This is a genomic window from Pseudomonas putida, assembly GCF_028682635.1.
Lineage (GTDB): Bacteria > Pseudomonadota > Gammaproteobacteria > Pseudomonadales > Pseudomonadaceae > Aquipseudomonas > Aquipseudomonas putida_AE.
The window spans coordinates 1-40,825 of record NZ_JANHLK010000041.1; the positions used below are offsets into that span (position 1 = coordinate 1).

33 protein-coding genes and 3 pseudogenes are annotated in these 40,825 nt (G+C 61.2%); 12 read left to right on the top strand and 24 right to left on the bottom strand.

Features of this window, described 5'->3' with window-relative positions:
- Positions 1–28: 28 nt before the first annotated feature.
- Complete coding sequence (locus tag NPS56_RS28910; protein WP_274077816.1) at positions 29–859, bottom strand: alpha/beta fold hydrolase; 831 nt, start codon at positions 857–859, stop codon at positions 29–31.
- Between the two features lie 488 nt (positions 860–1,347).
- Here NPS56_RS28910 and NPS56_RS31480 point away from each other — a divergent pair, with 488 nt between their 5' ends.
- Entirely contained in the window at positions 1,348–1,572 is a 225-nt protein-coding gene (locus NPS56_RS31480; protein ID WP_425313652.1) for a hypothetical protein, read from the top strand.
- Between the two features lie 53 nt (positions 1,573–1,625).
- On the top strand, positions 1,626–1,877 hold the full coding sequence (locus NPS56_RS28920) for a DUF6555 family protein (protein ID WP_274077817.1): 252 nt from the start codon (positions 1,626–1,628) through the stop codon (positions 1,875–1,877).
- 120 nt (positions 1,878–1,997) lie between these two features.
- Here NPS56_RS28920 and NPS56_RS28925 read toward each other — a convergent pair.
- The 3 genes and pseudogenes from NPS56_RS28925 to NPS56_RS28935 all read right to left on the bottom strand — a co-directional run.
- A pseudogene (locus NPS56_RS28925) lies at positions 1,998–2,150 on the bottom strand (isochorismatase family protein); the annotation flags it as partial.
- Between the two features lie 44 nt (positions 2,151–2,194).
- Positions 2,195–3,214: an alpha/beta hydrolase gene (locus tag NPS56_RS28930; protein WP_274077818.1), complete on the bottom strand. Its 1,020-nt coding sequence runs from the start codon at positions 3,212–3,214 to the stop codon at positions 2,195–2,197.
- Positions 3,215–3,267: 53 nt separating this feature from the next.
- The gene (locus NPS56_RS28935; RefSeq protein ID WP_274077819.1) at positions 3,268–4,260 is read right to left on the bottom strand and encodes an MBL fold metallo-hydrolase; all 993 of its coding nucleotides are present in this window, start codon (positions 4,258–4,260) and stop codon (positions 3,268–3,270) included.
- Between the two features lie 298 nt (positions 4,261–4,558).
- On the opposite strand from NPS56_RS28935, the gene NPS56_RS28940 reads away from it, so the two are divergent.
- The gene (locus tag NPS56_RS28940) at positions 4,559–4,960 is read left to right on the top strand and encodes a helix-turn-helix transcriptional regulator (protein ID WP_274077820.1); all 402 of its coding nucleotides are present in this window, start codon (positions 4,559–4,561) and stop codon (positions 4,958–4,960) included.
- Positions 4,961–5,017: 57 nt separating this feature from the next.
- Here NPS56_RS28940 and NPS56_RS28945 read toward each other — a convergent pair whose 3' ends face one another.
- A complete protein-coding gene (locus NPS56_RS28945) occupies positions 5,018–10,072 on the bottom strand; it encodes a trifunctional serine/threonine-protein kinase/ATP-binding protein/sensor histidine kinase (RefSeq protein WP_274077846.1) in 5,055 nt (1,684 codons plus the stop codon).
- 348 nt (positions 10,073–10,420) lie between these two features.
- On the opposite strand from NPS56_RS28945, the gene NPS56_RS28950 reads away from it, so the two are divergent.
- The 3 genes from NPS56_RS28950 (at position 10,421) to tspO (ending at position 12,455) form a co-directional block, all read left to right on the top strand.
- Entirely contained in the window at positions 10,421–11,413 is a 993-nt protein-coding gene (locus NPS56_RS28950) for a response regulator (protein WP_274077821.1), read from the top strand.
- A 44-nt stretch (positions 11,414–11,457) separates the two neighbouring features.
- Entirely contained in the window at positions 11,458–11,823 is a 366-nt protein-coding gene (locus NPS56_RS28955) for a response regulator transcription factor (protein WP_274077822.1), read from the top strand.
- Between the two features lie 191 nt (positions 11,824–12,014).
- Positions 12,015–12,455 (top strand): tryptophan-rich sensory protein TspO, encoded by a 441-nt coding sequence (gene tspO, locus NPS56_RS28960; RefSeq protein ID WP_274077823.1) that lies wholly within the window; start codon positions 12,015–12,017, stop codon positions 12,453–12,455.
- 6 nt (positions 12,456–12,461) lie between these two features.
- On the opposite strand, the gene gabP is transcribed toward tspO, so the two are convergent.
- From gabP to NPS56_RS28980, 4 genes are all read right to left on the bottom strand, one after another.
- Positions 12,462–13,862 carry a GABA permease gene (gene gabP / locus NPS56_RS28965; protein ID WP_274077824.1) on the bottom strand — a complete coding sequence of 467 codons (1,401 nt, stop codon included), beginning with the start codon at positions 13,860–13,862 and terminating at the stop codon, positions 12,462–12,464.
- A gap of 148 nt (positions 13,863–14,010) precedes the next feature.
- A complete protein-coding gene (locus NPS56_RS28970) occupies positions 14,011–14,850 on the bottom strand; it encodes an alpha/beta fold hydrolase (protein ID WP_274077825.1) in 840 nt (279 codons plus the stop codon).
- Positions 14,851–14,992: 142 nt separating this feature from the next.
- Positions 14,993–15,529, bottom strand: coding sequence for a hypothetical protein (locus NPS56_RS28975; RefSeq protein ID WP_414920315.1), 537 nt, complete (start codon positions 15,527–15,529; stop codon positions 14,993–14,995).
- A gap of 421 nt (positions 15,530–15,950) precedes the next feature.
- The gene (locus NPS56_RS28980) at positions 15,951–16,871 is read right to left on the bottom strand and encodes a LysR family transcriptional regulator (RefSeq protein WP_274077826.1); all 921 of its coding nucleotides are present in this window, start codon (positions 16,869–16,871) and stop codon (positions 15,951–15,953) included.
- Positions 16,872–17,011: 140 nt separating this feature from the next.
- Here NPS56_RS28980 and NPS56_RS28985 point away from each other — a divergent pair, with 140 nt between their 5' ends.
- Complete coding sequence (locus tag NPS56_RS28985) at positions 17,012–17,407, top strand: RidA family protein (protein ID WP_274077827.1); 396 nt, start codon at positions 17,012–17,014, stop codon at positions 17,405–17,407.
- A 77-nt stretch (positions 17,408–17,484) separates the two neighbouring features.
- Here NPS56_RS28985 and NPS56_RS28990 read toward each other — a convergent pair whose 3' ends face one another.
- Complete coding sequence (locus tag NPS56_RS28990) at positions 17,485–17,955, bottom strand: MarR family winged helix-turn-helix transcriptional regulator (protein ID WP_274077828.1); 471 nt, start codon at positions 17,953–17,955, stop codon at positions 17,485–17,487.
- Between the two features lie 294 nt (positions 17,956–18,249).
- On the opposite strand from NPS56_RS28990, the gene NPS56_RS28995 reads away from it, so the two are divergent.
- From NPS56_RS28995 to NPS56_RS29005, 3 genes and pseudogenes are all read left to right on the top strand, one after another.
- Positions 18,250–19,203, top strand: coding sequence for a PDR/VanB family oxidoreductase (locus tag NPS56_RS28995; RefSeq protein ID WP_274077829.1), 954 nt, complete (start codon positions 18,250–18,252; stop codon positions 19,201–19,203).
- A gap of 33 nt (positions 19,204–19,236) precedes the next feature.
- Positions 19,237–20,331 carry an aromatic ring-hydroxylating dioxygenase subunit alpha gene (locus tag NPS56_RS29000; RefSeq protein WP_274077830.1) on the top strand — a complete coding sequence of 365 codons (1,095 nt, stop codon included), beginning with the start codon at positions 19,237–19,239 and terminating at the stop codon, positions 20,329–20,331.
- A 158-nt stretch (positions 20,332–20,489) separates the two neighbouring features.
- Positions 20,490–21,634 (top strand): annotated as a pseudogene (locus NPS56_RS29005) (MFS transporter); the annotation flags it as partial.
- 829 nt (positions 21,635–22,463) lie between these two features.
- Here NPS56_RS29005 and NPS56_RS31485 read toward each other — a convergent pair.
- The 14 genes and pseudogenes from NPS56_RS31485 to NPS56_RS29070 form a co-directional block, all read right to left on the bottom strand.
- Positions 22,464–22,560 (bottom strand): annotated as a pseudogene (locus tag NPS56_RS31485) (alpha/beta fold hydrolase); the annotation flags it as partial.
- Between the two features lie 57 nt (positions 22,561–22,617).
- A complete protein-coding gene (locus NPS56_RS29010; protein ID WP_274077831.1) occupies positions 22,618–24,261 on the bottom strand; it encodes an arylsulfatase in 1,644 nt (547 codons plus the stop codon).
- Positions 24,262–24,306: 45 nt separating this feature from the next.
- Positions 24,307–25,101, bottom strand: a complete 795-nt coding sequence (locus NPS56_RS29015) for a cyclase family protein (protein WP_274077832.1) — start codon at positions 25,099–25,101, stop codon at positions 24,307–24,309.
- Positions 25,079–26,083: an NAD-dependent epimerase/dehydratase family protein gene (locus NPS56_RS29020; RefSeq protein WP_274077833.1), complete on the bottom strand. Its 1,005-nt coding sequence runs from the start codon at positions 26,081–26,083 to the stop codon at positions 25,079–25,081. Before NPS56_RS29020 ends, NPS56_RS29015 begins: the two co-directional genes overlap by 23 nt.
- Positions 26,084–26,093: 10 nt before the next feature.
- A complete protein-coding gene (locus NPS56_RS29025) occupies positions 26,094–27,077 on the bottom strand; it encodes a fumarylacetoacetate hydrolase family protein (protein WP_274077834.1) in 984 nt (327 codons plus the stop codon).
- Positions 27,074–27,655: a cupin domain-containing protein gene (locus NPS56_RS29030; protein ID WP_274077835.1), complete on the bottom strand. Its 582-nt coding sequence runs from the start codon at positions 27,653–27,655 to the stop codon at positions 27,074–27,076. The genes NPS56_RS29025 and NPS56_RS29030 overlap by 4 nt, the downstream gene beginning before the upstream one ends.
- 13 nt (positions 27,656–27,668) lie before the next feature.
- Positions 27,669–28,919, bottom strand: coding sequence for an MFS transporter (locus tag NPS56_RS29035; protein ID WP_274077836.1), 1,251 nt, complete (start codon positions 28,917–28,919; stop codon positions 27,669–27,671).
- A complete protein-coding gene (locus NPS56_RS29040) occupies positions 28,909–31,374 on the bottom strand; it encodes an efflux RND transporter permease subunit (protein ID WP_274077837.1) in 2,466 nt (821 codons plus the stop codon). The genes NPS56_RS29035 and NPS56_RS29040 overlap by 11 nt, the downstream gene beginning before the upstream one ends.
- A 4-nt stretch (positions 31,375–31,378) precedes the next feature.
- Positions 31,379–32,485 (bottom strand): WD40/YVTN/BNR-like repeat-containing protein, encoded by a 1,107-nt coding sequence (locus tag NPS56_RS29045; RefSeq protein ID WP_274077838.1) that lies wholly within the window; start codon positions 32,483–32,485, stop codon positions 31,379–31,381.
- Between the two features lie 61 nt (positions 32,486–32,546).
- The gene (locus tag NPS56_RS29050) at positions 32,547–33,935 is read right to left on the bottom strand and encodes a DUF1329 domain-containing protein (protein ID WP_274077839.1); all 1,389 of its coding nucleotides are present in this window, start codon (positions 33,933–33,935) and stop codon (positions 32,547–32,549) included.
- A 12-nt stretch (positions 33,936–33,947) separates the two neighbouring features.
- Entirely contained in the window at positions 33,948–35,645 is a 1,698-nt protein-coding gene (locus NPS56_RS29055; protein WP_274077840.1) for a DUF1302 domain-containing protein, read from the bottom strand.
- Positions 35,646–35,690: 45 nt separating this feature from the next.
- Positions 35,691–36,815 carry an FAD-dependent oxidoreductase gene (locus NPS56_RS29060; protein ID WP_274077841.1) on the bottom strand — a complete coding sequence of 375 codons (1,125 nt, stop codon included), beginning with the start codon at positions 36,813–36,815 and terminating at the stop codon, positions 35,691–35,693.
- Positions 36,816–36,980: 165 nt separating this feature from the next.
- A complete protein-coding gene (locus NPS56_RS29065; protein ID WP_274077842.1) occupies positions 36,981–37,313 on the bottom strand; it encodes a Rieske (2Fe-2S) protein in 333 nt (110 codons plus the stop codon).
- Between the two features lie 15 nt (positions 37,314–37,328).
- Positions 37,329–38,267, bottom strand: a complete 939-nt coding sequence (locus NPS56_RS29070) for a VOC family protein (RefSeq protein ID WP_274077843.1) — start codon at positions 38,265–38,267, stop codon at positions 37,329–37,331.
- Positions 38,268–38,536: 269 nt separating this feature from the next.
- Here NPS56_RS29070 and NPS56_RS29075 point away from each other — a divergent pair, with 269 nt between their 5' ends.
- Both NPS56_RS29075 and NPS56_RS29080 read left to right on the top strand, forming a co-directional pair.
- Positions 38,537–39,499 (top strand): LysR family transcriptional regulator, encoded by a 963-nt coding sequence (locus tag NPS56_RS29075; protein ID WP_274077844.1) that lies wholly within the window; start codon positions 38,537–38,539, stop codon positions 39,497–39,499.
- Positions 39,500–39,557: 58 nt separating this feature from the next.
- Positions 39,558–40,715 (top strand): alpha/beta hydrolase family protein, encoded by a 1,158-nt coding sequence (locus NPS56_RS29080; protein ID WP_274077845.1) that lies wholly within the window; start codon positions 39,558–39,560, stop codon positions 40,713–40,715.
- The last annotated feature ends 110 nt before the right edge of the window (positions 40,716–40,825 follow it).

A 40,825-nucleotide genomic window follows, 5' to 3' on the forward strand; every position in this document is an offset into this window, starting at 1 on the left:
AAAACCGGCTCCTACAGATGTGTGTCGCTTAGCTTCTGACGAAAGCCAGCAAGTCGGCGTTGATGGCATCGGCGTTGGTGGTCGGCATGCCGTGGGGGTAGCCCGGGTAGGTTTTCAGCGTGCCGTTTTGCAACAGCTTGGCTGACAACGGTCCGGAGTCTTCATAAGGCACGATCTGGTCGTCATCGCCATGCATCACCAGCACCGGGATCGTGATCTTCTTCAGATCTTCGGTGAAGTCGGTCTGGGAAAAGGCCACGATCCCGTCGTAATGGGCAATGGCACAGCCCATCATGCCTTGTCGCCACCAGTTCTGGATGTTGCCTTCGGACGGTGTTGCACCCGGGCGGTTATACCCGTAGAAAGGCCCCGCCGGAACGTCACGGTAGAACTGGGCGCGGTTGGCCTTGAGCTGCGCCTGCAAGTCATCGAACACCGACTTGGGCAAGCCGCCCGGATTGCCAGGGGTCTGCACCATCAAGGGTGGCACGGCGCTGATGATGGCGGCCTTCGACACGCGGTTTTCGCCGTGCCGGGCAATGTAATGGATGACTTCACCACCGCCGGTGGAGTGCCCTACATGGACGGCACCCTGCACGCCAAGATGGTCGACCACGGCCCTGACGTCATCGGCATAGTGATCCATGTCGTGCCCATCCCAGACCTGACTGGAGCGCCCGTGGCCGCGCCGGTCGTGGGCAATCACCCGGTAGCCGTTCGCCAGGAAAAACAGCATCTGGGCATCCCAGTCATCGGCACTCAGTGGCCATCCGTGATGAAACCAGATCACCGGGGCCTCGCGCGGCCCCCAGTCTTTGTAAAAGATCTCGACACCGTCCTGCGTAGTGACATACCCCATGTTCGCGTCTCCTCAATGAAAGGTTGCACCGCCTGGCCGCCAAAACACCTGGGAACTGAAGGCAACTTCAAGGTCAATGTTTTTGGCTGGAGTTTGAGAATAGGCGAACCGGGGAAAATCAGCGGATGTTCAAACAATTGATCAGGACGACTGACGGGCGGTCGCTCGATGTGCCTGCCATCGAAAACAATGAATTATGCGTTGCCGCCGACATCTATATGCGAGCACTGCACAGAGATAGGGTTTCACGGAAATGGTCGTTGGGAACCGACAAACCAGGCCGAGTTCACCGTGACCACCATGGCTGGCCATTGCAAATAATCAACGTAATCCGAAACCCGCTCCCTTTTAAAATGGCATCCAATACCCCGTCCGATGCCGTGTTCGGCCCTATCGCCAGGAGCGACATCTTGCCGTTTCGTTCCAGGACCGCAAACGTGCTCCTACCCTCGTTCACCTGCCAGCGCGCGGCGGTGGAAGTGCGGTAAATGCTTCAACGCGTATTCGGCGGCCTGGAGCTGCACCTGGCAACGAGTGTCGAAAAAGCGATGCAGGTCTTCGCAGTTGCCCCCTGCAAGGCTCGTTCATTCCAAATTCTGCTCACCGGTCATTCATTTCCCTATTCCGAGCCAATGCGCTGCGTGCACGACAACCAAACCAAGCTTATAAAATCAATAGAATCAATGAGTTACCATACCCTAAAATTGCTTTGAATTTTTTCTGACGCCGCCACTCCTTTGTCTATGAGCGAATGGAGGGGGATCTCATGAATACCGGTCTTTACGTCATTGAATACAAGCTTCATGGGGAGCCAAGGTCATTCATTATCAGGACGAAGATAAAGAGCAGCGCTGATGCATGGCACTGGGCAAGTTGTGACGCAGGAGTGGCGCCCATACCCAAACCGGGAAGGCCGCCGCTCAAGGTCGTTTCCAAGCCTCAAGCCGAGAAGTACGGTATCAGTGACGTGACATGGCGTGAGACAGCAACGTTGAGCTGGACGGAGGTTGCAACTTGATGAGCCGTTTTTTGAGGCCGATATTAATGAACTGCCTATTTGTAAATAAACCAGGTGTAAAGAGGTTTAATAAGCGCGCAGTCAATTGAGTACCATTTCGATGTCTACGAGGAGTCTTTCACTATCGGTACGGGCCCAGTCACGTTGCAATTCAAGCAGGTATTGCAGGGATGTCATCGGACGTGCCCCAAGTTGCACCATGCGCTGAATGGCCATCTCATGAGCTTCGACCGAGATGTCACCACAAGCGTCAGCGATGAAATACACCTCGAAGATCAATGAGAAGCCTGCCGCAAGGCAGGCTTCATTTTGGAGGCTCAGTTCAAATGCGTTTTGAGCTCCAGTGCTGCCTGACGCACCGCAGCCTTGACCTCGGGAATCGAGCTCAGCGGATTGAGCAAGCCGAAGTCGTGGATCATGCCGTTATAGCGCACAGAGGTGACCGGCACACCGGCCGCATCCAGGTGGCGGGCGTAACCTTCGCCTTCATCACGCAACACGTCGAACTCGGCTGTTTGCACCAGGGCTGCCGGCAGCCCTTTGAGCTGTTCGGCGCTGGCGTTGAGCGGTGAGGCGTGGATCTGTGCGCGCTCGGCCGGGTTGATGGTGTAGTTGTCCCAGAACCACTGCATCATGCCCTTCGTCAGGAAGTGGCCCTCGGCAAATTGCTGATACGAGCCACTGTCGAACCCGGCGTTGGTCACCGGCCACATCAGTAACTGAAAGCGCAGGGCCGGGGCTTTCTGTTCCTTGGCCATCAACGCCACGACCGCCGCCATGTTACCGCCGACACTGTTGCCGGCAACCGCCAGCCGCTTACCGTCGACACCGATGTCCTTGCCATGCTCGGCCACCCAGCGAGTCGCGCCATAGGCCTGGTTGATCGCGGTCGGGAACTGCGCTTCTGGCGACGGCGTGTAATCGACATACACTGCGACGGCGCCGGAGCCCACCACCAGGTCGCGAATCAGGCGTTGGTGAGTTGGGAAGTCGCCCAAGACCCAGCCACCGCCATGGAAAAACATGAACACTGGCAACTCACCTTTGACCTTGGCCGGGCGGACGATTTTCAGTTTTATGATTTGCTCTCCCACCGAGATAGAGCGGTCGCTGACTTCGACGCCGGACAGATCAACCTTCACCGATGCCTGTGCTCCGGTTAGAACCGCACGGGCGTCCTTCGGGCTCATTTGCTCCAGCGGTTTTCCGCCACCGGCCGCCAGGGCTTCAAGAAAGGCCTGGGTGTTGTGTTCGACGCCCGGACTGCCTGCGGCAATGGCATTGTCTATGGAAAGAGCCAGGAGAGAGATGGCCAGGGTTTTCTGGAGGATGTTCATGGGTAATCCTTTTTGGTTGTTAGAGGTTGAGTCAGACGCGGGCGCCACGGGCGTTACTCGATCAGCGGAACGTTGGCCGCTCGTTTGTACGGCCCGTACTCCAACGGCACCCATTCGAAATGCTTGTCCACGGCGCTGATATGACCGATACCGGGGAACGGCAAGTGCGCGGCCGTCACCCAGGTCTTGCTCGTGGCAGCGGCGCTGAACACCTGATTGCGACTCTTGATCGCTTGCTGATTGTCGACGTCGAACCCGATCGACACCTCCGGGTGCAGGAATTGCACGGCGAGGTTGTGCACCAGGTCCCCCATGAACAGGATGCTTTGCCCCTGGGAGGTAAAGCGGTAAGTGCTGCTGCCCGGCGTGTGTCCGGTCTCCAGTTGGGCCTCGACCACACCCGGCAACGGCGACTGACCCGGAGAGAAGGTTTTGAAGCGCCCCGCGGCGATGTAAGGTGCGGTGGAGTCCTGCGCGATCTTGAAGAAGCCTTTGGCCGCTTCCGCAGCTTTGGCCAGCGCCTGCGGGTCCAGCCAGTAATCGGCTTCGGCCTTGGCGGCATACACCGAGGCGTTGGCGAAGATCGGCTGCTGCTGACCATCCACCAGACCGCAGACATGATCCAGATGCAAGTGCGTAAGCAGGATGGCATCGACCTGCTCCGGCTTGTAGCCGGCGGCTTGCATGTTGGCCGAGAGCTGGCCGGCGGTGGCACCGATGCACTGCCCTGCCCCGGTGTCGACCAGAATCAGTTGTTTGCCAGTGTTGATCAGGAAAGCGTTGAACGCCGTTTGCACGCCCGGTGTTTCAATTGCGCGACGGGCGAGTAGCGCGCGGATCTGACTCTGGTTCATGCCCTGCAGCAGCTTCGGTGAAAGATCGTTGTAACCGTCGAACAGCGCCGTCACTTCGTAATCCCCTACCGCCAACCGGTAGTAGCCGGGGACCTGAGTGGCCTGAATCGGCGCCTGAGCCTGTGCGCCAACCGAAGTCAGCACGAATGCCAGGCCTAATCCACGCAGTGTGCAAACCAGAGAATGCTTCATGCCTCACCTTTGATCGAGTCAGAAAACGGCTGATCACGTCAGCCGGGTAAACTCGATCATGCACCTGCCCGACACCCTGAAAATTGCAGCGATGTGCTGATTAACGCCTGTGGCAAGGCCCACTTCATAACTCTTAAGGTTTGCTTAAGGACTTTAAATGTCGCTGGCGGACAGACTTTCCTGAACGATCAGGAGAGCCACCATGAACCCGCCATCGGTGAATACAAACCATCCATGCCCTGTTGTACGGCCGTTGGGCGCCCTGTCCGGCTGGCAGGAGCGCCGTGCCAAGGAGCTGATGCTGCGTGACATGGGCAGCTGCGTTCGCATCAGCGCGATTGCCGAACACTGCAACCTGTCCCGTAGCCATTTTTCCCGAGCATTCAAAAAAGTTACCGGCCACTCGCCGCAGGGCTGGCTGGTGATGATGAAAATCGAAAAAGCCAAAAGCCTGCTGATCACCTCGATGCCGATCACCGATGTCGTCTATGAATGCGGTTTCGCGGACCACTCGCATTTCACCCGCACCTTCAGCCGCCTGGAAGGAATGACCCCCAAGGCATGGCGCCGGGCCTTTGTTCCTGCAATGAGCCACCCTCTCCAGACGCCAGTGATTGATCGGGACATACCCAACTGGCGCATTCACGAAAGCCTGGTCGAAGGCGTGGGACAGTCGCACGCGCGAGAACTACACGCGTGAAATGATCGAGACCGACAAAACGAACTCCTCCCTTTGGCCGCTCATGCGGCCTTTTTTTCATCCGGCGCTGGCCGGTGCCAGGGGCAAGTTGAAGCAAATTCGCGCACCCTGCTCGCTGTCCTGAACCACCAATGTCCCGCCATGCGCACCGATCACCGACCTGCAGATGGCCAGGCCCATTCCCATGCCGCTACCTTTGGTGGTGAAGAAGGCATCAAAGATCTGCTCGCGCTGGTGTGCGTCAATTCCGGGGCCGTTGTCCTGGAAGCAGACCTGGACATGAGCGTCCTTTACCACTGAGCCGATGATGATGCGTCCATTGGGCAACCCTGCTCCGGCGATGGCATCCAGCGCATTGGTGATCAGGTTGAACACCACCTGCTGGATCTGCACCTCGTCGACCGACACCGGGCATTGCGCCTCAAGCCGGGTCTCCAGGCGCACATTGCGGTTCGCCGGGTCGGTGGCGGTCAGGCGCACGACCTCTGCGATCAAGTGATCGATTTGCACCGGTAACCGTTGCAACGGAGCCTGTTTGGCGAGTGCACGAAGTGCCTGGACTATGTCCGCGGCGCGAGCACTGTCCGAGCGAATGTCTTCCAGCCCCTGAATCGCCTCCTCCAGATCGGGCTGGTCACGCTTGAGCCAGCGCAGACTGGCCGAGGCGTTGGACACAATGCCCAGCAGCGGCTGGCTGATTTCATGGGCAATCGAAGCAGAAAGCTCGCCCATGACCTTGAGGTGCGAGCTACGCGCCAGTTCCGCGCGAGAACTGCGCAAGTCCGCCTCCATTTGTGCGTGTAGCCGGTTATCCTCGACCAGCTGTTCATACAGCTTGGCGGTTTGCAGTGACACCGCGGCCGCAGAGGCGAGAATTTCCAGCATGGTCAGGCGCTGGGCGTTGAACAGCTTGGGGACCAGGCTATTTTCCAGATAGACCAGGCCGACCAACAGGCCTTGTTTGAGCAACGGCAGGCACAACACCGACCGCACCTGGCGCCGTTGCAGATCGCTGCTGTAGGCCTCGGGACAATCGGCCCGGGCATCGTCGAGCAGCAGGGTCGTGCGCGTGCGCATCGTGGCGTTGAGCACCGAGGCCGGCGCCATCGCTTCGAGCGGTTGCGCGCAGTCCAGAGTGACCCGCACACTGCCGGCTTCGACCGAAGCCGTCGCAGCCAGTTGCAGTTCGGCGCCGCTGACCATCATCAGCACGCCATTGTCGGCACCGGCCTGAATCATCAAGTGATTCATCAGGGTTTCGACCAGTCGCTCGTGCAGAACCTCCTGCGACAGTGCACGCGCCGCTTCGATCCCCACTTCAAGATCGAGGCGGGCCTGGGTCATTGGCCGGACCGGTTCGAACGATGGCTGCGCACTCAAAAACGGGTGCAAGGTTTCCAATAGGCGTGCCTTGCTGTTGGCGCCCCAAAGGTCGTAGCAATCGCGCGCGACACGCAGGTGGTAATTGGCACCCGACACCAGCCCGTTGGGTAGGCAGATATCGGCCAGCTGTTCATGGGCCAGCGCCTGCTCATGGATGAAACCTGCCGCCGCTGCAGCGATCTGCGACTGATCGAAACAACGGATAGCGACCAGTTCCTGACCACGCAAACGGGCGATGACTCCCTCGATCAGCAGCAGTTTGTTGCGGAAGGTTATCGGGTTGAGTTCGACCCAGGGCAGGAAGCGCAGGCGTTGCCGCTCGAGTTTTTCCAGTTTTTCCGTCACCTCGCCCGGCGCTTGCGCACTACCCAGGGACAGGCTGTAGAACAGGTAGTAATCGGCGAGATTGATATGCGCCGGGATGGACCAGGCGAGCGCGGCGGCTTCTTCGAAACGTCTTAATGCGTAAGGGATATCGCCAAAATAAAACGCCGACATGCCTGAATACAGCCACGACCAGAACAACGTCGGCTGCGACACACGGGCACGGTCAATGGGGCCGAAACGGTCATGCTCGATGCCATCCAGTTCGGCCAACGGTCGATGGAGGCGCCCGTCACGCAGATCGGTGGCGAAAGCCTGTTGCGCCAGCAGGATACGCTCGATATCGATGTAATGAAATTGCCGTACCCACGCCAACCCATGCTCCAGTTCGTTCAACACCCCTTGCAAGGGTTCGCCCATGAACAGCAGGTCGGAACCGATGTGGTTGCAGGCGTAACAGGACATGCCCAGGTCGCCGCCGGCCTGGCCGCACTCGAATGCGGCGAACGCCTTCTGTCGAGCGTACGCCATCGGTCGGGTCCACGGGCTGACTTGATCGAGCGCCACCAGCGTGCCTGTGCGCCCGGCTTCGTAGCCTTGCTTGTCGGTGATTTCAAGCGCCACTTCGGCGAAGGCCTGCCCGTCCACATATTCGCCATAACGTTCGGCAATCATCACGCCAAACCAGGCAAAACCGTAACCGCTGCCTGACGTGGTGCCATGCAGCAGTGTGAGTTCGACCATTTTTGCCAAATGCAGAAAACGGATGTCGTCGTCGACGAAGAACGAAGAAATCAACGTACTGAGCAACTCCATGGCCGCTTCGACTGACGGGTCATCGGCCTTGGGCAAATGCACCAGATCGGCGATGCGGCGTGCGCCTACATACTCACGAACCTGGGTAAATGCCAGGGTCAAATCGTCCTGCGAGGGCCTGCGCTGAAGGGGAATATCGAGCAAGGCCAGACCGTTCAGCGCCTCGGTGATCGCCCCCTCGTAATCGGAGTGCAGCGTGCGCAAGGTGGCCCGTAACCGGTAGGTCTTCGCGCGGTCGAGCACTGTGGTGGCCTGGGTGAGGCAATCGTCGAGGCGGCGCCGGGCGCCTTCCAGATCGGCCAGGAGCATGTCGCACTCGGCAGCCAGCCATTGGGTGGCAAACGCCTGCCTGTAGAGGCTCGACCAACCTGTCTGGCCGAGCAGACTCTCGGCCGTGCGAAGATAGCCCACGGCCTGCTCGACAGCGGCGGTGTCGCGGGCGCGTTCGGCGGCTTCGACCAACAGCTCGACGAACGCCGCCCGGCGATGCGCCTGCAGTTCATCGGCTTCAATGCGCTGGACCTGACTGGCGATTTCGAACACACGCTCATGGATCTGCTCGCCCCAATGATCAAGCATGGCGCCAGCGATACGCGCATGCTCGGCGGCGCGTCCCGCTGACGCCGCAAGCTGACAGGCCGCCTCAAGCACACGGTCATGGGGAAACACCAGTTGCTCGCGTTCACGCAACAGAAAACCTGCATCGACCAGGCTTTGCACATCACGGGTGATTTGCTGCGGCTCACACGGCAACAGCCGATGCAGCAGTGACACATCACAGCGTCCGCCGACGTATCCGGCCGTGCGCAGCACTTCGCGCTCCATAGGTGACAGGCGCTCGAGTCGCAATACCATCAAGTCCGCGACGTTGTCGGCGTAGCGATAACCGTCCACGTCCTGTTGATTCCAGACCCAGCGGCGCCCCTGCACGTCAAAGCGCACCAGATGCTCATCGATCAATGCGCGCAACACCTGGCTGACGAACAGAGGGTTGCCGGCCGTCTTGTAATGCACGACTTGCGCCAGGGCCGCAATCTCCCTGGTTTCGGTGTCCAGTTCAGCGGCGATCATCTGCGCGACAGCGGCCACCGACAATGGCCCCAGCAAGACGCTTGCACAAGGCAAAGATTGCTCGCGGCCCAGCACCTCCAGCACTCCCCCCTCGCGCTCGAGAGCCTGCGTCTGCGCCTCGCGATACGCCAGGATCAGCACCAGATGCCTGGGCCGCCGATCGACGAAGGCCTGCAAAAACGACAGCGTCGAATCGTCCGCCCATTGCACATCATCCACGAACAGCACCAGGGGACATCCCGGCTGAGCGAAGACTTCCAATACATCGAGCAGGGTCCGGTTGGCGCGATCGAGCGCATGTCGGGCCGGCATGTTCGGCAGCTCAGGTGTGACCCCGATGACCAGCTCGGCCTCGGGCGCCAGTTCCACCAGAAGCCTGCCCCGCCCCTTGAGCCGTTCGACCAGTTGCTCGCCCAGCGTCTGCAGCTCCAGAGCCGGCTTGCCCAGCAACTGGGTCATCAGCGACTTGAGGATTTCTGCCAAGGGCGCAAATGGAATTTCCTGCTGCAACAGATTGCTCTTGCCGCTGGCCCAGTAGCCTGGCGCCAGGGGCCGGACACCCTGATGTATCAGCGTCGACTTTCCGGCGCCCGGCGCTCCACCGACCAGCAGGACCCGGGCAACGCCATCGCGGCCCACCTGATCCATCAGCTCGACCAACTGCGTGCGTTCGGCCTCTCGACCGAACAGCACATCGCCGCGGGCCGAGGCAGGCAACACATCGATCGCGCCCAGGCGGAACGCGTCGATACGCTCATGTTCCAGCCACTGCTGTTGGCACCAGGCCAGATCTACGGCCATTGATTCGGCACTCTGGTAGCGGGCACCCGGTTCTTTCGCCAGGCCTTTGAGCAGCACTCGGCAGATGCCTTCCGGCAGATCGGTGACATGAATCGCCGGTGATTCAGGCTGGACAGCGGCATGCACGTGCAGCCATTGGGCCGGGTCGCGAGCAGTGAGCGGCAGGCGGCCGGTCAGTGCCTGATAAAGAATCGCGGTCAGCGCGTAGATATCGCTGCGCGCATCAAAACTGGCGGCATCGCGTCGTACCTGCTCGGGGGCCAAATAAGGCCATTGCTCCAGGTCGGGAAGTTCAACGGCGGGCGCCTCCCCGGCATGGTTGTGAACACTCAGCAGCCTGACCGAGTCGGCCGCATCTACCACCAAGTGGTGGGGTAGCAGGCTGGCATGTCGCACACCCCTCTTCTGGGCGCCCGCCAGTGCGTTGGCCGCGGCTACGGCGATAGCCAGCAAGCGTGCCAGTGGCAGCCCTGTGTCACTGATCAAATCAGTCAGCGGCACCCCGGACGCGGGATAGATCAACAAAGGCCCCTCGGCCGAGCGAATGAACGCGACAGGGGCAATCGCCCAGGCCGGATCCAGACGCAAGTGAAACTCGCGTTCCAGCCGCTGACATAGGGAAGGCCGCTGGATCGGCGCCCGGGCGGCGAGCCAGCGTGTGCCCGATGGACGATCCTGGAGCGCGAACCAGGTCAGGTCGTTTTCCCTGCGCACCAGGGTGAAGGTGCAATGCTCAAGCCAGGCTTCATCGTGTACGACATCAAGAATGTGCAAACCGGATGCTGAGAGAGAGCTGCTGGGCATGAACAATCACCGCTGAAGATTCGGGCTGAGCCGGTGAGTATACGCAAGGCTCTGGCCCGGGGGCTGCGCTTGAGCGATCCTGTCCGTTATCGGCATCAGGATGGCAGTCGAGGGCCCCCCGGCCTGTAGTTTTTTGCCTACCGGAATCGCTGCGTGTTATCCCTCGGGATAATTGCATTATGCGAGGCCGTCCCCTAGCGTGTAGCCCTGATGAAACGACGTTGCGGCGTCACTCCCCGTCAACGCAGTTCAGAGGTACCTATGATCCGACTCGGCCAGGCCACTATTTCCCTGGAACGGCGTGAAGCCTTTCTTGATGGACGGCCGCTGCGTGTCGGGGGCCGGGCATTCGAAATCCTCTCGGTGCTGTTGCAAGCCGATGGCCGAATCGTCAGCAAGGATGAATTGATCACACAGGTCTGGCCTGACACCGTCGTCGAGGAAAACAATCTCCAGGTGCAGATCTCCTCGCTGCGCAAGTTGCTTGGAGAAAAACAGTTCATCCAGACGGTCCCGCGCCGAGGTTACCGATTATTGAAAGAACGTGAATCGCCCCTGCCCCTGTTCCATCCGGTATCTCCGGTCACCAATGCGTCCGAGGATCAGGAGAAGATCGATCCTGACAGCGTGCCGGTGTACATCGTGGATGATGAAGCGTCCGTACGCACAGCACTCAGTCGTTTGCTGCGGGCCGAAGGCATCGCACACCGGATATTCACCTCGGCCGAAGAATTGCTCAATGCTGACCTCGACATTGGCCCCGCCTGCCTGTTGCTGGACATCAGCCTGCCCGAGGCGACAGGCCTGGAACTGCAATCGGCACTCGGACAACGCGGACATCCGTGGCCGGTGATTTTCATGACAGGGTTCGGCACCATCCCGATGTCGGTGCAGGCCATGAAAGCGGGAGCGGTCGAGTTCATGACCAAACCTTTCAACGACGAGCAGTTACTCGATACCCTGCGCACCACCCGTCAGCGTGCAGCGATGGCATTCGAGCTATGGCGGCGCATTCAGGCCGCCCGTAAAAAAGCCGCTCTGTTGACCCCCCGTGAGTGCGAAGTGCTGCCACTGATCGTGGAGGGTCTGTCCAACAAACACATCGCCAACCGGCTGGGTACCAGCGAAATCACCGCCAAGGTCCATCGCAAACACATCATGGAGAAAATGCAAACGCGCTCGCTGGTGAGCCTGGTCAGCCTGTATGGGTTGATTAGCGCAGAGCCGACGTCTGGCCCGCAGAGTCCTGCATGACTACCCACAATGACTGCGCCGCACCCGGGTCATCGGTCAGCGCCATGATCATCGTCTGTATCGTGGACGACGATGCGTCCGTTCGCAAAAGCCTGGCCAATCTGCTGCGGTCGGCGGGATACCGCTCTCGGGTATTCACTTCGGGAGAGGAGTTCCTGGCCCTCGAAAACTTCGATGAGATCGCATGCCTGCTGCTGGATTTGAAGATGAACGGACTGTCAGGGATCGAGGTCATGCACGCGCTGACGCTCAAAGACAGTAGATTTCCAGTGATTTGCATGTCGGCACACTGGGATGAAGCGACACTGGCCGAAACCAGCCGCTATGAGCCCATCGAATGTTTGCGCAAACCCTTCAGCGGCGAAGCTTTGCTGAGTGCGGTCGAGTCTGCGCTTCAATGTGAGCGTTGAAAGTCTCTGATGCTGCCGCAAGTCAACCGGCCAAGGCTGCGTCCGCAGTAAGCCCGGTAGAGAACGGCAAACTTCAGTTGGAATATTCCAGCCTCAATCCAAACTTTTCCCTTCGCCGGGCGTCCCTTGTTTAAGACAGGCCGACATGGCCTGTCTCCCCCGGACAACTGACCCCCAGCCAAGGACTTGTGATGACTTTTTTCATTTTCCTTCTCGCCTGCGCCGCTGCCGCCAGCACCGGCATCCTGTTCAAACCGGGCCAGTGGTACGAATCCCTGGTCAAACCCGGCTTCACGCCGCCCAATTGGGTGTTTCCCCTCGCCTGGACGACCATCTACCTGCTGCTCGCCTGGGGCGGATACCGGATGACCTTGATACCGGGTAGCCAGGTGGTGCTGGCGTTATGGGCGGCGCAGATTGCGCTGAATACGCTGTGGACGCCGGTGTTCTTCGGCGCGCACCACCTTCTCGCCGCCATGCTGATCCTGGCACTGCTCTGGCTGGTGGCCGTGGCAATGGTGGTAATGGCAGTGCGGCTCGATGTCATCACTGGCCTGATCTTCTTTCCTTACGTTGCCTGGCTGTGTGTAGCGGCCGCGTTGAATTTTTCCATCTGGCGCAATAACCGCTGATGCCACCTAGCCCAACGAAGTCGCCCTTTCAGGTTGTGTTGGGTGCCGGGATGTCACCAGGCCGATAAAGGAAATCGCCAGCGCCAGGCCGATGGTGGTGCTCACTTCGGTGCGGTGCTCGGGGGTGATCATCATCACCGCCAGCGCTGCGCAAATGAACACAATCACCAGCCAGGTCAGCCAGGGAAACAGCCACATGCGAAAGGTCAGCTCGACCTTCTGCCGACGCAACATCCGCCGCATGCGCAACTGCGACACGGCAATGGCCAGGTACACCAGCAAGGCGATGGCGCCTGAACTGGCAAGCAGGAATTCGAACAGGCCGGCAGGCATGAAGTAGCTCCACACGGTGATCCCCGCGCCCAGCACGGTGCTGGCGATGACGGCTGCCCGCGGCACGCCTTCGCTGGAGGTCACCTTCAGCGCCTTCGGCGCATCGCCACGCTTACCCAGCGAGTAGAGCATGCGCGAGGCGATGTAGATCGAGGAGTTCATGCAACTGGCCACGGCGATCAGCACCACCACGTCCACCATGAACTTGGCGTGGGGAATGTTCATGATTTCCAGTGCGCGCTGGTAGGAGCCCACGGAAGCCAGCAGCGGATCGTTCCAGGGCACCACGGAGATGACCACGAAAATCGACAACAGGTAGAACACGCCGATGCGCCAGATCACCGAGCGGGTGGCCTTGGCAATGTTCTGCGAGGGATTATCGGATTCGGCGGCGGCGATGGTCACCGCCTCCGTCCCGATGAAGCTGAACATGATGGTAATGAAGGCGCCCACCACCGCCGACAGGCCATTGGGGGCGAACCCGCCGTGTTCCGCCATCAGGCCGCTCAAGCCGCTGACCTGCCGATCGGGCACCCAGCCCATCAACACGGCAAATCCCACGCCGATGAAACCGATGATCGCCACCACCTTGGCCATGGCGAACCAGAATTCGAACTCGCCGTACTTGGAGACACTGAACAGGTTGGTGATCACCAACGCAATGATCGACGCCAGGGCAAACAGCCAGGCATCGATCTGGGGAAACCATTGGTTCAGCACATGGCCGGCGGCCAGTGCTTCGATAGGGATCACCAGCACCCAGAACCACCAGTAGAGCCAACCGATGGTGAAGCCGGCCCAGCGCCCGATGGCCTGGTCGGCATAGGTCGAAAAAGACCCGGTATCGGGATTGGCCACCGCCATTTCCCCGAGCATGCGCATGACCAGCACCACCAGCAGGCCGGAGAACAGATAGGCCAGCAATACGGCCGGACCGGCCGCCGCAATGGCATGCCCCGAGCCTACGAACAATCCGGCGCCGATGATGCCGGCAATGGAAAGCATGGTGACGTGACGAGGCTTGAAGCCCTGCGCCAATTGGCCGTTCGAATCCTTGGAACTCGGGCTTGTCATTGTGTGCACCGCGGCAAAAGATGCGCCACCTTACCCGGCTTTTCCGCCAAATCAGTTACCTGATCACGCCGCCTCCGTGTCTGATCTCGACACGGGCGAGCTATTCGTTCACGGCCAAGACTCGTCGGTCAATTAGCCGGCATCGCAATCAATTGCGCTCGGATGGCTGCAGGCGTGGCTTGTACATGCCGTTGGCGATCATCAGCGCAGGCTCTTCATCGTCGTGCTGCTGGCTGAGGAATTCGCGTATCGCTTCGGCGGTTCGCCTGGCGCTGGTCACCACGAAAAAATGCCCCTCGCCCTGCAGGACGTACAATTCGGCACGGCGGATGGCGCGGCGCAGGATGTGCGCGTTGTACAGCCGTACCAGGGTGTCGCGTTCGCCGGTGAGGATCAGCGTGCGCTGGCGCAGACGGAACAGCCGCAGCAGGCTGGTCCAGCCGATCAGGGCGGCTAGCTGGTGGTAATAGGTCCGCGGGTTGGCCGTGAGCATGCCGTTCACCACACCGAAGCGCAGCAGCGTCTGTAGCGAATTGCTCGAGCCTTCCTGCTTGCCCGGTTTGACACGTTTGCTACTGCGAAAAAAATCCAGGATATCGGCGGGCTTCACCAGCATCGCCGGGCCGGCGGAGGTCGCGGCAAGGATCAGCCGACGCACCATGCCCGGGTAACGCAGGGCGAATTCCTGCGCCAATGCACCGCCCCAACTCACACCGAACACATCGACCTGTTCGATCCCCAATTGCTTGAGCATCTCGGCGATCAGGTCGGCATGGCGCGGCAGACGCATCGGCCTGCGGGGCGTTTGCGATTTTCCGACCCCGGGCACATCCAGCGTAATGGTCCTGTAGCCCACCAGTTCATCGCGCAGGGGATCGAAGGTACGGATCAAACCACCCAGGCCGTTGAGCAAGAGCAGCGGTGAACCTTGGCCGCGGATTGAAACGTTCAACTGCAAATCTTGAATGGTCAACTTGTGTGTTGTCATGGATTCCCCCCCCTGGCCTGCCTCATGGATCTCAATGGCAGGAATAACACCCTCGACGGTTTTGGGGCCTTTCATTGGCGCTGTCCAGGTCGATCTTCAAGTCGTGGGCACTGATGATCTTGAGCATTGAAATCTTCCCCGCTCAGGCGCCTGGGTTTGAAACTTGAATGAAGATCGACCAGGCCCCGAGCAGTATCCAGAATGTGGTAAAGATCCATGGCGTACGCACCGAAAACAACAAGGCTTTGCGGTAGCCTTTATGCGTGGACTCTCGTTCGGAAAACAAAGGGGATTCGTCGTAGGCCAATCCCATCAGCGGCTCACTGCGCAGCAGCTCGCTCTGCTTGAAATACCAGTGATCGATAATGTCATAGGCCGCGCGAATGCCGGGCCAGGCATTCAGGGAACTGAGCACGCCAAACAATGCCAGAAACGGGGGTACCACCAACGTGAACAGCTTGCCCCACTCGGGGTTCAGATTGGCCATGCAGGAAGCAAAGGCAATCACCAGAAACGACTGTGCGGCCAGGTAAGCGTCCGTCCGATTGGCGAGGATACTGGTCTCGTACTGAATCTCCCTTCGGTAGAAATCCAAGCGCTCTTTGGGCGAGCCAAACATCTTTGCGTTGTGCTCGCTCAGCTCGGTTTGATCGATGTGAGAGGTCAGGATTTTCGGCACGATGGTTTCACTCTGATCGGTTGGTACGGTGGCCATTTCATCTGAAGGTGATGGGCCTGAGAAAATTTTCTAAAGATTCTTCAAATTCGACGAGCGGCACGGCGTACTGCCACTCGGGCATTTACTTCACCAGTCGTCGCTCGATCCTTCGCTGAGCAAAACTTACACAACGCAAACGCTCTCTACATCGCGCGGAAAAACCAGCGCCCCCAGAAGCGCCATGTCGCGATTTTGAAGGAATGGGTCAAGGAACCTGATTTTCAAACCGGGAAGGCCGCCGCTTAAAGTCGTCTCCAGGCCTCAAGCCGAGAAATACGGGATCAGTGACGTGACATGGCGTGAGACAGCCACCTTGAGCTGGACAGAGGTGGCCACTTGATGAGCCTGAAAGCCTGCATAGGGCCAAAAGCCCCCTCCACCCTCAACCCCGTCCATCCACCGGCGCATGCTCGGCCATCAATTCCATCACCCAGTCGATGAATACCCGCACCTTGGCGCTGACATGGCGATTGGGCGGGAATGCCAGGTACATCGGCATCGGTGCCATGTGCCAGTCCTCAAACAGTGGCAGCAGCTCGCCGCTGACCACGTGCGGTTTGGCCATGTACTGCGGTAGCCAGAGCATGCCCAGACCCGCCAGACCTGCGGCGAGGTAGGCATTGCCGTCGTCGACCGTCAGCTGCGGGCGGCCCTGGGCCTCGATGCGTTCCTCGCCCCGCTGCATCGCGTAGGGCAAGGCTTTGCCTGTACGAAACCAGAGAAAGCCGACGGTACTGTGCCCGCCCTCCTCCAGCTCACGTGGGTGCGTCGGCGTACCGCAGCGCTGCAGGTAGCCCGGCGCGGCATAGATACCGAGTTGCAGGTCGCCCACATGCCTTGCCACCAGGGACTGATCGGTGATCTCGCCGCCACGCAACACGCAGTCGACGTTTTCGCCGATGATGTCGACGATTCGATCGCTCACGCCCACGGTCAGCTGGATTTCCGGGTAGCGTGCAAAGAACCCGGGCAAGGCAGGTATCAGCAGCATTCGCGCCAGCGGACTGGGCACATCCACCCGCAGCCGTCCGCGCGGTGTCATCGACGCGCTGGACAGGCTGGTCTCGGCGTCGTCCATATCGGCCAGCAGCCGGGTGACGCGCTCGTAGTAGGCCGCGCCATCGGCGGTGACGTTGACCTTGCGTGTGGTGCGGTTGAGCAGGCGCACGCGCAGCCGCGCTTCCAGTTGCTGGACGAGCTGCGTCACGCTGGTCTTGCTCATGTGCAGGGTGGCTGCCGCCTTGGTGAAGCTGCCGGTTTCCACCACTCGGGCGAAGGCCTGCATCGCATCGAAACGGTCCATTTCACGCCTCACTCGGGTCTGGATAGTTTGGATTCTACAAACAGTCATGACCAGAGTTGCTTGTTTATCCAGGTCGGCCGACTTTCTACAGTAGTTCCATCATCAGCAACGGGCCACGATGGCCCCGAAGGAGCTATGCAATGACCATTGAACGTGATGTCGTTTTCCCGCCTGATCGCCATGCACTGTACGAACTGCACCGCTACTCGCCGGCGATTCGCTCCAACGGTTTTCTGTTCGTATCCGGTCAGGTCGGCAGCCGCAAGGATGGCTCGGCCGAGCCGGACCTCGCGGCGCAGGTGCGCCTGGCCTTCACCAATCTCAACGCGATCCTGGCCGAGGCCGGCAGTAGTTTCGAGGATGTGGTCGACACGACCATCTTCATGGTCGAGCCCGACTCGACATTCGAAACCATCTGGGAAGTAGCGGCCGAGTACTGGGGCGAAGCGCCCTACCCGACGGCGACCGCTATCGGCGTGACCTGGCTGTCCGGCTTCGACTTCGAGATCAAGGTGATTGCCAAACTACCGCAATAGACCCGACTCAGTCCCTCCTCCGATCGCCAAAGGAAACAGTTTGTTTTTTCCAGAGAACGCTATTCGTTCACGCGGACTCAAGCGTCGACTGGATCGTAATCGTTCACGTTGGCGACCTGGGCATGCAGGCGGCCCAACAACTCGATCAACGTGTCCACTTCCGAGGCTGAGAGCCCACTGAGCAACCGCCGTTCGCGTTCCAGTGCAACCTTGAGCACCCGCTCATGCAGCGCTTTGCCACTGTCAGTCAGGCTGACGGTGTAGCGCCGTGCATCCTTGGAATCGACCTGGCTGCAAATGTGCCCGGCCACTTCCAGCGACTGCAATGAGCGGCTCACCGCACTCTTGTCGAGGCCGATCGTCTGACAGATTCGATTGGCGGTGATGTCGTTTTCCACGGCGAGCATCGAGAGCATTCGCCACTCGACCACACCGATGCCGAAATGCTTGCGATAGCACTGCGACGCCCCCGAGGAGAGCTTGTTGGACAGGAAATTCAACAGCGCGGGGACATAACGCGTCAGGTTCAGCTGGGATTCTGCGGACATTGAGCAAACACCTTGGATCGGCGGGTCTTGGAATATTAGTTGACACCGCAACTAAATAATCGGAGGATTTCCCTACCGAACGTCACGGGCGATGATTCGCATGATAGGCCGTCGCCCTGACTCATAAAAATAATTATCAGGTCCTGGTCATGAACCCCTTCACTCTCATCGCCTTCGCGTTGCCCAAGCAAACGATCGTCCTCCACGCACCAGCGCCCGGCTGACCTGCCTCCCTGGCCAATGCTCTAACCCAGGTTTTTTTTCAGCAGCCACTTCAGTGTGGAGGGACAAGTCATGCTTCAAGTCAACGTCACCCGCAAAGCAGACGAAGCCGAAGGCATCTGCAGTTTCGAATTATGTGCCGCGGACGGCAGCACGCTACCGGTGTTCGAAGCCGGTGCCCACATCGACGTTCACATTGCCGACGGCCTCACCCGGCAGTACTCCTTGTGCAACGATCCGAAGGAGCGCCATCGCTACCTGATCAGCGTGCTCAAGGACCCGAACTCCCGTGGCGGCTCCAAAGCCATGCACGAGCAGGTACGGTCAGGGCAAACGCTGACCATCAGTGCTCCGCGCAACCTTTTCCCGCTGGAGCACTCAGCCCGCCGACACCTGTTGTTTGGCGGTGGCATCGGCATCACGCCCATGCTGGCCATGGCCTATGAGCTTTCGCACCAGGGCGCCGATTTCGAGTTGCATTACTGCTTTCGATCCAGCGACCGCGCGGCGTTCGTTGCGCTGCTGGCGCAGACGCCTTTCGCCGATCGCATCAAGCTTCACGACGACAGCGGCTCGCCCATCCAGAAGCTGGATGCACCCGCCTTGCTCGCCACACCCGACGCCGGCACCCACCTTTATGTGTGCGGACCGGGCGGTTTCATGAACTACATCCTCGACGCTGTGCAGAACGCGGGCTGGTCGCAGGACCGCGTACACAAAGAGTTCTTCGCCGCAGAACCTGTCGATCAAAGCGCCAATGCCCCCTTCGAAGTCGAGCTGGCACGCAGCGGCCAGGTTTTTCAGATTCCTGCCGAACGTACGGTGTTCGAAGTGCTGGACGAGGCCGGCATAACAATCGAGTCATCCTGCGAGCAAGGCGTCTGCGGTACCTGCGTAACCCGGGTTCTGAAGGGCATACCCGAGCACCGGGACCAGTTTCTGACAGTGGCTGAACAGGCCGCCAACGACCGCTTTACCCCCTGCTGCTCTCGCGCCAGATCATCGCGCCTGGTGCTGGATCTCTGAATCGAACAACAACATGAAACCTGGAGAACACCCATGAACATCCAGTCGCTTGCCGAAGAAATTGCAGCGCCGGCCTTGCCTGACTTTCCCCTGAACCAGTGGTACGTCGCTGCGCTGGGTTGGGAGTTGAAGGACAAACCCGTGGGCCGCACGCTGCTCAACAAGCCTGTCGTGCTGTTTCGCAAACCCAGCGGCGAGGTCGCCGCGCTGGAAGACCGCTGCTGCCACAGGGCACTGCCATTATCGAGCGGCACACTCGAAGAATCCGGCATTCGTTGCGGCTACCATGGCCTGCTGTACGATGAACGCGGAAAATGCGTCGAGATCCCTGGCCAGGACAAGATTCCGAGCAAGGCCAAAGTACCCGCCTACCACGTGCGTGAGCAGGACCAGATCGTCTGGATCTGGTTTGGCAGCGAGTCACAATCGGAGCCGACCTGCGAGCCGCCGACCTACCCTGTCCACAGCAGCGGCAAGTACCTGTTCGACGGCAACGTTTACCACTACGACGCGCCTTACCAGCTGATTCACGACAACCTGATGGACTTGAGCCATCTGGGTTATGTCCACCTGCGCACCATCGGCGGCAACGCCAGCATCCACATGAATGCGCGGATGAGTGTGGAAAGTGAAGGCGATGTGGTGCGGGTCGTGCGCCACATGCCGGACTCCGTTCCACCGCCCACGTACACGGCCGCCTACCCGTTCAAAGGCACCGTGGACCGCTGGCAGGAAATCGAATTTCACGTCAGCCATCTGCGCATCTGGACCGGAGCGGTAAATGCCGGTACCGAGGACCTGGACGACCCCGATCGCGGTGGTTTCCATATGCGCGGATTCCACGGGGTCACACCCGAGACTGCAACCACCAGTCACTACTTCTGGACCATTGCCACCAACCCCGAAAGCGATCCGGAAGCCATCAAGGCCAAGGTGGTTGAGCAAACGATATTGACCTTCGATGAGGACAAGGTGGTGATCGAAGACCAGTACCGGAACATGTGCCGGTTTGGCGTGCGCCCGATGATCGACATCCATGTCGATGCCGGTGCCAATCGCGCCCGCCGCATCATCGAGCAACTGCGCCAATCCACTTCCAGAAGTACCCAGCGCACGCGTACCGATTAAGAGTGCGTGCGCATTTTCCGGGCCCTTGCATGCTCCACTGACCCACAAAAACAAGAAGGTATCGACATGTACTCACTGCAATCCCTGCTTTGGCGGGGTGGTTTCGGCTGCCCGTCGTTCATACCCACTGTCTATCCACAGCTTCGGAGCCTGACGCCATGAGCCAGTCGATAGGGCAACAGCTGGACGAAAACCCATGGTCAGCTTCCAGTGGGGCGTGATTGCGCTCTGCTTTCTGATCAACATGCTCGATGGCTTCGATGTATTGGTGATGGCGTTCACCGCCGCTTCCATTTCCGCCGACTGGGGCCTGAGCGGCACTCACCTCGGCTACCTGCTCAGCGCCGGGCTGGTCGGCATGGCGATTGGCTCGCTGTTTATCGCGCCCTGGGCCGACCGCATCGGGCGACGGCCGCTGATCCTGCTGTGTGTCGGCATTGCCGGGCTGGGCATGCTGGCGTCATCCAGGGCGACCTCACCGGAAATGCTCGCCGTATTGCGCCTGATCACCGGACTTGGCATCGGTGGCATCCTGGCCAGCAGCTACGTCATCGCCGGGGAGTACGCCAACAAGAAGTGGCGCAGCCTGGCCATCAGCCTGCAATCCACGGCCTATGCACTGGGCGCCACGATCGGCGGCCTCATCGCGGCGCAGATCATCCCGTCCCTGGGCTGGCGTTCGGTGTTCTTTTACGGTGGCGTAGCGACGCTGCTGACCCTGCCCATCCTTGCATTCTGGTTGCCCGAGTCACTGGCTTTCCTGCTGTCTCGCCAACCCCGGCGTGCGCTGGAACGTATCAATATCCTGCTCAAACGCGTGGCGATCACCTCGCTCGAGCGTTTGCCCGAGGTGTTGCAGGACGCCAGGAAACCGCTACGGGCGACCTTTGCAGAACTGTTCTCGCCAGCCCTGCTGCGCTCGACCTTGCTCGTCTGGTGCGCCTTCTTCCTGGTGATGTTCGGCTTCTACTTCGTCATGAGCTGGACGCCGAGGCTGCTGGTGTCGGCCGGCCTGTCGAATACGCAGGGAATCACTGGCGGCGTGCTGCTCAACGTCGGCGGCATTCTCGGCACTTCGCTGATCGGCCTGCTGGCGGCACGCTTTCGTCTGTCCCGGGTACTGATGGCTTACCTGGTGATCAACGCGGTACTGCTGGCAATCTTCGTGAAATTCACCACCCACCTGAACCTGGCCTTCGCCCTGGTCCTGCTGATCGGCATCTTTGTGAACGGCTGCGTCGCCGGGCTCTATGCCCTGACCCCAAGCATCTACAGCGCCACCCAGCGCGTCACCGGCCTGGGTACCAGTGCGTATTCGGCCGCCCGTGAGTGGGCCAACAAACCTGTGAGCTGGCTCGCCAGCGAAGAGGCCGGCACAGCTAACATCTCCTTCATCTGACACACCGCCTTCGCCGGCAAGCCGGCTCCTACAGGGGATCACCGCCAGACGCAATTCCCGGCAACACCCGACAAAACTGTAGGAGCTGGCTTGCCAGCGAAGAGGCCGGCACAGCCAACATCTCCTTCATCTGACACACCGCCTTCGCCGGCAAGCCGGCTCCTACAAGGGATCACCGCCAGACGCGATTCCCGGCAACACCCGACAAAACTGTAGGAGCTGGCTTGCCAGCGAAGAGGCCGGCACAGCCAACATCTCCATCGCCTGACACACCGCCTTCGCCGGCAAGCCGGCTCCTACAGGGATCACCGCCAGTCGCAATTCCCGGCAACACCCGACAAACCTGTAGGAGCTGGCTTGCCAGCGAAGAGGCCGGCACAGCCAACATCTCCTTCATCTGACACACCGCCTTCGCCGGCAAGCCGGCTCCTACAAGGGATCACCGCCAGACGCAAATCCCGGCAACACCCGACAACCTGTAGGAGCTGGCTTGCCAGCGAAGAGGCCGGCACAGCTAACATCTCCTTCATCTGACACACCGCCTTCGCCGGCAAGCCGGCTCCTACAAGGGATCAGCGCCAGATGCGATTCCCGGCAACACCCGACAAAACTGTAGGCGCTGGCTGCCAGCGATAGCGCCGGCACAGCTAACATCTCCATCGCCTGACCCACCACCATCGCCGGCAAGCCGGCTCCTACAGATGTGTGCACCTGCCCCTGCAGCTACTTGACTCCTGACGAAAGCGAGCAAGTCGGCGTTGGTGGTCGGCATACCGTGGGGGGTAGCCCGAGTAGGTTTTAAGCGTGCCGTTTTGCACCAGCTTGGCTGACCGTCAGGAAAAGTGTCTGCCCTCATGCATCCGTACGGGTGCATGAGGGCAACCCGGTCAATGCGGTGGGAACACCACGCCGACCCGCTCGGCATACTTCAACCAGGCAGCCTTGAGCCGTTGCACCGTCTCGGGTTGGGCGGCCGCCAGGTCGGTGGTTTCGCCGCGATCCTGGGCCAGATCGAACAATTGCCATTGCGGCGGCTGCGCGTTATCGCCAAAACCTGCCTGGGGGCGCATGCCTAGCAGTTTCAGGTTTCCCTCGCGGTAATAGGCATTGCCAAACAGCTCGCCGGCCAGGCTATCGTCAATGTGCGGGCTGCCCTTGCCGGCAAGCATCGGCAGCATGGATTTGCCGGTAATCGGGTGTTTACCTGCGTCCGTTGGCGCTTCGATACCCGCCAGCTCGAGGAAGGTCGGCGCCAGGTCATCCACCCGCGCAACCCCGCGTTCCACACCCTGGCGACGCAGTGACTTGGGCAGTTGAACGATCGCCGGCACGCTGATGCCGCCTTCTGCGGTGGTGCCTTTGAACAGGTGGAAAGGTGCCGCGCTGACTTCAGCCCAGCGCAGGCCATAGTCGATCTGCGAACCCTTCTGCCCGAGGTTGGCATAGCTATTGTCGGTGTGTGGGCCCGGTGGATAGAACTGGGCGTGGTTCTCCCCTGCCGCGCCGTTGTCCGACATGAACACGATCAGCGTGTTGTCGTACTGTCCACTTTGCCGCAGGTAATCAACCAGGCGGCCAATGTTATGGTCGAGGTTGTCGACCATGGCGGCGTAGATTTCCATCTTCCGCGCCTCGACCTTTTGCTGCTCAGGGCTCAGTTGCTCCCAGCCCGGCAGCTTGGGATTCACCGGTAGCGGCTTCGCCGGTTGGGCATCGCCCGCCATCAGGCCGAGTTTTTTCATCCGTTCGATCCGCGCCAGGCGTACGCTGTCATAGCCCTGGTCAAACCGACCTTTGTACTTGTCCAGGTACTCCTTCGGTGCTTGCAGCGGCCAGTGCGGCGAGGTGAACGCCGCGTAGGCGAAAAACGGCTTGCCGTCCTTCTGGCTGTTTTGCAGATAGCTGATCAGTGTGTCGGTGTAGAAGTCCGAGGAATAGAAATTCTCCGGCAACTCCACGGCCTTGCCGTTTTCCCGATAGTGCACTTGTTCGATCCTGGCCGGGTCGACACTGGCGGGTTTGAAGTGCGACGAACCGCCCTCCAGCAAGGTAAACGACTGCTCGAAGCCACGCTGATCCGGTCCCTGGTCCGTCTCCAGACCCAGGTGCCATTTGCCGACCATGAGGGTGCTGTAGCCGCCCTGTTTCAGCAGTTCGGCGATCGAATAGGAACGTTGGTTCAGATAGCCCTCGTAACCCGGCTTGCCCCGTTGAAAGGGTTGCAAGGCTTCCGCCATGGTGCCGAGTCCGGCGAGGTGGTTGTCCGTGCCGGACATCAGCATCGAGCGGGTGATCGAACAGGTCGGCGCGGCGTACAGGTTGGTGAACTGCAAACCATCCCTGGCCAGTTGATCCAGGGTGGGCGTATTGATTTCGCCGCCATAGCTGCCCAGGTCGGAATACCCCAGGTCATCGGCCACGATCAGCAGGATATTGGGCTTTGCCGAGTCAGCGCTGGCCGCCATGGCCAGGCTGCTACTCACTGCCAGCACGGCCGTCAGTAAGGTTTGAGGCAGACGCAAAAGAGGCATGTGTTCTCTCTTATTGTGTTGATCGAGGAGGGTTTCCAGCGCGGCTTACTCTTCGAAGATCGCCACCGCGCGAACAAACCCCGCCGAAGCATGCTTGATCTTGTAGGGGAAACACGACACCAGAAATCCACTGGCCGGCAAGGATTCCAGGTTGGCGAGCTTTTCCATTTGCCCATAACCGATATCGCGCCCGGCCTTGTGCCCTTCCCAGATGATCGAGGCATCGCCGTCGGCGGCAAAACGCTCGCGGGTGTATTTGAAGGGGGCGTCCCAGCTCCAGGCATCGGTACCGACCACCCGCACCCCACGCTCCAGCAGGTACATCGTGGCTTCACGGCCGATGCCGACGCCGGCATCCAGATAACCCGGCTGGCCGAACAACGCGCCGGCACGGGTGTTGATCAGCACGATATCCAGCGGCCGCAACACGTGGCCGATACGCGCCAGCTCCGCTTCGATCTCGTCGGCGGTCACCACATGACCGTCCGCCATGTGCCGAAAGTCCAGCTTCACCCCCGGTTGCAGGCACCAATCCAGCGGCAACTCATCGATGCCAAAGGCCGGCTGACCGCCATCGGTGGTCGAGGCGTAATGCCAGGGCGCGTCCATGTGCGTGCCGCTGTGGGTGGTGATATGCAGTCGTTCGGCGGCCCAGGATTCATTGCCCGGCATCTGTTCGAGCTGCAAGCCGGGGAACATCGCCGCCATTTCCGGCCAGCCTTGCTGGTGATCCATGTAATCGATCTTCGGCAGCAACGGTGGCGGATCGGTGTAGGGGTTGTTGTCGAGGGTGACCGAGAGGTCGACGAGACGACGTTTAGGCTTGGTTGGCTGTGACATGAAAGGTCTCTCCGGTCAGCGGCAGGTGTCGGGGGGCCGCGGGGTTAAGGGCATTGCGCACCAGCGCGGCAGCATTGCGGTCATGGCTGAAGCCGGCGGCACGGGCTTGTGGGGTTTTCAGGGGGGGCATGCGCCCGAACAAGGCTTCCAGCCCGGCGTCGGGGGAAAAACTGATCAGCCTGCGGCGCTCCTGTCCATAACGCTCGGCCAGTGCGTCGATCACCTGGGCGATGGACAACTGCAACACCGGCAATTGCCAGACCCGCTGAGCCCCGAGCACGGCGCCATCGAGCTCGGCCGCGTGGATCAGGTTGTTCACACAGCAGCGCGCCGACATCCACCAGGCCGTCGCCTCTGGCGAGACCGGGCATTGATAGGCTTCACCCTCGGCAAACGCGCGCATCAGGTCGCTCATGAACGCCGACCGCAAGCCATTGGGCTCACGGGGCCGGGCGACGATGCCCGGCAGGCGCAACGCACGACCGTCGACATCACCGCGCCGGGCCAGGTCGCTCACGGCGCTTTCGACCATGGCCTTGTGCGTGCCATAGGACAATTGCGGGCGCAGCTCGGCGGCCTCGCTCATGCGTTCCGGCAGATGACCGCCGTACACCGCGACGCTGCTGGCGTACACCAGGACCGGTGGCTGGCTTTTGTTGCGCAGTTGGTTGAGCAGTTCCAGGCTGGCCAGCAGGTTGACCTGATAGCCCAGTTCGTACTGCTCTTCAGCCGCGCCTCCGGGAATGCTGACCAGATGGAACACCACGTCGATGCCGTCGGCCAACACCCGGCGCATCAGTGCGGGATCGGTCACGCTGCCGAAATGACGGCGCAGACGGGCGTCATCCGGCAAACCCTGCAAGTCCCTGTCCAGCACCAACAACGAACCAATGTGCTGGCCGCGCAAACTGCCCCGCGCCAGCAGGCAACGCACCAGCTCTCGTCCGACAAAACCATTGGCTCCGGTAATCAACACTCGCATAGAGCGCCCCTCAGCCCTGGGCCTGAACGACACGTTGATCGATCGCGCCGAACAACGACTGGCCATCGTTATCCAGGACGTCCATGTGCACGCGGTCGCCAAAGCGCATGAAGCCGGTTTGCGCGGCGCCCTGCTCGATCATCTCGATGGCGCGACGCTCGGCGATGCAGGCCGACCCGGCACTGCGTTCGGCATTCGACACGGTGCCGGAACCGATCAGGGTGCCAGCGCCCAACCGGCGAGTCAGCGCGGCATGGGCGATCAACTGGCCAAAGTTGAAATTCATCTGGCCGCCGTGGGGCTGACCGAACCATTGGCCATTCCAGTGCACCTGCAACGGCAGGTGCACGCGACCGTCGCGCCAGGCGTCACCCAATTCGTCCGGGGTAATGGCCAGCGGGGCGAAGCTGGACGAGGGTTTGGCCTGCAGGAACCCGAAGCCGGTGCGCATTTCCCGGGGGGCCAGGGCGCGCAAACTGACGTCGTTGATTTGCAGGATCAGCTTGATGTGCTGCAGCGCCTGTTGCGCGTCGCAGCCCATCGACACCTCATCCACCAGCACGACGAATTCGCCTTCGAAGTCGATGCCCTGGCTCTCGCTCGGCAACGCGATGTCGTCGCGCGGGCCGATGAAATCGTCACCGGCGCCCTGGTACATCAACGGTGTGTGTTCGACGCCGTCGATGGGGTCGAGGTTGAACGCTTTCTGCATCAGCGCACCGTGGCTGAGGAAAGCGGAGCCGTCGCACCACTGATAGGCGCGGGGCAACGGCGCCATGGCCTGGGCGGGATCGAATGCGAAAGCGTCTGCCGCTGTGCCCGCATTCAACTCACTCGACAGCGCCTGCAAGCGCGGCTCGACGCTGCTCCAGTTCTCGATGGCCTGCTGCAAGGTCGGCGCCACGGAACTTGCATCCAGGGCCCACGCGAGATCCCGCGAGACCACGACGAGCTGTCCATCACGACTGGCGTTTTTCAGGGTGGCGAGTTTCATGCGGATGCTCCTTGGGCAGGGCTCAACTCAGCCGCGAAGCGTCCGTCGAGCAGGATGAAGACCATGCGCGCCATCGCTTCGGTGCGGTTGCTCCAGGCATGGTTGGTGCCGCGTTGCACCACGACGTCGCCGCGCTTGAGGTGCACTTCTTCCTCGTCCAGTACCAGCCACACTTCACCCTCGGTGACGATGCCGTAGTCGAGGGTTTCGGTGCGGTGCATCAACTTGTGCCGGGAGTCGGCTTTGCCCGTGCCAGCGTGGGATTGGCCAATTTCGGCGAACACTGCCGCGGCACTTTCAACGCTGACCTGGTCCTGCACGCTGTCCGGTGGAATATCCACCACCCGAATCACGCTACCCAGGGGGCCGGGGCTCAGTTGCAGGGGTTTGCTGCTGGGATCACTGGCGTTGTCGAGCAACGCCGGGCTGGTGCTGCTGTTCCACAGTTCATGAAACACCGTGCCCGGTACCGACGCCAGCGGGAACACGTTCGGCGTCGGCCCGTTGCTGGCGACGATGGCCTGGCCATGTTCATCGTGCCCGGTGACCACTCGTTTGAATTCAGGAAGCGTTTGCATGGGAAATCCTCGTTCACTTTCCGTCGCCGGTGGTGGTGCCACCGACAACAACATTCGCGTGGGGCAACAGGCCACCGAGCCGAGGTACGGCCAGGCAGAACACTGCCACCAACAGTTGCAGGCCACCGACAATGGCCAACGCATGGGGTAGCGCAGTGACGACGCCACCGGTCACTCCGAGCACCACCAGGGGGCTGATGAATTCGCCGGCGAAGATGGCCGCGGTAAAACACCCGGCCGCCCGCCCGCGTTGATGAAAATTGACTTGCGCCATGATCCAGGTGATCAACGTCGGCAGCATCAGGCCAATGCCCAGGCCATTGATGGTCACGGCGACCACGACCTGCACATGGGTCAAGGCGTCCGCCATCAGCAACCCGCCGCTGCCCGCCAGCACGTAGGCGATCAGCAGCATGTGCTGCCCACGCATCCCGCTGAACAGGCGAAAACTCAACGCGCCAATGAGCACGCCCAGTTGATTGGCGCCCATGGTCATGCCGATCTGTTGCGGGGCATCCACGTGCAGCAGGTTGAGCAGGTATCCGGCCTGCACCGGTACGATAAACAGGCTCAAACCCGCCAACAGCGACAGCCCATACAGGGGCGTGAGCGCGCGCCACGGAAACTGGCCGGCGGGCAGCGGCTGGGTGGTTGGTCCGGGTTGCGTAGCGGCCTGTGGCTCCCACAGTTTCCAGGCCATCAGCGGCAGGAAAACCAGGCCCACGGCGTACAGCGCAAAGGGCGTGCGCCAGTCGTTTTGCCCGAGGAAGCCACCCAGCGCGATAAACACCGCCGCCGACAACGAGGTGGCGACCATCTGCAAGGCAAACAGGCGCTCACGCCGGGCGCCGCTGTAGTAGTCGCCCATCAGCGTGGTGCAGCAGGTCATGATGCCCGCCTCGGCCAGACCGATGCCCGCACGGCTGAGCACGATCGCCGGCAGCGAGTCGAGCCACAGCGGCAGCACGCCGCAGAGCACGTACAGCGACATGCTGGCCAGCAGCAACGGCTTGCGCCCCAGGCGATCGGCGATCAGCCCGGCGAACGGCGCCAGCAGGGCAATCACCAAGGCCGGCAAGGTCAACACCACAGGCACCAGTACGCTGCTGCCGGGCACGTCGGCGAAATGCGCCTGCATCCGCGGCAGTACCGGGGCCAGCAGTACCGCGCCCAGCACCGGCAGACAACTGCCCAGCAGCAACAACAGCGATTGCACCCATCCGGCCTTTCGGGTGGAGTTTTCTACAAAGGCGTTAGCGACCATGGCACTGCTCCTTGATGCGCAGGTGTGGAACGTTGGCTACCACCGCCGTCTCGGAACCCGCGCCATTACGCACCGTCGCTGGCCCCTGCGCCTCGCTACGCGCGGGCAGCAGGAAGTACGCCAGCGCAGGCAGCAATACCAAGGCGCCAACCATGTTCCAGACGAACATGAAGGCCAGCAGCACGCCCATGTCGGCCTGGAACTTGATCGGTGAAAACGTCCAGGTCGCGACACCGATGGCCAGGGTGATGCCGGTCAGCATCACCACCTTGCCGGTGGACACCAGGGCGCGGTAATAGGCTTCGGACAGGCTCGCTCCCTGGCGCAGATGGCCCAGGAGGATGCTCATCACGTACAGCGCATAGTCGACGCCGATGCCGACGCCCAGGGCGATGACCGGCAGCGTGGCGACTTTCACACCGATGTTCAGCCAGACCATCAAGGCTTCGCAGAGGATGGAAGTGAGCATCAGCGGAATCACCGCGCACAGCGTCGCGCGCCAGGAGCGGAAGGTGATCAGGCACAGCAGGATCACCGCGCCGTAGACCCAGACAAGCATCTCGCGGTTGGCCTGCTTGACCACGATATTGGTCGCCGCCTCGATGCCGGCGTTACCCGCGGCCAGGAGGAATTGCACCTCGTCGGTATTATTCGCCGCGGCGAATTTTTCCACGTGCTCGACCAGGCGGGTCAGCGTCTCGGCCTTGTGGTCGGTGAGGTAGGCATACAAGGTCAACAGGCTGCAGTCTTCGTTGTACAAGCCGCGCGGTGCACTGGCGGTGATCATGTTGAGCATCGCCTGGTTGTTCTGCAGCTCGTACCACTTGGGGTTGCCTTCACTGAGGCCGACCAGCATGCGCCGGTTGAGCAACGCCAGCGAGTTGGTCGAGTCCACCCCCGGCAAGGCGCGCAGTTGCCAGTCCAGGGCATCGACCTTGGCCAGGATGTCATAGCGCGCACAGCTGCTGGCCGGGGTTTTCACCATCACCGCGAACAGGTCGCTGCTGGCGCCGTAATGACGGGTCAGGTAGGCATCGTCCTGGTTGTAGCGCGAGTCCGCACGCAGCTCCGGCGCACCGGCGTCGAGGTCGCCGATTTTCAGTTGCAGGCTGACCACAAAACCCAGCGCCGCCAGCGCCAGGCTGATGGCGATGCACAGGCTGGCCCAGCGACGATGGGTGAACAGGTCGAGAAAACGCCAGAAGGCATGGCGCGTCTGACCGCTTTGTTCGGCCTGTTCGCTCTTCAGGCTCAGTTGCGCCGCACGCGGTGTCACACCGACATAGGAGAGCAACACCGGCAGCAGGATCAGGTTGGTGAAGATCAACACTGCCACGCCGATGCTGGCGATCACCGCGAGGTCTTGAATGACCTGGATCTTGATCAGCATCAGCACCGCAAAACCCACGGCATCACACAGCAGCGCCGTGAGGCCGGCGAGGAACAGCCGGCGGAAAGTGAATCGCGCCGCCACCACCCTGTGCATGCCCCGGCCGATGTCCTGCATGATGCCGTTCATTTTCTGCGCGCCGTGGCTCATGCCGATGGCAAACACCAGGAACGGCACCAGCACCGAGTACGGGTCCAGTTGGTAGTCCAGCAAGGGCAGCAAACCGAGCTGCCAGACCACCGCCACCAGCGAGCACAGCACCACCAGCACGGTGCTGCGCAGGCAGCGGGTGTACCAGAACAGCACGGCGGTGGTGATCAGGATCGCGACGGCAAAGAACAGCAGGATCTGCTTCAGGCCGGCAATCAGGTCGCCGACTTTTTTCGCGAAACCGGTGATGTGAATGTCGATGTTGGCGTTTTGATAAGTGCTGCGCAGGGTCTCCAGCTGTTCAGAAAGCACCGCGTAATCCAGCGGCTTGCCGTCGGTCGTGGCGGCCAGCAACGGCACGTAGATGATGCTCGAGGTCTGGTCGAACGCCACCAGTTGCCCGAGTTCATTGGAGCGCTGCACATTGCGCCGCAGTGCTTCGAGGTTGGCGGTGCTGCCGCTGTAGTCATCCGGAATTACCGGACCGCCGTCGAGGCCGTCTTCGGTCACGGCGACCCAGCGCGTGGCCGGAGTCCACAGCGACTTCATGTACGCCCGGTCAACGCCTGGCAGCAGGTAGAGTTGGTCGCTCAGGGCCTGCAGGGTTTTCAGGTATTCGGCGTCGTAGATATCGCCGTGACGGTTGGCGACCACGATGCGCAAGGCATTGCCCAGGCCGGTGAGCTGTTTCTGGTGCTCAAGGTAGTTGGCAATGTACGGTTGCTGCGTGGGGATCATCTTTTCAAAGCTGGCGTTGAGCTCGATACGGGTGGCTTGATAGCCGAGCACCAGGGTGGTCAGCACACACACCAACAGCACCCACAGGCGGTGGTTGAACAGCGTGCGTTCCACCACCGAACCGGAGCGCGGATCGAAATTCGCCAAGCTGGCCGTGGCGTTGTCGAAAGACTTCATAACCTCACTCCGAAGCGGTAGCGATTGACGGCGAGATGCGCGTCAACCCGGTGAAACCCGCCAGCGTCAGGCTGCCGTCGGCGGCCTGGACAACACTGGCGACGGGCTTGTCGAGCGGTTTGCCATAGGGCTTGAGCAATGCGCCGGGCTGGCTGTTGGTGCGAAACAGGGCGCCGCTCTGGTTGACCAGCAGCAACTGCCCGTCATCGGTGCGGATCGCATCGCTGAACGACACCGGCATAGTCACCGGCGCGGGCTGGAAGCTCTCGCCCAGGTCGCTGGAGGCAAACGCGTTGCCCTTCAAGCCAGCCACCAGCAGCACACCGTCATCGCGCATTTGCAGGGTGAAAAAACTTCCCGCGTAAGGGCTTTGCAGCTGGGTGAATGACTGGCTGGCATCGTTCGAGCGAGCGAGGTAACCCTGCTCGCCGGCCAGGAACCAGTGCGTTCCCTGTTGCGCGATGGCAGACAAGTGCGCGCCCATCGGGTTATCGATTTGCCCCATGACGGATTGCCAGGTGGTGCCGCCGTCGTCGGTGCGAAAGGCCAGGCCGTACGCTCCCACGATCAGGCCATGCCGGGCATCGACGAACTGTAGGGCGAGAAACGGCTTGTCGGCACCCTCGCCGGCCAGCCGTTCAGCCGTTTGCACCCGCGCGGCGGCGGCATCCTGGTCGCTGGCCGAAGGCAATTGCGCTTTGGCGGCGTCCAGCTCAAGTTGTGCCGCACGCAGGCCGTCCAGCTGCATGGTCCAGTGCTCGCCCCCGTCACGAGAGGCCAGCACGACACCGCCATGACCCACGGCCCAGCCTGTGTTGGCATCGACAAATTGCACCGACGTCAGGCTGACCGAAACCGGCACCTCGGCCTGCCGCCAACTCATGCCGTTGTCATCGGACAGCAGCACGATACCCCGCTCCCCTACCGCCACCAGCCGCGCACCCGCACGGGCCAGGTCCAGCAGCACCGCGGACTTGGCTTGCGGCGCCTGCATGGCCGGCGTAGAGAGCGCATCGCCCACCGCGGCGGCCTGTACCAGGCTCAACGGCAATGCCAGAGGCAGCGCCACAAGCCACATCAGTCGACCAACCACCTGACAGAATCTGTTCATACCAACCTCGAAAAACCGTTTGAAACCGGATCACGCCAGGCTAGCCGCGATCCGGTCTGACTCAGCGAACCCCGGCACCCGCCATCGCCGCCGGCGAGAACTCGGAGGCCCTGTAGCGATCCACCATGCCGTACTGCTCAGGCAGGCCGGTGTAGACGTTCTGGATGAACCAGGCGCCGGAGGTCAGGTCGTAGAAGCCCGAGGACAGTTGCGCTTGCGCAGGCAGGTCCGGCATCACCGCCGGCAACGACCACAGGGTCTTGGCCAGTTGGCCGTTGGCGTCCCAGCGGTCGCCCAGCATGGCTTGCCAGGTGTCTTCATCGAGGTAGTAACGGCCCTTCGGCAACTGGTGACGCTTGCCCGGTGCCAGGTCGGCCTCGACCACCCAGACCCGGTGCAATTCCCAACGCACGTAATCGGGGTTCATGTGGTGGGGCAGGAACAGGTCTTCAGGTTTGGCGGCGGCTTGCACTTTGTTGGTGTTGTAGGGGATGTACATCTCCTGCTTGCCCACCAGCTTCCAGTTGAAGCGGTCCATGCGGCCCTGGAACACGCTCAATTCGTCGAATGACATCACCCCGGCGGTCGCCGGTGTCGGCGTATCGCAGCAGGCATTCGGCAGCTTGCGCACACGACGTTGCCCGGTCAGGTAAACGTGGGCCTGGGACAGGTCGCCGTTGATGTTGGTGCGGCCCATGATCTGCTCGCCGGCACGCAACGGTGGCCCGACGTTGAGCAGGCGGAACAGCCAGTAGTCACCGGCAAACGACTCAGGCGTGCCTTCCTTGTAGTAATACGGCATCTCCTGGATGGCCTGGCCGTCGGTGGTCATGACCTGCTTGCCATCGGCGGTCATCAGGTAGTGACGGAAATGCATCGACACCGAGGTGCCGCGCCAGTTGAGCACGTGGTTCCACATGGCTTCGGCACCGTTCTGCGGGATCGGGAACGGGATGCCGCCAAAGGCGCCTTCGGGCACGGGGCCGGCGCTGCTGTCGACCAGTTTGGCGCGGGTGGCGTTTTTCAGGGTGTTGTCATACACCCACTGCGGCGCGGCGGCGGTGCGCCGGGTCGGGTAGACGTCGATGCGATAGGAGTCCGGGAAACGCTTGAACATTTCCTTGGTGCCATCGCTGAGTTTGCCGGCGTATTGCGCGAGGTTTTTCGAGGTGATGCTGAACAGCGGCTTGTCCGCGGCGAACGGATCGGAACGCTTGCCGCCTTCCTTGTACGAAGGATCGACCTTGGTGTAGCCACCGTCCCAGGCGGGGATGGAGCCGTCGGCATTGCCGGCGCGCTCGGCGCCGAAAGGCGTGAGGTTTTTCGACAGTTTGGCGGCATCTTCCGCTGTCGCCGCCAGCGTCAGCTGGCTGCACAGAGCCAGGCTACCGAGCAGTGCAAAGCCCAGGGCCTTGAGGGTGAAGGCTGCGGTTTTCTTGTTGTGGGTCATGCGCAAGTCCTCTTAAAACGTGGTCTTGACGGAGAAAGCCAGGTAGTCCCGGTCTTTCAGCGATTGCTTGTAATTGAACTGGCTGGCGGCGTTGAGGTTGGTGTCCTCGGCGCCGTAGTAATGCGTGTAGGTCAGGCCGGCGGTGACGCGATCCAGGTAGGTGGCGGTGATGCCGATGTTCATGTCGCCGCCGTTGTCCGGGCCGAAGGAGCTGACCACCGCCGATTTGCCCAGGGGGAAGTAGCTGAGGCCGACCGGGATACTGATGTCGATGCCGGAGAAGAACTGGCGGTAGGTCGGGGTGTAGACCACCTTGAAGCCGAGGCCGTCGTCGGTGGCATTGGGGTCGAGGGCGGCACGGTTTTTGGTGACGCTGAGCAGGCGGTTCCAGGCGATCTCACCGACCAGCCCCGATTCCCTGGCCAGGAAGTTCGGCCCGAACGAAGCCAGCACGTTGAGGTTGACGTGGGCGGTACGGCCAACCGCGTAGAGGGCGTCGTCATCGTTGTCGGCGACCACGCCGGGCAGGACGGTCTGGCCGTTGGAAACCAGCGGCATGTTCCAGCGCATCGAGGCTTCACCGGCGAAGCTGTACTCATCAACGGTGGTGGAGAAACTGGCACCAAAGGCGCGAATGTCTTCCGGGTACACCCAGTAGTACTCGCCGATCTGGCCGGTACTGAAGTTCGGTGTGCCGGTGGACGGCTTGAGGTACAGCTTGGGGGTCTTGTCGTGGTACTGGATCGCGTACAGGCCGTACTCGACCGTTTCCGCGCTGTACTTCAACTGCAGGCCGCCCTGCCCCGAACTTTTCGCTTCCTTGTCATTGCCATGGAAGAACGCCGCCGGGCTGGCGGGATTGCCACCGAGGAACGGAGGAAACGGCGCACCCACGATCAGGCGTTCGTTGCCTTCACCAATGGTGTCGCTGGTGGAGAAGTAACTGCCGGCACCGGGCAGGCGGGTCTCTTCCCATTCCAGCTGGTAGAAGGCACCGAGCGACACGTCGTCGGTCAGTTGGAAGGTGCCCGACAGTTGATTGACCGGGCGGGTGATTTCCTTGAACTGGGTGTTGGGTACCGACTGCGCTTTCACAACGTCGACCGGCGCCATGCCACCGGCAATGCCGTTGGCCCCGAAGAACAGGCTCTCGCCCCAGATCAAGCCGTGGCGACCGGCACGCACGGACGTGGCGTGGTCGGCCAGCGCGCCGTTCCAGTACACGAACGCATCGAGCAATTCGCCTTTACCGCCATGCACATGGCGGGTGTCGTCGGTGAACTCGTCGTAGGCCACGGAACGGGCGTTGGCCCGTGCCGGGTCGTCGTTATCGTTGTCCTGCTGGTATTCGGTGTCGTACCAGGCGGCGCCACTGAGGCGCGCGCCGACGTCCTTGAACGACATGTCCAGCTCGGAAAGGATGTCCGTGCGGTTGGAGATCAGGCCCTTCTTGAAGGCCCGGTCGCCGTCGTCCTGGTTGAGTGCCACCTGGCCCTCACTCAGTTTGCTGCTGGGATCCTGCGTGCGCCAGGCGGCGCTGTACTTCACGGTGTTATCCCAGCGCAGGTTGAAATCCGGATTGCCGGTATCCACCGAAAAGGCATGGGCCGCCTGGCTGCACAGCACCAACGCCGCGGCCAGGGTGAAACCAAAGGGTGCAGAGGTGCTGACCGGGCGGCGCGCAAGCGTCGCAGTCGTGGAACTAACCATCGCGTTAACCTCTTGTTTTTATAGTGGTAACTGCTGTGGGGTGAATCAGATGGGCTCGGCTGTCAGCGCGAGCATCTGCTTGACCAGGCCGATGCGGTCGAACTCACGGTCGTGCTGCATTTCCTTGTCGCCGGCCAGCACCGAGCTTTCGCTGATGAACTTGCAGCGCTCGAAACGGCGCGCCATGAAGCGCTGCAGCTGTTGCTCGACGCTGCCGTCGCGGGTCAGTTCTTCACTGAGCACGATGGCATCTTCAATCGCCATGCCGGCCCCCTGGCCGAGGTGCGGCGTGGTCGCGTGGGCGGCGTCGCCGATCAACAGGACGCGGCCGCGGTACCAGGACTCGTCGACGAAGACCACTTCCATCGGCTTGTAGACCACCTGGCTGCTGTCGGTGATTTGCTCACGCAGTTCGCCGATGAGGCCGGTGAAACCCTGCAGGCGCTGGCGCATCTGCTCGGCCAGCGTCGCCGGGTCCATCCATGGGTTGGACGGTTCGTGGGACGTGAGGAACAGGTACATCAGGTCACCGGCCAGCGGCACCAGGCCGGCGTTGCCTTCGGCACTCTGGTAGTTGGCGAGGTGATCGATCTGCGGGTCACGCGGGAAGTTGTAGCGCCACACCGACTGGCCGGTGAAACGCGGGGTGTAGGTGTCGCCGAAGATCAAGTCGCGAACTCTGGAGAACAGACCGTCGGCGCCGACCACCAGGTCGTACACAGCGCTACTGCCATCGGTGAATAGAACATCGACGCTGTCGCCCGTGTCGTTCAAGGACTCCACGCTGAGACCCAGGCGGACTTGCGCGCCCAGTTCCAGCGCCGTTTCGCTGAGGACCTTGTGCAGCGCCAGGCGTGAAATGCCGACGTTGGCCGGGTACGCAGGCCCTGCCAGTCGTTGACCCGGGATGCGCGCCAGTTGCTGGCCGGCCGGGCCATAGATGGCGACGTCTTCAAAGGCATACGCCGCATCGAGATACCCATCCAGCACACCCAGCTTGGCCATCTCGCGGACCACGTTGCTTTGCTGGATGATCCCGACGCCGTACACCGTCCACTCTGACTTGAGCTCGATCAGATCGACCTCAATGCCCTTGCGCCGCAGTGCGATGGCCGCGCACAAACCACCAATGCCACCGCCCACGATCAGAACTTTGTTCACTGCACTCATGGTTTTCTCACTTGTTATTCTTGTGATTCGATGCAGCGTCGGGCACTGCGTCGTTGGGTCCAGCTTCCGGTCAAACCAGGGATTTGACTAATCGCGAGTAGGGATGCGATGTATCTGCAAACGCGATACCTCAAAACGGGGAGACGCGCTTTCAATGCCGGGCATTTACAGCACCAGCCACCCCTCCTCCACCCGCCACGCCAGCGCCTCCAGCTTCTGGCCAAGACAGGGGCCGTAGACGCATTCGCCGGTACTCGGCAGAAACTGCGCACCGTGGGCGTAACAGACGATCAACTGGCCGTCGGCTGATAAAAAACGGTCCTTGCGGTACTCCAGGCGCACGTCCAGATGCGGGCAACTGTTGCGATAAATCCGCACCTGGCCGTCGTGCACCAAGGCAAAGACACTGTCTTTACCGCGCTGCAATGGATCGAATCCGCGCGCCTGCCCTTCCACCAGTTCGTCCATCAGGCACAGGTAAAAATCCCGTTGGCTCATGGCAGACACCCGTGTTCAACCCTGTTTGGGTGGCGGGCCGCCGGGTGCCCATTTCGCCTTCGAATTGAACAGGAACAGCTGCGAGTTATCCGCCGACAACGGCGCGCGCCGGGCCTCCCAGGCGTCATCGTGCTTGTCCATGTCGGCGTCGTATTCAATGTGGCAACCCAGTGGACTGTTGAAGTACCAGAACCAGTTGGAGCCAAAGAGGTGACGGCCCGGGCCCCAGAAACTGGTCCAGCCCTTTTGCTCGAAGCGGGTGCCGGCCAACAGCACTTCGGTGCCGCTGCCCATGTGAAAGGTGAAATGCTCGCAGCCCTTCATGTGCGGCGGGGTCTGGATCATGAACAGGCAATGGTGATCATCGGAACCTGCGGGGCGCATGAACGGCCCGGCGCCGATAAAGGTGTCGGTGGTCCGAAAGCCCAGGCGCTCGGCGTAGAACGCTTCGGCCTTGGCCGCGTCGGGGACGAAATACACCACGTGGGACAAGGTGCGGGGCACCGCGCTCATGTCGAGGGTGATGCCAGGCTGGTTCAGCGGGCGCTGCGGCGCATGGCCGGCGGCGTTGGTCAGGTCGTCCGGGGCGTCGTACGCCTTGCGCACGGTGACCTGGAAAGCGATCGCAAAACCCATGTCGTCGACGCTGTGCAGCACGCCGTTCTCCCGGGAGACCTGGCGATCCCGCGCCAACTCGTCCTCGATGGCGTCGAGGTCCGCCACGCTGGCAACGCCGTAGACGGTTTCGCGAATCGACGGCGCCGGGCCGATGGCCGCTGGCAGGGTCGGATCGTCCGCACGGCGGATGATCACGGCCGTGCCGTCCAGTGCTTCAAAACGCCCGCCATCGCTATCGACGTCAACCGGCGCAAGGCCGTAGTCACGCAGGCAATCGGTACAGGCTTGGATGTCATCGACGCCAAAGATCAGGGCATCAAGGCCAATGATGTTCATGGCTTACCACTCCATTGAAATTATGATCCGGAGACTGCTCGACCAGGCCGTTCAGCTGCGCATGGAATCCGGAGGTGGTGTCGGCCAGAGGTCCGACTGCGGCGAAGAGTGACGTGCGGTTTGGCAGCTGACTAATCGCGAGTGGGGATGCGACCTATCGGCAAACGCGATACCTGAAGGCGCAGGATGAAGGCGTGAAGACGGGGTTGACGGGACGATCAATTCACCGGAATGTATCGTGAAAATAAATACAACAGCGGACATGCCTGATGCGTTTCAACCACCTGGATCTCAATCTGCTGGTGGCACTCGATGTATTGCTCGAAGAGCAGAACATCACCCGTGCCGCCGAACGCCTGCACATGACGCAGTCCGCAACCAGTGGCGTGCTCGGGCGTCTGCGCAGCTATTTCGAAGACGAACTGCTGGTGCAGGTGGGGCGCAAGATGCAGCCCACGCCCTACGCCCAGGAGCTGGCCAAACCGATCCGCGAAGTGCTGCTGACGATTCAATCCTCGATCACCGCCAAGCCGGTGTTCGACCCCACCACCAGCAAGCGCCACTTCCGCCTGGTGACCTCGGATTACCTGATCAGCGTGCTGTTTGCCCAGGTGATCCAGAAGATCCATCAGGAAGCGCCGAACATCACGTTCGAGATGCTCGGCCCCGGCGACAACTCCGGCGAGTTGCTGATTCGCGGCGAGGTCGACCTGATGATCGTGCCTGAGCGCTACATCATCGACGGCCATCCCCACAAGCTGCTGTTCGAGGAAGAACACGTCTGCGTGGTGTGGGCTGGCAATACCCAGGTCGGCGACAGCCTGACCCTTGAGCAGTACATGGACATGGGCCACGTTTCCGTCGGTTTTGGTCGCACCCGGCACTTGAGCATCGAAGAGTGGTTCATGAACCAGTACGGTTTCAACCGCCGCATCGAAGTGATCACCAACGACTTCAACACCCTGCCGCAACTGGTCGTCGGCACCCAACGCATCGCCACCATGCACCAGCGCCTGGCGCGGTTGTATGCCCAGCACCTGCCGCTGCGTATCCTCAATCCGCCGGTGAAGATTCCGGTCATGCGCGAAGTCATGCTCTGGCACCGCAGCGTGGACGGTGACCCGATGCACCGCTGGCTGCGCGAGCGCATCAGCGAATTCATCCAGCACCTGGAACAGGATCCTATCGCCGCTCGCGATACCTCGCATCCCGAGTCACGATTGGTCAATTAGCCGGGCCGTCCTTAACGTGCCTTGAACGCTCAAGGCAACCACAAGGACAACAACAATCATGTTCCGTTATTTCCCGACCAATTACGTGTGGAATCTCTCAGTCAACCTGGCCATCGAGATGGGCGCCCGCATCGGCGAAATCGAAGAGATGTGCGCGCCACTGCAGGAAGCCGCCCAGCAGCCCGACGCCGCGGGCACCAAGGCGTTTCGCGAAACCTGGGCAAAGATGGCCGACAAACTCTGCGGCCTGGCCGAGGAAGACGAAGGCAATGGCCGGCTGCTGTCCGCCGGTGAGAAATACAACCGTGCCGCCACCTATTACCTGACCTGCGAACGCTTGCAGGCCCATGGCGCGCCGGGCCGTACCGAGTTGTACCAGCGTTTTTTGCAGACTTTCAAACGCGGTATCGAACTGTCGCGGGAGAACTGCGAGCGCGTTGAAATCCCCTACGAGGGCAAACATATTTCCGGCTTGCTGGTGCGTGCCGAAGGTGTGAGCGGCCCGGCGCCGATCCTGGTGCAGGTCAACGGACTGGATTCGACCAAGGAAATGAAATACCGCGTCGGCCTGCCGGCCTGGCTGGCAAAACGCGGCGTCTCGTCGTTGATCATCGACCAGCCCGGCACCGGTGAAGCACTGCGCCTGCACAACCTGATTGCCCGCTACGACAGCGAGCACTGGGCCAGCCGCGTGGTCGACTGGCTGGAAACCCGCAGCGACGTGGATGCCAAGCGTATCGGCCTGGAGGGTGTTTCCCTCGGCGGCTATTACTGCCCGCGCGCCGTGGCCTTCGAGCCACGGTTTGCCTGCGGTGTGGTGTGGGGGGCGAACCATGACTGGCGCGATGTGCAAAAGCGTCGCCTGGAAAAAGAAGGCAGCTTCCCCGTACCGCACTATTGGGCGCACGTGCAGTGGGTGTGGGGTGCAAAAGATATGGAGGAGTTCATGGCCATTGCCGAAAACGTCCACCTGGACGGCGTGCTGGATCGGATCAAGGTGCCGTTCCTGGTGACCCACGGTGAAAAGGATTCGCAGATCCCGCTGAAGTGGGCACAACGTACTTACGAGCAACTGGTCAACAGCCCCAAACGTGAACTGAAGATCTTTACCGAACGCGAAGGTGGTGTGCAGCATTCGAGCTTTGACAACAGTATCAACGCGGGTCAGTACATCGCCGACTGGGTTACCGAAAACCTGGGTGGCCATACGGCTTGACCGGCCCCGTCAAACTTGCCGCGATGGCGGCATAACGGCCACCACCGAATCGCCAGCAAGCCGGCTCCTACGGATTTGTGTCGCACCCAACTATCCGCATGCAGCCCAAG

Coding starts and splice junctions, on each gene's coding strand:
- NPS56_RS28910 (WP_274077816.1), bottom strand. CDS start 859: ATGGGGTATGTCACTACGCAGGACGGTGTCGAGATCTTTTACAAAGAC.
- NPS56_RS31480 (WP_425313652.1), top strand. CDS start 1,348: ATGCTTCAACGCGTATTCGGCGGCCTGGAGCTGCACCTGGCAACGAGT.
- NPS56_RS28920 (WP_274077817.1), top strand. CDS start 1,626: ATGAATACCGGTCTTTACGTCATTGAATACAAGCTTCATGGGGAGCCA.
- NPS56_RS28930 (WP_274077818.1), bottom strand. CDS start 3,214: ATGAACATCCTCCAGAAAACCCTGGCCATCTCTCTCCTGGCTCTTTCC.
- NPS56_RS28935 (WP_274077819.1), bottom strand. CDS start 4,260: ATGAAGCATTCTCTGGTTTGCACACTGCGTGGATTAGGCCTGGCATTC.
- NPS56_RS28940 (WP_274077820.1), top strand. CDS start 4,559: ATGCTGCGTGACATGGGCAGCTGCGTTCGCATCAGCGCGATTGCCGAA.
- NPS56_RS28950 (WP_274077821.1), top strand. CDS start 10,421: ATGATCCGACTCGGCCAGGCCACTATTTCCCTGGAACGGCGTGAAGCC.
- NPS56_RS28955 (WP_274077822.1), top strand. CDS start 11,458: ATGATCATCGTCTGTATCGTGGACGACGATGCGTCCGTTCGCAAAAGC.
- tspO (WP_274077823.1), top strand. CDS start 12,015: ATGACTTTTTTCATTTTCCTTCTCGCCTGCGCCGCTGCCGCCAGCACC.
- gabP (WP_274077824.1), bottom strand. CDS start 13,862: ATGACAAGCCCGAGTTCCAAGGATTCGAACGGCCAATTGGCGCAGGGC.
- NPS56_RS28970 (WP_274077825.1), bottom strand. CDS start 14,850: ATGACAACACACAAGTTGACCATTCAAGATTTGCAGTTGAACGTTTCA.
- NPS56_RS28980 (WP_274077826.1), bottom strand. CDS start 16,871: ATGGACCGTTTCGATGCGATGCAGGCCTTCGCCCGAGTGGTGGAAACC.
- NPS56_RS28985 (WP_274077827.1), top strand. CDS start 17,012: ATGACCATTGAACGTGATGTCGTTTTCCCGCCTGATCGCCATGCACTG.
- NPS56_RS28990 (WP_274077828.1), bottom strand. CDS start 17,955: ATGTCCGCAGAATCCCAGCTGAACCTGACGCGTTATGTCCCCGCGCTG.
- NPS56_RS28995 (WP_274077829.1), top strand. CDS start 18,250: ATGCTTCAAGTCAACGTCACCCGCAAAGCAGACGAAGCCGAAGGCATC.
- NPS56_RS29000 (WP_274077830.1), top strand. CDS start 19,237: ATGAACATCCAGTCGCTTGCCGAAGAAATTGCAGCGCCGGCCTTGCCT.
- NPS56_RS29010 (WP_274077831.1), bottom strand. CDS start 24,261: ATGCCTCTTTTGCGTCTGCCTCAAACCTTACTGACGGCCGTGCTGGCA.
- NPS56_RS29015 (WP_274077832.1), bottom strand. CDS start 25,101: ATGTCACAGCCAACCAAGCCTAAACGTCGTCTCGTCGACCTCTCGGTC.
- NPS56_RS29020 (WP_274077833.1), bottom strand. CDS start 26,083: ATGCGAGTGTTGATTACCGGAGCCAATGGTTTTGTCGGACGAGAGCTG.
- NPS56_RS29025 (WP_274077834.1), bottom strand. CDS start 27,077: ATGAAACTCGCCACCCTGAAAAACGCCAGTCGTGATGGACAGCTCGTC.
- NPS56_RS29030 (WP_274077835.1), bottom strand. CDS start 27,655: ATGCAAACGCTTCCTGAATTCAAACGAGTGGTCACCGGGCACGATGAA.
- NPS56_RS29035 (WP_274077836.1), bottom strand. CDS start 28,919: ATGGTCGCTAACGCCTTTGTAGAAAACTCCACCCGAAAGGCCGGATGG.
- NPS56_RS29040 (WP_274077837.1), bottom strand. CDS start 31,374: ATGAAGTCTTTCGACAACGCCACGGCCAGCTTGGCGAATTTCGATCCG.
- NPS56_RS29045 (WP_274077838.1), bottom strand. CDS start 32,485: ATGAACAGATTCTGTCAGGTGGTTGGTCGACTGATGTGGCTTGTGGCG.
- NPS56_RS29050 (WP_274077839.1), bottom strand. CDS start 33,935: ATGACCCACAACAAGAAAACCGCAGCCTTCACCCTCAAGGCCCTGGGC.
- NPS56_RS29055 (WP_274077840.1), bottom strand. CDS start 35,645: ATGGTTAGTTCCACGACTGCGACGCTTGCGCGCCGCCCGGTCAGCACC.
- NPS56_RS29060 (WP_274077841.1), bottom strand. CDS start 36,815: ATGAGTGCAGTGAACAAAGTTCTGATCGTGGGCGGTGGCATTGGTGGT.
- NPS56_RS29065 (WP_274077842.1), bottom strand. CDS start 37,313: ATGAGCCAACGGGATTTTTACCTGTGCCTGATGGACGAACTGGTGGAA.
- NPS56_RS29070 (WP_274077843.1), bottom strand. CDS start 38,267: ATGAACATCATTGGCCTTGATGCCCTGATCTTTGGCGTCGATGACATC.
- NPS56_RS29075 (WP_274077844.1), top strand. CDS start 38,537: ATGCGTTTCAACCACCTGGATCTCAATCTGCTGGTGGCACTCGATGTA.
- NPS56_RS29080 (WP_274077845.1), top strand. CDS start 39,558: ATGTTCCGTTATTTCCCGACCAATTACGTGTGGAATCTCTCAGTCAAC.